We start from the raw sequence: 47,620 nt of genomic DNA, 5'->3' as shown, positions 1-47,620 counted from the left end.
GACACACCATATCTCCGCGCCGCATCGGCTTTGGAAAGACGGCCTTCAATAATCGACAGCGCCATCTCCTCTCGACGCAGCGGCGTCAGACGGGCATTCTTGTGGATGTTCATTCGGACCCTCCGATGTGTACTGAAGCCTGGTAACTCCAGTCTCCTCGGTTCGGTCCGAATGGACAACCTCCCGAAAGCTCACAGCTAGGGAACACGAACTCGACCGGCGAGCCCTTCTTCTTGGCGTTCATCGCCATGAAATCGACGAGGATGCCATAGGGCTTCTCGCCCGAAGCCACCGACTTCAGCACCGCGCCATTGCCGCGCACGCTGACGGTATTGTTGGTCTTCAGCTTCTGGAAGAAATCCCAGCCATAGTTGGTATCGCCGGCGAAGCCCGAAAGCAGGTAGGCGGCCGCACCCGAATAGAGCGGGCTTGGCATGACCAGGCCATCGGCATAGGCCGGCTTGGCGAGATCGGCCCAATGCTGCGGCTTTTCGGCGGCGGCGGTGTTGTAGACGATGCCGGTGGTGATCAGCTTGCTGCCGAAATAGGTCTTGTTGGCATCATAGGCATCCGCGTCGACCCCGTCGAGCTTGGCCTCGGGATAGGCCATCAGCCTGTCGTCCTTCTTCAGCAGTTCCATCGAGACCGCGTCGGCGATGAGCAGCACATCGGGCTGCGGGCTGCCTGCGGCGAACTCGGCCGCCATCTTGGTCAGGATGTCGCTGGTTCCGGAGCGATAGATGGTGACGTCGATGCCGGGCTGCGCCTTCTTGAAGGCATCCACGGTCTTGGCCGCATCCGCTTCCGGCTGGGATGTGTAGAGCGTCAGTGTTTCGGCATTTGCCACGCCGGCGAACAAAGTTGCCGCGAGCGCCAGCTGGCTGGCCAACAGCGTGATGAATAGCGTCTTCATGAGACCTCCTGTCCTGTCTGTGCATGACCGGTCTGGCCCCTGACCAGCACCCCGTCTCTTCCTCCCTGCACGGCGCATATGACTGGTGGATGACACAGCGCATCCAGGCTTGGATCAAGATGAGATCAGGGCCGCCTTCTCGCGCGAGAGGCGCGTCGACGCCCAACAGGCTTTGTGTAAGGCTCCGCCGGGGTGAATCTGGGCGGGAGGTCATCCGATAAAGCCGGAGATCAGTGCTAGACCAGCATGCCCATCGGGTTTTCGATCAGCTTCTTGAAGGCGACCAGCAGTTCGGCCCCCAGGGCTCCGTCGACGGCGCGATGGTCGATCGACAGCGTCACCGACATCACCGTGGCTATTTTGATCTCGCCGTTCTTGACCACCGCCCGCTGCTCGCCGGCGCCGACCGCCAGGATCGTCGCATGCGGCGGGTTGATCACCGCGGCGAAATCCTTGATGCCGAACATGCCGAGATTGGAGACCGCCGTCGTACCACCCTGATACTCCTCGGGCTTCAGCTTGCGGCTGCGGGCGCGGCTGGCCAGATCCTTCATCTCGTTGGAGATGACGGACAGCGTCTTTTCGTCCGCATGCCGGATGATCGGCGTGATCAGGCCACCGGGGATCGACACGGCAACGCCGACATCGGCATGCTTGTGCTTGACCATGGCGGTCTCGGTCCACGAGGCATTGGCATCCGGCACCGCCTTCAGCGCCATGGCCATCGCCTTGATCACCATGTCGTTGACCGACAGCTTGTAGGCAGGCGCCTCACCCTTGTCGGTCTTCTTCACCGGCGCGGCGGCATTGAGTTGCGTGCGCAGGGCAAGCAGCGCATCGAGTTCGCAATCGAGCGTCAGATAGAAATGCGGGATGGTGGTTTTGGCTTCGACCAGGCGCCGCGCGATGGTCTTGCGCATGTTGTCATGCGGAATGAGTTCGTAGGAGCCTTCCTCGAACAGTTTCAGCACCTGGTCGTCCGACATTGGCTTCACCGCCGGCGCGGCGGCTGGTGCGCCAGCCGGAGCCTTGGCGGCGGCCGCTGCCTTGGCACCACCGCCGGCGATCGCGGCATCCACGTCTGCTTTCACCACCCGGCCATGCGGGCCGGTGCCGGATATGGCTGAAAGGGTGAGGCCCGCCTCGCGCGCCAGACGGCGAGCCAGCGGTGTCGCGCGTCCGCCCGACGGCGACTGGCCAATCTCCCCGCCTGCGGGGGAGATGCCCGGCAGGGCAGAGGGGGGCGTGACGGAATGAGGCGTTGGCGGGACAGCGCCCCCTTCTGTCGGCTCCGCCGACATCTCCCCCACGAGGGGGAAGATTGGCGCCTTGTCCCCATACGTCTCATTCTCCGCATAGATCCACGCAACCGGCGCGCCGACCGGAATGTCGACACCTTCCTTGCCCGTCACGTCGCGCAACACGCCACTGGCCGGTGCATCGATTTCCATCGCCGCCTTGTCGGTCTCGATCTCGAACAGCACGTCGCCCTTCTTGACGTGCGCGCCTTCCTCGGCGAACCAGCGCGAGATCTGTCCGGTTGCCATGTCCATGTCGACCTTGGGAAGAATGACTTCGGTCGGCATGTCTCAGCGAACCCCTTTCACGAGGTCGCGCGCGGCGGTGATGATGTCGGGAACCTGCGGCACCGTGGCCTTTTCCAGCTCGGGATTATAGGGGATCGGCGTTTCCGCGCCACCCAGCCGCACGATCGGTGCGTCGAGGTAGTCGAACGCCTCGCTCTCGGCGATCATGGCGCTGACCTCGGCGCCGACGCCCAGCGTTTTGACTGCTTCATAGACGCACATCAGCCGCGACGTCTTCTTGACGCTATCGATGACCGTCTGCTTGTCCATCGGCCGGATGGTCCGGAGATCGACGACTTCGACGTCGATGCCTTCGGCCTCCAGCGTGGCGGCGGCGTCGAGCGCCTTCTGCACCATGATCGAGGTGGCGACGATCGTGAGGTCGCGGCCCTCGCGGCGGATGTCGGCCCTGCCGATCGGCACGGTGTAGTAGCCTTCCGGCACCGGCCCCTTCATCTTGTAGAGCAGCTTGTGCTCGAAGATCATCACCGGATCGGGATCGGCGACGGCAGCCAGAAGCATGCCCTTGGCATCATAGGGTGTCGCCGGCTGGATGACCTTCAGCCCCGGCACATGGCCGAGCCAGGCTTCCAGGCTCTGGCTGTGCTGCGCCGCCGCACCGGTGCCGGAGCCGGCGGGGAAACGCATCACCACGGGCACCGAAACCTCGCCGCCCAGCATGAAGCGCATCTTGGCGGCCTGGTTGACGATCTGCTCCATGGCGAGCGTGGCGAAGTCGGAAAACTGGAATTCGAATATCGGCCGCATGCCGGTTAGCGCGGCGCCGACAGCGACGCCCGCGCCGCCCAGTTCAGAGATCGGTGTGTCCAGCACCCGCTCAGCGCCATAGCGCTCGACCAGATCGCCGGTCACCTGGAAGGCGCCGCCATAGACGCCGATATCCTCGCCCATCAGGAAGACGCGTTCGTCCATGTCCATGGCGATCGCCATGGCCTCCTGGATCGCCTGGGCGTAGCTCAGTTCACGCACCATCGCGTCCATCACGCCTGCTCCGTATACACGTAATCTCCGGTCTCGCTGACGTCGGGCGAAGGGCTCGCCTTGGCGAACTCGATGCCGTCGGCGATCTCCCGCACCACCGCCTCGCGGATGGCCGCGATGCCCTTGTCGTCGATGAAACCGAATTCCCGCAGTTCGTTCTCGAAGAGCGTGATCGGATCGCGGTTGGACATCCAGTCCTCGATCTCTTCCTTGGTCCGGTAGCGATTGCGGTCGCTCTTGGAATGGCCGCGATGGCGATAGGTCTTGGATTCGATCAGCGTCGGCCCCTCGCCCGCACGTGCCCGCTCGACCGCCTTGTACGAAGCCTCGGCAACCTCGGAGAAGATGTTGCCGTTGACGATGACGCCCGGCATCGAATACGCGGCGGCGCGATCGGCGATGTTCTTGACCGCGGTGGAGCGGGCCGTCGACGTCGACATGCCATAGCCATTGTTCTCGCAGACGAAAATCACCGGCACCTTCCAGACCGCGGCCATGTTGAGCGCCTCGTGGAAGGCGCCTTCATTGTTGGCGCCGTCGCCGAAGAAGGAGACCACGACCTTGCCGGTCTTCATCATCTTGGAGGACAGTGCCGCACCGACGGCGATCGGGATGCCGCCGCCGACAATGCCGTTGGCGCCGAGATTGCCCTTGGCGACATCGGCGATGTGCATCGAACCGCCACGGCCCTTGCAGTAGCCGGTGGTCTTGCCAAAGAACTCGGCGAACATCCGCTTGACCTCGGCGCCCTTGGCGATGCAATGGCCGTGGCCGCGATGGGTCGAGGTGATCTGGTCATCCTCGCCAAGCGGCATGCATATGCCCATGGCGCTGGCCTCCTGGCCGATCGACAGATGCATGGTGCCGTGAATGAGGCCCCGCGTGTAGCTTTCCTCCGCGCCCTCTTCGAAGCGGCGGATGAGGTACATCTTGTAGAGCACCTGCTTCAGTTGCTCGGCGCTGTATTGGCGATAGACGAAGGGTAGGTTGGCGCGGCTGTCCGCGACGGCTTTGCTGGCTCCGGCCATGATCAGGCCTCCACGGTTCCGTAGACGAGCTTGTCCTGGCGGGCGCGCAGTTCGGCGATCTTGGAGCCCGCTGCCGGGGCGGCATTGGCGTAGGTGATGAGTTCGCCCTTCTTGATCGGCGCCGTCACCGAACCGCCCTGCAGCAGGCCGCAGGGAATGGCCCTGACGGCATGCGCTTCCGGCGCCGTCATGATCCAGGCGCGATAGCAATATTCGCCGATCGCATCGAGCTTTTCGCCCGGCTGCATGTCTTTCTTGGCCACCGCGCAGACTTCGGCCACCGGCTTTGCCAGCGGCACCATGTCGGCCTTGCCGTAGAGCACGACGCGGGCGCAGGTCAGCGGCACTTCGAGCGACGTCAGGTGATAGGGGCGGTGGAAGGTGAAGTACGGCCCCTTGCCCATTTTCAAATCTTCCATGCGTTCCGAGATGCGCGGATGCGACATGTCGGCGACAACGAAGACGCCGGGCGCGACACCCTTGCCGATCGAATAGTCGACGACGCCGACCCTCGACAGCACGCCGCCGTCCTTCTGCGGCACCAGCACCTTGTTCAATTCGCCGAGCGTCGCGGCCGGGCCATGCATGCCGGCCTTGTCGGGCACCAGGCCGGTGGCGTTGGCGATCGCCGCCATCTCGACCATGGTCTTGGAGCCGTCGACGAACTCGACCAGCATGCGCACATTCATGTGCCGGCGCCTGGCCTCTTCCTCATAGGCGGGCGGCGTGGCGTCGATGTTGAGCGGGTTGTTCTTGCCCTTGCCGGCGGCGACGATTGGATGGCCCATCGCCGAAACAAATTCGATCAGTTCCATGCAGGAGGACGGCTCGTCGCCGGCGCCCAGCGAATAGGTGACGCCGAGCCTGTCGGCCTCGCTCTTGAGATAAGCGCCGATGGTGACGTCGGCCTCGACATTCATCATCACCAGATGCTTGCCATGCTCCATGGCGCGCAAACCGATCTCTGCGCCGACGGCGGGAACACCGGTCGCATCGATGACGACGTCGATAAGATCATTGTTGATGACCAGGCTGGCGTCGTTGGTCACCGCCACCTTGCCGGCCTCCATGGCAGCCGTCATCGCCGAAGCATTCGAAACCTCGCGCGCATGGCCGGTTTCCTGGAAGGCGATGTCCACCGCCTTGCTGGCGGCGGGCAGGTTCAGTTCGGAGATGGCACCGATCTCGATACCCGACATATGGGCGACGCGGGTGACGATGTCGGTTCCCATCTCGCCCGACCCGATCAGACCGATGCGGATCGGCTTGCCCGATTTGCCGCGTTCCTCGAGGTCGCGGGCAAGGCCCGTCAACGAAACATTGGAAGCCATACCGCTCATTCCTCCCATAATGCAGGCCTGTTCAATTGTCTGACGGGTATTGAACATCTGTATTTCTGTCAAGACTAATGTCCAAATCCGTGTGCTTTTGCAGCACTTTCCCGACGTCCACCGCAGGGTGGAAAAGAGGTCGGGAAAGCCGGCAAATCGCGGAATTCATCGGCCCACGCGGGCTCACGAGCGGTCGGCGTCCTGATCCTGTTGGCGGCGTTATCCGGCGACAGGAAAATCGTGGAAATGGACGATCACTCCATCGGCATCGATGAAGATGACGGCATAGGCGGGTGGCTCGTGGCCCAGTTGCCAGCTGTCCGAAAAATCGAGGGCGCTCTGATGGTTGGTGCTGCGCAGCGTGCTGACCGGTATACCGCGCCAGCTGCCGGCGATCAGCCTGTGGACGTGGCCGGCGAAGATGTGGCCGACATTGCCGTGGCGCAGGAGAACGTCATGGAAGGTATCGGCGTCGGCGAGCTTGACCTCGTCAAGCACCGGCATGTGGATCCGGAACGGCGGATGGTGCATGAAGAGGAAGACCAGCCGGTCGTGGGCTTCCTGCAACTTCTCGTCCAGCCAGCCCAACCGTGCCGGGCACAGCCTGCCCTCGACATGTCCGCTGTCCAGCGTATCGAGCAGGATCAGGCGGCCATCGCTGCCATCGAAAACGCTCTGGACGAACCCGCGCTCGGCTGGCGTTTGCGGGAACATCTCGACAAAAAGCGCACGGTCGTCGTGGTTGCCGAGCATCAGCCGGCAAGGCGGCACGAACCCCGACAGCGCCTCCCTCAATGCCGCATAGGCGGCGCGCTCGCCATCATTGGTCAGGTCGCCTGATATCACCACCAGATCGGCATCGGCATGGTTCCTGCCGATATCCGCCAGGCAGGCCTCCAGCCGGTCGAGCGGATCGGAGCCGTGGAGACGACCACCCGGCGCCATCAGATGCGGATCGGAGAGCTGGATGATTTTCATGGGCCGCGCACTGCTTCCTGCCGGCGCCCCTGGCGCCGGCCTGAAGGCGTTATCTCTCGACCAGCTCTACTGTGCCGTCCAGCCGCCGTCCATCGGCAAGGTCGTGCCGGTGATCTGCTTGGCCGCATCCGAGCACAGGAACAGCGTCAGCGCCGCAAGCTCTTCCACGGTGACGAATTCCTTGGTCGGCTGCGCGGCCAAGAGCACGTCGTGCTTGACCTGTTCCTCGGTCATGCCACGCGCTTTCATCGTGTCGGGAATTTGCTTCTCGACCAGCGGCGTCCAGACATAGCCGGGCGCGATCGCGTTGACGGTGATGCCGTCCTGCGCGACTTCCAGCGCCACCGTCTTGGTCAGGCCCGATATGCCATGCTTGGCCGAGACATAGGCCGACTTGAACGGCGAGGCGACCAGCGCATGCGCCGAGGCCGTGTTGATGATGCGGCCCCATTTGCGGCTTTTCATGCCTGGCACCACCGCCTTGATGGCGTAGAAGGCGGCCAAAAGGTTGATGCGGATGATGGCTTCCCACTTGTCGTCGGGAAACGCCTCGATCGGCGCCACATGCTGGATGCCGGCATTGTTGACCAGGATGTCGAGGCTGCCGAATGCCTCTTCGGCGTCATGGACCATGGCGGTGACGGCGACGCCATCCATCATATTGGCATCGGAGTAGCGGCACTTGACACCGAAATCCTTCTCGATGCCGGCGCGCTCCTGCTCGATGGCAGCGGCGTCGCCCAGGCCATTGATGGTGACGTTGGCGCCCTCGGCGGCAAAGGCGCGGGCGATTGCCAAGCCGATGCCGCTGGTCGAGCCGGTGACAAGCGCATTCTTCGAAGACAGGGAAACCATGGGAGATCTCGCAAGAGGTGGGAGGAACTGATGAGAATAGTTTGTGCGGCGCAACACGACAATGCCACGGCCATATGTCGGCTCGATTACAGCTCCGCGACGGCCTTTGCCAGCTCCGTGAGAACGCGTCTTCGAGGTGACACGGCATTGTCATGGTGCCGTGCAACATATTTGCCAGCGCATTCGCGCGGTCATTTTCGAACCGTTGGGGGCACCTGGATGGAAATCGCCGATGTCGTGAAGCGCGCCTATGCGATGCCGCTCACCAATCCCTCCTTCCCGCCGGGTCCTTATCGTTTCTTCGACCGCGAATACATCATCATCACCTACCGCACGACACGCGAGGCGCTCGAAGCCGTCGTGCCGGCGCCGTTGGAGATCGACGAGCCGCTGGTCAAGTACGAGTTCATCCGCATGCCGGATTCGATCGGCTTCGGCGACTACACCGAGACTGGCCAGGTCATCCCGGTACGCTGCAAGGGCCAACATGGCGGCTATGTCCATTCGATGTATCTCGACGACGACGCGCCGATCGCCGGCGGGCGTGAACTGTGGGGTTTCCCGAAAAAGCTTGCCAATCCCAAGATCGTTCATGAAGGCGAGGTGATCGTCGGCACGCTGCACTATGGCAGCGTGCTCTGCGCTACCGGCACGATGGGTTACAAGCACCGTGAGGCTGATCATGACCAGGTGCTCGCTTCGCTCGCCGCCCCCAATTTCCTGATCAAGATCATCCCGCATGTCGACGGCACGCCGCGCATCTGCGAGCTGGTCCGCTACTACCTCACCGATATCACGCTGAAGGAAGCCTGGACGGCGCCGGCCGCGCTCGATCTGCGGCCTCACGTCATGGCCGACGTGGCGAAGCTGCCTGTGCTCGACATCGTGTCGGCGGTTCACTTCAAGGCCGATCTGACGCTCGGCCTGGGCGAAGTCGTGTATGATTACCTCGCTGACCACAGCCGATCCGCTGCCAGCGCAACCGAGCTGGAGAAAGTCAGTGCTTGAGCGTAACCGCAACAAGGCAGCCGCCGCCACCATCGAGGAAATCACGGCGCAGTATGACCGTATTGCGCTGGTCTTTCAGGGCGGCGGCGCGCTCGGCGCCTATCAGGCAGGGGTCTACCAGGCGCTGGCCGACGCCGGCTGCGAGCCGAGCTGGCTATCAGGCGTCTCGATCGGCGCCGTCAACGCCGCGATCATCGCCGGCAATGAACCGAGCCGTCGGCTGCAACGGCTGGAACAGTTCTGGCAGACGATTTCCGGCCGCAAGATCTGGTCCTACACGCCCGAAGGTGACATCTACCGCGATATCCGCAACCAGACCTCGTCGTTGATGACGATGACGATGGGCCAGCCCGGCTTCTTCAAGCCGCGCAATCCCAATCCCTGGTTCCAGCTGTCGGGAGCGGAAGGCGCCACCAGCTTCTACGACACCGCCGAGTTGAAGGACACGCTGGAGAGCCTGATCGATTTCGACGTGCTGAACGACGGCAAGAAGCGGCTGAGCGTCGGCGCGGTCAATGTCAGGACCGGTAACTTCGTCTATTTCGACACCGAGAACGTGCGTATCGAGCCGGAGCACATCATGGCCAGCGGCGCGCTGCCGCCGGCATTCCCCTCGATCCGCATCGAGGGCGAGTACTATTGGGATGGTGGCATCGTCTCCAACACGCCGCTGCAATATCTGCTCGACCAGGAAGAGGACCGTTCCTCGCTGGTCTTCCAGGTCGATCTGTTCAGTGCTCGCGGCGTGTTGCCACGCGGCATGGCCGACGTGCTGTCGCGCCACAAGGACATCATGTATTCGAGCCGCACGCGGCAGAACACCGACAATTTCGAGCGCATCCATGCGCTGAAGATGAAGCTGCTCGATGCGTTGACGCGCGTGCCGCCGGAGCAGCTCAAGGATGGCGAGCCAGAGCTGATCGCCGATTATTCCAACGCCGGCGTCGTCAACATCGTCCACCTGATCTACCAGCACAAAGGCTACGAGGGCCACGCCAAGGATTACGAGTTTTCGGGCACCTCGATGCGCGAGCATTGGGAGATGGGCCTCGAGGACACCGAGCGCACGCTGCGTCACAAGAAGTGGCTGATGCTGCCGACCAATGCCGACGGCGTCACCATCCACGACCTGCATCGCGAAGATCCAACCTGAGTTTCAGGCGGGACGCCTGGCTCGGAATACTGAGCCGGGCTCAGAACCGGAGATTGGCGCCGGCTCTCAGCAAGAGCCAGTAGAACAGGCCGGTCGCCCCCGCCGCGATCAACAGCGCCAGCTCGAAGCCGCCCGGCGTTTGCGTGAGCGGCAGGCCGGCAGTGTTCATGCCGAACATGCCGACGATCAGCGAGCCCGGCAAAAGCAGCGCGCTCATCACCGCCAGCGCCTTCAGGCTGCGGTTGGATTCGTCCGCGAGCTCGGCGGCGACTTCCTCCTGCAACAGCCGCGCCCGGTCGTTGACCATGACGACCTCCCGGTCGAGCCGTTCAAGACGAGTGGTGAGCCGGCGCAACGTCTCGTGTGCGCCTTCCGACAGTTTCCAGTCCGAGCGGTCCTCGTCCTGGAAAAGTGCCGCCAGCGCCGAGATCGGGCGGTGCAGGGAGACCGCGAGACGGCGCACATCCTTCAGCCGCTGCCTTTCGTCGGCAAGCCGCTCGGTCACCAGATGATCCTCCACCTCATCGAGCCGCTTGGTGGCGGCCGCGAGCCGCTGGCTGGTGCTGCCGCAGAAGGCCAGCACGATCGCCTCGAAAAGTTCGAAGGCGGTGGCGGGCCGCAGCCCCGCGGCCAGCGCCTCGTGCACCTCCTCGACCGCTGCCAGCGAATGGCGGCGGCCGGTTACCAGCAGCCGCTCCGAAACCGCGAAGCGCAACCTGCCGATAGTGGTGGACTGACGCGCGATTTCGCTGTGCAGGTCGGCGGAAATGCCGTGGACGACACCATCCTCATGCGCCAGCGCGGGGCTGTCCTCATGGCCTTCGAGGATCGCATGCGCCGAGGCCGGCAAGGCGCAGGCGTGGCTGACCCAGGAATGGGCGCGCTGGTCGACGAGATCGACATGCAGCCAGACCCAGCCTTCCGGCATCGCCAGTGCGGCATTGATATCGCGCGGAGCAAGTGCCACCGCGGGTTTGCCTGGCAAGCCGCGATAGGCCCAGACCAGCCCGGGCGCCGGATGCTGGTCGTCGACGGCAAGCAAGGCCAGATGCGATGCGTCGTTCATAACTGCCGTCCGAGATTGTAGCGACCTATCACCGGAAAACGAGACGGCGCCAATTTGGCGCCGTCGGTACTGTCGTCGCTTACGTCGCCGGCTCAGAACACCTGGCGGAAGACGATGAACAGCACAAAGGCGAGCGTGATCGAGCAAGGCAAGGTCAGCACCCAGGCGAGCAGCAGATTGCGCACCGTCGACCATTGCAGGTCCGAACCGTTCGCCGCCATCGTGCCGGCGACGCCGGATGACAGCACATGGGTCGTCGACACCGGCAGACCCAGACGGTCGGCCATGCCGATAGTGACCATGGCGACGAGTTCGGCGGCAGCACCCTGGCCATAGGTCAGGTGGCTCTTGCCGATCTTCTCGCCGACCGTGACGACGATGCGTTTCCAGCCGACCATGGTGCCGAGGCCAAGCGCCAGTGCCACCGCGACCTTCACCCAGATCGGGATGAACTTCGTCGCGTTGTCGACGGCCTTGTGATAGTCGGTGACCGCCTTGAGATCGGCGGCCTCCATCGGCAGCAACTTCTTCTTGTCGATCAGTTTCAGCGCCTCGCCAATCAGATAGATGTCGTTGCGGGCGTTGCTGACCAGATCGGTCGGCACGGTGTCGACGGAAGCATAGGGCTGCAGCTCGGCCGTCGTGTTGTGGATGTAGCTCTGCAGCGCGACGGTCGTCTTGTCGCTCCAGCTCCGGGTGCGCACGGCATCCTGCACGGTTGCCTTGGCATCCTTCGCATCGGCGACGGTGACACCAGACTTCACATATTTGCCCAGCGCGGTCTCCACGCTGACCGAAGCCGATTTGTAGGCTTCGAGATAGTTGATGTCAGGCGTGCGGTTCAGCGCATAAGCCGTCGGCACCACGCCGATCAGGATCAGCATGATCAGGCCCATGCCCTTTTGTCCGTCATTGGAGCCATGCGCGAAGCTGACGCCGGTGCAGGTGAAGATCAGCAGCGCGCGGATCCACCAGGGTGGCGGGGCATTGCCTTTCGGCGCCTCGTAGAGCGCCGGATTGCGGACGAGAAGCTTCATCGCGTAGAGCAGGATGGCGGCGGCGAAGAAGCCGACGATCGGCGACACCAGCAACGTCACGCCGACATTGGTGGCCTGCGACCAGTCGACGCCGCTGGTGGCGCTGCCGGCAGGTGCCATGAACTGGTTGGCAAGGCCGACGCCGATGATCGAGCCGACCATGGTGTGCGAGCTCGACGCCGGCAGGCCGAGGAACCAGGTGCCGAGGTTCCACAGGATCGCGGCCACCAGCAGTGCGAACACCATGGCAAAGCCGGAGGAGGAGCCGACCTGCAGGATCAGCTCGACCGGCAGCAGAGACAGGATGCCGAAGGCGACCGCGCCGCTGGAGGTGAGAACGCCGAGGAAATTGAAGGCGCCCGACCACATGACGGCGAATTCCGCCGGCAGCGAGCGCGTGTAGATGACGGTCGCCACCGCATTGGCGGTGTCATGGAAACCGTTGACGAATTCGAAGCCGAGCGCGATCAGCAAGGCGATGCCGAGCAGGATCCACGGCACCGTCCTGGCCACCGCCAGATCCTGGCTCAACGCGTAGCCGACATAGACCACGCCAACCAGCACCAGCACACCGAAGACCGGCAGGAACCACTTCGTGCCGCCTGAACTATCCAGCGGATGATCCGGCCTCGGAATGCCCGCCTCACTGGAAACTATGTCCACCATGTCCCACTCCTTTTGCATTGCGGCAAAGAACTGGAAAAGACGCTATGTCCGGACGATGAACCCTGTGTGACGCCGGGAGAGGCTCTGCCTCGACGCACGGTCTCCTTCAAGCGGGACCGGAGCGTGTCTTCAGGATCGCCGAGAACAGCGGATCGAAGGCACGGCTGATCGGCGCGGCGGCCGCGCCAAGCGCGATCGACCAGGGATCGGTGGTGCCGAGTTGCAGGCGCGGCAAGGTTCGGCCTGACCTGTCGGCGATCGACGGCAGCAGCGGATGCATCGCCTCGACGAGCCGGCGCGCCAGCGCTTCCGGCGCGCCGCTGGTCAGGATCACTGTGTGCGGATCGAAGATGGTTTCGATCAGATGCACGCTCCAGCGCAGGTCATGGGCCGCCCCGTCGATCCAGGCCATGATCTTCACGTCACCCGCCGCGGCCAGCGCGCCGATCTTTTCGTAGAGGTCCTCGTCGGCTGGATCGAGAGCAAGATGCTGGTAAAGCGAGGCCAGTGACGCGCGATGTTCGAGCGGTGTCGAGCCGGGACCCGCCGGCGACAGCAAGGCCATGCCGATTTCGCCTGCATTGCCATGACCGCCGCTGTACAGCTCGCCGTTCAGGATCAGTCCGGCGCCGATGCCATAGCCGACATAGAGACACACCGCGTGATCGACGCCATGCGCGGCACCCACGATGCGCTCGGCCGTCGCGCAGGCCGCGGCATCGTTCTGCAGGCCGACATTCAGTCCAGTGCCTTTGGCCAGCGTGTCCAGCAGCGGAAACTTCTGCCAGGCCGGCATCATCCATTTGTCGTCCGAATTCTTCAGGCCGAACGGGCCGGGCATGGCGACGCCAAGACCGACGAGGCGTTTTTCCGACTGCGAGGAGATGCCGGACAGCTCGCGCCGGACGCCATCGATCAGGTCCAGGATCACCTCCACGCCCCTTGACGGCTCATCGAAAGGCAGGTTCGCCTCGGCGCGCGTCAGCACGCTGCCCATCAGGTCGACCGCGACCGCCCGCGTCAGGTGACGGTCGATCTGCAGGCCGATGGCGAAAGCGCCTTCGGGAACCAGCCTGTAGGGGGTCGACGGCTGGCCCCGGCCCTTGCGCACCGCCTTGAGCGCGACGACCAGACCATCGCTTTCCAGGTCCTCGATGATGTTGGAGACCGCCTGCTTGGTGAGCTGCGTCGCTCGCGCGAGGTCGGCCCGCGACAGCGCGCCATTGAGACGCAGCGCCTCGATCATGACGCGGCGATTGTGCGCGCTTGTGCCCTCCTGGTTGGTGCCGCTCTTGGCGCGGATCTGGCTGACGTCGTCCATCGGCGTTTCCCCTCTTGACTCCATTAGGATATTGATCAACTAATTAAGTCAAGCGAATTGACTTAATGCGAACCGAGCGCCCAAAAACAAGATGGCCAAGGCCTTTGCCTGTCGCCACTGGTCAGCCGGGTAACCATCAGGTCACGCGACACGGATCCGGGAAGACGATGCCAATTGCCTGGCAGCGCCGGCCCGTCAACGCTGCAATGGGAGAAGAAAATGCTTAGGACGATCACCAAGACACTGGTCGGCGCGGTTTTTGCCGGAGGACTGCTCGTCCCCCACGCCTTCGCCGAGACGACGCTCAACGCGCTCTTCATGGCGCAGGCCGCCTACAGCGAGGCCGACGTGCGCGCCATGACGGATGCCTTCACCAAGGCCAATCCCGACGTCAAGATCAATCTCGAATTCGTTCCCTATGAGGGCCTGCACGACAAGACCGTGCTCGCTCAAGGGTCGGGCGGCGGCTACGATGTCGTCCTATTCGATGTCATCTGGCCGGCCGAATACGCCACCAACAAGGTGTTGGTCGATGTGTCTTCGAAGATCACCGACGACATGAAGAAGGGCGTGCTGCCCGGCGCCTGGACCACCGTCCAGTATGACGGCAAATATTACGGCATGCCATGGATCCTCGACACCAAATACCTGTTCTACAACAAGGACATCCTGGAAAAGGCCGGCATCAAGACCCCGCCGAAGACCTGGGAAGAGCTCGGCGCACAGGCCAAGATCATCCAGGACAAGGGCTTGCTGAAGACCCCGATCGCCTGGAGCTGGTCGCAGGCCGAAGCCGCGATCTGCGATTACACCACACTGGTCAGCGCCTATGGCGGCGACTTCCTCAAGGACGGCAAGCCGGACTTCCAGAATGGCGGCGGCCTGCTGGCGCTGAAGTACATGGTCGACAGCTACAAGTCGGGCCTCACCAATCCCAATTCCAAGGAATTCCTGGAAGAGGACGTTCGCAAGATCTTCGAAAATGGCGATGCCGCCTTCGCGCTGAACTGGACCTACATGTACAATATGGCCAACGACCCGAAGGACTCGAAGGTAGCCGGCAAGGTCGGCGTCGTGCCGGCGCCGGGCGTTGCCGGCACCAGCGAAGTGTCGGCCGTCAACGGCTCGATGGGTCTCGGCGTCACCGCGGTCTCCAAGCATCCGGACGAGGCCTGGAAGTACATCACCTTCATGACCTCGCAGGCAACGCAGAACCAGTACGCCAAACTCTCGCTGCCGATTTGGGCCTCGTCCTATGACGACCCGGCCGTCACCAAGGGCCAGGAGGAACTGATCGCCGCCGCCAAGCTTGGCCTGGCTGCCATGTATCCGCGCCCGACCACGCCGAAGTACCAGGAGTTGTCGACCGCCCTGCAGCAGGCAATCCAGGAATCGCTGCTCGGCACGGCCTCGCCGGAAGATGCCCTGAAGACCGCCGCGCAGAACAGCGGCCTCTGATTTCCACCCATTACGGGCGGCCTTGTGCCGCCCGTACTATTTCTGAAATCGTGTTGAATTGAGAGAGGCTGCTCCGATGTCGAGCACCTGGATGATAACTCGCGCCTGGCTGCTGATGCTGCCGCTGCTCGTGGTCATGGTCGCCGTCATCGGCTGGCCGCTGGTCGATACGGTCGGGCTCTCCTTTACCGATGCCAAGCTGGTCGGCACGGCCGGCAATTTCGTCGGCCTCGACAATTACACCAACATGCTGTCGAGCTCGAATTTCTCGCGTACGCTGATCACCACGACATTGTTCGCGGTCATTTCGGTCGCCGCCGAAATGCTGATCGGCGTCCTGGCCGCCCTTCTGCTCAACCAGGAATTTCGCGGCCGCGCCATCCTGCGCGCCCTCATGATCCTGCCGTGGGCGCTGCCGACCGTGGTCAACGCCACGCTGTGGCGGCTGATCTACAATCCCGAATATGGCGCGCTCAACGCCGCGCTGACGCAACTGCATCTCATCGACGCCTATCGGTCCTGGCTCGGCGAGCCGGGCACGGCGCTGGCTGCCCTCATCGTCGCCGATTGCTGGAAGAACTTTCCGCTGGTGGCGCTGATCGCGCTCGCCGCCCTGCAGGCGGTACCACGCGACATCACCGCGGCCTCGCTCGTCGACGGCGCGGGACCGTTCAATCGCTTCCGTTTCGTCATCCTGCCCTATCTCGCAGGCCCGCTGATGGTGGCGCTGGTGCTGCGCACCATCGAGGCTTTCAAGGTCTTCGACATCATCTGGGTGATGACCCGCGGCGGGCCGGCAAACACCACGCGAACACTCTCGATCCTCGTCTACCAGGAAGCGTTCTCCTTCCAGCGTGCCGGCTCGGGCGCGTCGCTGGCGCTGATCGTCACCTTGCTCGTCACGCTGCTCGCCGTCGCCTATGCGGCCCTGGTGAGGAAGACCGCAGGGAGTGCCGCCTGATGGAACGCAAGAGCCCCGCTTTCACCATCTTCATCTATGCCTGCGCGCTGCTGCTCGCCGCGATCATCCTTGCGCCCATCGCCTGGCTGTTCATCATGAGCATTTCGCCGGCCGCCGATCTTGCCGCCAAGCCGCTGCGCTGGTGGCCGCAGGCAGCCGATTTCTCCCGCTACCAGCTATTGCTGTCGACGGCTGAAAACAGCGCCGGCGCCGCCTTCACCTCTTCGCTGCGCAACAGTCTCGAGATCGCCGGCATGGCGACGCTGGCGGCACTCGCCTTGGCCGTTCCCGCTGGCTGGGCGGTGTCGCGCACGCCCGCGATCGGCTGGTCGCTGTCGATGGTCATCGCCACCTACATGCTGCCGCCGGTGGCGCTGGCCGTGCCGCTCTATATGGGCCTGTCGCATTTCGGCCTGCTCAACAATGTCTTCGGCCTGGCTTTGGTATATCTCACCATCCTGGCGCCCTTCACCACCTGGCTGATGAAATCCGGTTTCGATTCCATCCCGCGTGAGATCGAGGCGGCGGCGATGATCGACGGCGCCGGCCTGTTCCAGACACTGCGCATCATCACATTGCCGCTGGCGGCACCGGTGATGGCGACATCGGCGCTGTTCGCCGTGCTGCTGGCCTGGGACGAATTTTTCTATGCGCTGCTGTTCACCTCAGACCAGCGCGCCAAGACCTTGACCGTCGCCATCGCCGATTTGGCCGGCGGCCGTGTTTCCGACTACGGATTGATCGCCACGGCCGGGGTGCTGGCCGCGCTACCGCCGGTGCTGATCGGCCTTGTCATGCAGCGGGCGCTGATCTCGGGCCTGACCAGCGGCGGTGTGAAAGGATGACCATGACTGCAACAGGAATTCGGCCGGCCGGACTGGTCGCCATCGATCGCGAAATGCAGCGCCAGCATGCGGATGCGCGCGCTTCATTCGAACAAAACACCGCCATGGCGCAAAAGGTCGCCGCCTCGATCAGGAAGACCGGACGCCTGCTCCTGCTTGGCATGGGCGGCTCGCATGCGGTGGGCCGTGCCGTCGAGCCGCTCTATCGCACGCTGGGCATCGATGCGCTGGCGCTGCCGCTGTCCGAACAGCTCGGCCAGCCGCTGCCGCTCGCAGATCGCACCGTGTTCGTGACCTCGCAATCCGGCGAGAGCGCCGAGGTCGTCAGATGGCTTTCGCAGGCCGGCGGCAGCTCGGGCATTTTCGGCCTGACGCTCGAAGGCGGTTCATTTCTCGCCCGCACTGCGCCTTGCCTGGTCGGCGCTGGTGGCACTGAGCTGGCTTTCGCCGCGACCCGCAGCCTGACCGTGACCCTGGCCCTGCATCTGGCCATCCTGGCTGCTCTGGGTGAGGATCCGGCCGCCGCGCTTGCTGTGCTCGAGGCTCCGCAGGATTGCGTCATCGCCCCCGCACTTGTCGCGCTTGGCAAGGTGGACACGATCGTCACCTCCGGTCGCCGCCTGCAAGGCGTGGCCGAAGCCCTGGCGCTTGGGCTCACCGAACTGTCGCGGCTCCCCTGCTTTTCGCTGGAAGGCGGCCAGTTGCGGCACGGGCCGATGGAGATGCTCGGCCCCCAGATCGGCGTCGTCCTGTTTCGTGGTGACGACCCAACGTCGGACCTTGTCACCGCCATGGCCCTTTCGGTGGTCGAGGCCGGCGCGCCGCTGGTCATCTTCGACGCGTCCGGGCAACCGCCTGTCGTCGGCGCCGTCACGCTCTCGTTCAGATCAGCATCGGGGATGGCCGCTGTCTTCGCCATGCTGCCGGTGGCGCAGCGCCTGATGATCGCCTTCGCCGACAGCCGCGTCGACAATGCCGGCACGCCCGTGCGCACCACCAAGATCACCAGGAGCGAGTGATGCGTCCGCTGGCGGTAATCGGTAACGTCAATGTCGACCTGATTGTCGGCCCGATCGCGCCATGGCCGAAGGCGGGAACCGAGACCGTCGTCGACCATGACGAATTGCGGGTCGGCGGCCAGGCCGGCAACACCGGGCTTGCCTGGCAAGCGCTGGGCGTCGATTTCGCGATTGCCGCCAATGTCGGTGACGACCAGTTCGGCCGCTGGCTTCGCGAAGCGTTTGGATCTCGCGCCGAGAAATGGGCGGTCCGTCCCGAAGGTACGACCTTGTCGGTCGGCATGACCCATCCCGATGGCGAACGAACTTTCTTGACCACGCGCGGCCACCTGCCCCGCTTCAGCCTCGGCGATGTCTTGTCCGTTCTCGACGGCGGCGCGCTTTCCGGTGGCTATGCATTGCTCTCCGGCTCCTTCCTGACCGAGGACCTCACGCGCGACTATGAAGCTTTCTTCGACTGGACCGACAGCCACGGCATATCAGTGGCGCTCGACACTGGCTGGCCGATCGATGGCTGGACCGAGGCCAATTGCGCCGCGACAAGGGCGTGGCTCTCGCGCTGCGCGCTGGCGTTGTTCAACGAAGTCGAGACGGTGACCCTGGCGGGATTGCCAGGTCCTGAGGAAGCGGCGCGTGAAATCCGATCCAGCATGAGGCAAGGTGCGACCTTTGTGGTCAAGCGCGGGCCGCGTGGCGCCATCGCCATCGGCCCGGACAATACGCTTGTCGAAGCCGTCGCGCCCGATGTCCGTGTCGTCGACACGATCGGGGCCGGCGACGTCTTCAATGCCGCCTTCCTGGCCGCATTGGCACAGGAACAGCCGCTGTCCGCCTGCCTCCGCGCCGCGACGCATGTCGCCTCGCGCGCCATTTCCACCTTGCCCCGCAACTATGGCGGGCCGATGCAGTTCGAGGGTCCCATGCATGAGCGCGCTTGAAATCCGCGGCATCCGCAAGAGCTATGGCAGTGTCGAAACGCTGAAAGGCATCGACATCGCGCTGCAGAGCGGTGAATTCCTGGTGCTGCTCGGCTCGTCCGGCTGCGGAAAATCGACGCTTCTCAACATCATCGCGGGACTGGCCGAAGCCACGAGCGGCGACGTGCTGATCGGCGGTCGCTCGATACTCGGCGTACACCCCAAGAACCGCGATATAGCCATGGTTTTCCAGTCCTATGCGCTCTATCCGAACCTGACTGTGCGCCGCAACATCGGCTTCGGACTGGAGATGCGCGGCGTCGCGGCCGACGAGCGTGACAGGGCGGTGAACGAAGCGGCAAGGCTGCTGCAGATCGAAGCTCTGCTCGACCGCAAGCCGAGCCAGCTGTCCGGCGGCCAACGCCAGCGCGTCGCCATCGGCCGGGCGCTGGTACGCAAGCCGCAGGTCTTCCTCTTCGACGAGCCGTTGTCCAACCTCGACGCCAAGCTGCGCCTGGAAATGCGCACCGAGTTGAAGCGCCTGCACCAGATGCTGCAGACCACCGTCGTCTATGTCACCCACGACCAGATCGAGGCGATGACGCTGGCCAGCCGCATCGCTGTCATGCGCGACGGCAGAATCGAGCAGCTCGGCACCCCGGAAGAAATCTACAACGACCCGGCAACACTCTATGTCGCCGGCTTCGTCGGCGCGCCGTCGATGAATACGCTTCAGGCCACCATTGCCGGCGGCAGGCTGGCCATTGCCGGGTCCGATGTACGGGTCCCTTTGCCCGCGCGCTATGCGAATGCGGCTCGTGAGGGCGCACAAATGGTCGTCGGCATCAGGCCGGAAGCGCTTCGTGTGGCGACCGGAGCCGCCACGGACTTGTCACTGCCGGTGGAGATCGAGGTGGTCGAACTGACTGGCCCTGAACTGGTCACCACGGCCCGGATCGGCGCGCAGCGGCTGACGGCTTGCTTGCCGCCGCGAGCCCAGCTCGCCAAGGGCGAAAAGCGCAACCTCACCTTCGACGAGGCCGCGCTTCGCTTGTTCGACCCCTCGACAGGCACGGCCTTGCCGGCGATTTGAAATCACAGCGTCGTCCTGCACCCGCGCAGGCAGGCCTATTTGGCGATCTCGAGAAGTGACGATACCAAGAGTTGGCGCTCGTCCTTCGACAGCACGTCGGAATCGAACAGGTTCATGCTGCGCAGTCCTTCGATGGCGAGATAGCAGACCAGCAGCGATTTGAGGTCCGGCGCCTCGCCCTTCAGGCGCTCGAAAAGCTGCCGCTTGAATGTCTTTATCGGCGTCATGAAATCGGGATCCTCGGCGATCGCCGAAAAAATCCAGGATGCCGACGGCTGCTTTTCCTCGCAATCCTCGGCTGACAGTCTGATATAAACGGCGAGGGGATTTTTGCCGTTGTCATTGCTGTTCGCGGTTTCCAGCGCTTGCTCGAAATCGCGCAGATAGTCTTCGACGAGGCCCTGCATCAATTTGGCCTTGGTCGGGAAATTGTAGAGCAGCCCACCCTTCGACACGCCGGCGCGGCTGGCGACGGCATCGAGCGACAGGCTACCGGGCCCGGATTCCCGGGCAACATCAGCCGCTGCGGCGAGAATCTTCTCGCGCGAGTTCGGTCTTTGGGCTCTCATGGCGCCTCCCATCGCAAGCTTAGGCCCAATTGACAAGACCGTCCAGACGGTACAGTAAGACCGCCACCATTTGAAATCGGGACCCACAGTCGGTATGTGTCCCGATGTCCGTGCTTCGCGCCGGATTTTCGACTGAGGGGACTTCCTTGTTCAAGCGCATACTCCGTGTCTTTATCATTATTGTGGTTCTTGCCGTGCTCGTCATTGTGGTCGGCGGCATCGTCGGCTTCAACTTCCTGCGCGACAACGGCATCAAGCAATATTTCGCCACCATGAAGCCGCCGGCGGCGACCGTGTCGACGACCATCGTCAAGCCGTCGAGCTGGACGCCGGGCGTCGAGGCGATCGGTACGGTGCGGGCCGTGCGCGGTGTCGACCTGACGGTCGAGACCGCCGGCATCGTCAAGCAAATCCCTTTCCATGCCAACCAGAAGGTGGCGGCCAATGCGGTGCTGCTGCAACTCGACGACGCCGTCGAGCGCGCCGATCTTGATGCGCAGAAGGCGCAGGCGGCGCTCGATCAGACCACGCTGACCCGCGCCATCGAACTGACAAAGCGTGGTGTCGGCTCCGACTCGACGCTGGACACCGCGCGTGCGGCGGCGTCCGCTTCGGCATCCCAGGTCACCAGGCTGCAGGCCGTGCTCGACCAGAAGCAGCTTACCGCGCCTTTCAACGGCACCGTCGGCATCCCGAAGATCGATCTCGGCCAGTACCTGTCACCTGGCACCTCGGTGGTGACGCTCCAGGATCTCGACACGATGCGGGTCGACTTTTCAGTGCCCGAACAGCAACTCCCGCTGCTCAAGATCGGCCAGACCGTTCGGCTCGGCCTTGGTGGCGACGACAAGCCATTTGCCGGCGCCATTCGGGGCATCGACCCCAAGATCGACCCCTCCAGCCGGCTGGTGAACATCCGGGCGGAAGTCGCCAATCCCGAAGGGAAGTTGACCCCAGGCCAGTTCGTGCAGGTGCGCGTCGAACTGCCCGCGGAGCAGAACGTGCTCTCCCTGCCGCAGACGGCGCTGACCACCAGCCTCTATGGCGACTACATATTCGTGGTGCAACCGGCGAAACCCGCCGGGGCGCCCCCGGCGCAGCCAGCCAAGCCGGGCGAAAAGCCAGCCGCTGCGGCCACCGCCAAGCAGGCGGCCACCAAGCCTGCGGACGCACTGAAGCCGGCGGCCGCTGCCACCAAGCCGGCGGACGCCAAGCCAGCGGACAAGGCCGCTTCCGATGCCGCCAAGCCAGCAGCGGCCGATCCGGCCAAGCCGGCGGCCGAAGGTGAGAACCCCACGCTGGTGCTGTCGCAGGTCTTCGTCAAGCCCGGCCGCCGCAATCAAGGCATGGTCGAGATCGTCGAAGGGCTCAAGGCCGGCGACGAGGTCGTCACCGCGGGTCAGAACCGCCTCTTCAACGGCATGACCGTCAACGTCGACAACACCATCGACCCGACCAAATCGGCAAACAAGCAGGCCGACCAGCAATGAGCTTTTCCGATCTCTTCATCCGCCGGCCGGTCCTTTCGACCGTCCTTGCCTGCATGATCCTGCTGCTCGGTTTCCAGGGCATCTTCAACCTGTCTATCCGGCAGTATCCGAAGGTCGACGAAACCGCGATCACCATCACGACGGCCTATCCGGGCGCCAGCGCCGACCTGATCCAGGGCTTCATTTCAGCCCCGATCGCGCGCGCCGTCGCCTCGACCGAGAACATCGACTACGTCACCTCGTCCAGCCGGCCGTCCTCCAGCACCGTGACGGTGCAGATGAAGCTCGGTTCCAATCCCGACGTGGCGCTGACCGAAGTGCTGTCCAAGGTCCAGGGCGTGCGCGGCACCTTGCCGGACGCCTCCAAGGACCCGGTCATCGTCAAGGGTACGGGTCAGCAGTTCGCGATGATGTACATCTCGATGCAGAATCCGAACATGACCAAGGAGCAGCTGACGGAGTATATCGAGCGCGTCATCAGGCCCCGCATGTCGACGGTCGAAGGCGTCGCCGACGTGCAGATCTTCGGCGCCCAGGAATATTCGATGCGCGTCTGGATCGACCCGGTCAGGCTTGCAGCGCGCGGCGTGACGGCGGCCGAAGTGCTGACGGCGATCAACAATTCCAACTTCCTGTCGGCGCCCGGCAACACCCAGAACGAATATGTCGTCTCGTCGATCACCGTGCGCTCGACGCTGCAGACACCGCAGGCCTTCGCCGAGTTGCCATTGCGCTCGACCGACGGCAATGTCGTGCGCCTGCGCGACGTGGCCCGTGTCGAACTCGGCGCCGAGAACACCGACACCAGGGTCTCCTTCAACGGCAAGCCCGGGACCTTCCTCGCCATCTTCCCGACCCCGGCAGCCAATCCGCTGACCACCGCGGCAGCGCTCACCAAGCTCGTCCCGCAAATCCAGGAGACGCTGCCCAAAGGCATGACGATCGAGGTCGTCTACGACGCGACCGGACAGATCAGCGCCTCGATCGAAGAAGTGTTCAAGACCATCGGCGAGGCGGTCGCCATCGTCGTCGTCGTCATCCTCCTGTTCCTCGGTTCGTTCCGCTCGGTGATGATGCCGATCATCACCATTCCGCTGTCGCTGATCGGCGTCTGCTTCCTTTTGTTCGCGGTGGGCTATTCGATCAACCTTCTGTCGCTGCTGGCCATGGTGCTGGCGATCGGCCTTGTCGTCGACGACGCCATCGTGGTGGTGGAAAACATCCATCGCCACATGGAAGAGGACCACATGCCGCCCATGCAGGCGGCCTTCAGCGGCATGCGTGAGATCGCGTCGGCCATCGTCGCCATGACGATGACGCTGGCCGCCGTGTTCGCGCCGCTGGCCTTCACCGGCGGCCTGACCGGCGCCCTGTTCCGCGAATTCGCGGTGACGCTCGCCGGATCGGTGGTGCTGTCTGGCGTCATTGCCATCACCATCACGCCGATGATGTCGGCGCGTCTCCTGAAGCCCGGCAATGCCGGCCGTTTCCAGCGTATCGTCGACGGCATCTTCTCGCGCGTCGAGCACGTCTATGAGCGCGCCGTCACCGGCTCTTTGAACTATCGCCCGCTGACGCTGCTCATCGTGCTGGCGCTTGTCGGCGTGACCGGCTTCATGTTCACCAAGACCTCGACGGAACTGGCGCCGGAAGAAGACCAGGGCTTCCTGCTCTCGCTGGTGACGGGGCCGCGCTATGCGACCTCCGATTACACCGAGACCTACGTCAACCAGATCCTGGGCCTGGTCAAGGATATTCCCGAAACCCGGGCGCAGTTCTCGGCCGTCGCGTTCGGCGGCACGACCAACAGCGCCTTCGTCGGTTTTGCCTTCAAGGATTGGGCGGAGCGGAAGCGCAATTCGAAGGAGCTGCAGGCCGACATCACGGCTCGTATCGCCAAGGTGGCGGGTGTCCAGGCGTTTGTCTTCGCACCGCCGACGCTGCCGGGCTCCGGCGGCGGCTTGCCGATATCCATGGTGGTGCGCTCGACCGGGGATTCCGCTCAGGTCTTCGAGGAAGCCGAGAAGATCAAGAACAAGGCGCAGGCGTCGGGCCGCTTCATCGTCGTGCAGAATTCGATGGCCTATGACGCACCGCAGGTGACGGTGACCATCGACCGCGACCGCGCGGCCGCGCTCAACCTGCCGATCGCCGATATCGGCCGGACGCTGACGCTGCTGGTCGGCGGCGCGGAAGTGGCGCAGTTCGACCGCGACTCCAACAGCTATGACATCATCCCGCAGGTGCCGCAGGAATTCCGCGACAACCCCGAAAAGCTCGGCGAGTACTTCGTGCGCAGTGTGACGGGCGAGATGGTGCCGCTATCAGCCGTGGTGAAGATTTCGAACAATGCGTCGCCAGCGGCAATCGAGCAGTTCAACCAGCTGAATTCATCGACGATCTCGGCGCTGCCGCTGCCCGGCGTCACCACCGGCGACGGTTTGAAAGTCCTCGAGGACATTGCCAGGGAGAGCCTGCCCGACACCTTCTTCATCGACTATTCCGGCCAATCCCGGCAGGAGAAGGAACAGGGCAACACGATCCTGATCGCTTTCGGCGCGGCCGTCATCGTCATCTACCTGGTGCTGGCGGCGCAGTTTGAAAGCTTCCGCGATCCGCTGATCATCATGATGGCGGTGCCACTGTCGATCTTCGGCGCGATCGTGCCGCTCAATCTGGGCCTCGGCACGCTCAACATCTATACGCAGGTCGGCCTGATCACGCTGATCGGCCTGATCACCAAGCACGGCATCCTGCTGGTCGAATTCGCCAACCAGCAGCGCGAACTGCATGGCATGAGGCGGCGTGACGCCATCATCGCCTCGGCCAAGGTGCGCCTGCGGCCGATCCTGATGACGACGGCCGCGATGGCGCTGGGCGTGGTGCCGCTGATCGTTTCCAGCGGTGCCGGCGCCGCGGCCCGCTATTCGATGGGCCTGGTCATCTTCACCGGCATCCTGGTCGGCACCATGTTCACGCTGTTCGTCGTGCCTATGTTCTACACCTTCATCGCCAGCAAGGACCTGCCGCATCTGGCGGAAAAGCCGGATCCAAAGCTGATGCCGGCGCTGCCGAGCTGAGGCACAAGGCGCAAGAAACAAAAAGAGGCCGGGATTTCTCCGGCCTCTTTTTTTGGCGGTCGCTCCAGCAACTCCGGCACATGGCCGAATGCGGCAACCTGCCTGCTACTTGACGATGACGATGCTGGTGTTGGCCGGGCCGAAGGTCTCGACGAGCTGGTAGAAATCGGCGGCATTGTCCGGGTGCAGCCGCACGCAGCCATGCGAGGCCGGCCGGCCGAGGCGCTTGATGGCATAGGTGGCGTGAACCGCATAGCCGCCGCTGAAAAAGACCGAATGCGGCATCGGCGCGTTGTCGTACTTTTTCGAATACCACATCTCATGCATGCGCGTCGGCTTGAACGAGCCGGTCGGCGTGACATGCGCCCTGTCGCCGGTGGAAACCTTCCAGGCGAAAGTCGGCCGGCCATCGACCGAGACTTCCATGACCTGCTGCGACAGCGAAACGCGCGCCACGATGCTGTTGGCGGCGTGGGCGGCGTGGGCGCCGAATAGAAGCGCGCTGCCCACGAGCGCCGCGACGGTGATGTTGATGAGCTTTGCGGAAATGGTGGTGTGCATGATGTCCCCTCTCTCTGCCGGCCCGGCCGGCTCCAATTCGATGAGCGGCTTATCCTCGCGGCGTGTTTCGGACAGATTTCGCGAAATGCTCGTTTGTGTTTCGAAACTGTTTCCTCTGGTTAACAGGCCAACCCCGCATTCTCGGCACCGCCTGCCCCCAAACGCGGGATCAAGAATGAAGTACCTAGGTACTCACCCCGAAACGAAAGTTCGAACCGTTCATATGAAAGAGCTCAGGTCGATTTCGAAACCAAACTGCAACAAAGCGCGGATTTTGGCGGCATGATGCGGATACGGACCGGAGGCAAAAGTTGACGCAACGAAAGCAGACGGCAACGACCATGGGAACGAAAACGAACACGCGGTCCTGGCTCTTCAGGATCAGCATCGCGGCGGCGGCCATCGGCGGCATCGGCACCATTGCCGGCCACCCCATGGCGAAGCTGGCGGCGATGAGTTCGAGTGAGATTTCGACCCTGCACGTCGCCCTGTTTTGCGCCACGGTCTGGATCGTTTCCAGCCTGCGCATCGCCCGGTTGAAGGCCCTCTGGCGGGTTGGCCTTCGGCTGCTGGCATTGCGCGGCCCCTCCGGCAACTTGCTGCCGAGAGGACCGAAGGCCCGCGCCGCGACGGGGGGCTCCGTGGGCGGCGCGGGCACTTCGGGAGTTTCCTGACGCGACCCGCGATACAGTCATCTTTTTGGGGAATTCCGATCATGAGAACTAAGTTCGCAGCTTCCGTGCTTTCCGCACTGCTCTATGCGCAGGGCCTGCTCGGTTTTGCCGCACTCGCCAGCGTGCTCCTCAAGGAGCGCGCTCATGCAAGCGAGTTCGCCGCCGGCGGCGACATGGCCTCGGGCCCGTCATTGCTGGTGGTGCGCTGAACCTCGCGGGCATCGGCGCGGAAATGGAAAGTCCGATGCTCATCCGGGGACCCAGCTGGAAAAGACAGCCGTCAGTCGGCGAATTGCCGTGGCGGATCGAACCTGTAGCCGGCGCCGCGTATGGTGGTGATGGTCTCGGTGTCGAGCTTGCGGCGCAGCCGCACGATACGCGAGTCGATCGAGCGATCGAACGCGTCGGCATTCTCGGCCGGTGCGGCGGCGATAATGTCGTCACGCGTCAGCACCTTGCGCGGGCTCGCCAGGAACAGCCTGAGCAGCGCCACCTGGCCGGGCGAGAGCTGCTCCTGCGTACCGGAGCGATGCATGACGATCGCCGATCTCAGATCGACGGTCGCGTTCTCCAGCACGATCAATTCCTGGGTGCCCCTGCCGCGCCGCGAAAGCAGGCCGCCGACACGCGCGGCGAGTTCCCTGACATTGAGCGGACTTTCGACGACGTCGGCGGCGCCAAGCTCGAGCGCCAGCACCTTGTCGAGGAGATCGGCCGGCCGGCATATCAGGATGAAATCCGGTCCATGCTCGCCGCCCCCACCTTGGCCGCCATAGCGCCTGAGCAGATCTCGCCCTTCCGCCTGGCTAACGCTGTCCCCGACGACGACGACATCGATGCCTCTGCCAGCCAGCAGCGATTCCGCCTCCCAGGGCTGCCGCGCCTGGCGCACGTCATGGCCGCGCCGTTCAAGATGGTCGGCAAGCTCGGTCGCCACGACGTCGGCGACGGAAACAAGCGCGATGACGGCTCGTGCGGCCATGTTTTCCAACCGTTCCCTGGCAACCGTATATGAGTGCTGGACATCATGTTTATACCCAATCTACTTTCCACTGAAAGTGGGAGCGAGAGCATCGTGCGGGCAAGAATTGTCATCGTCGAGGACGAGCCCGACCTGAGGGACGCGGTCGCCGAATATCTCGGCGCCGCCGGCTATGATGTGGCGACCGCGGAAACCGCCGCCGCCGCGCGCAGCCTGGTCGAGACGCAGCCCTTCCATCTGGCTATCCTCGACATCGCCATGCCGGGCGAGGATGGCCTGTCGCTCGGCCGCTGGCTGCGCTCGAAAATGCCCATCGGCATCATCTATGCGACCGCCGCCGGCACCGCGCTCGACCGCATCGTGGGGCTGGAACTCGGCGCCGACGACTATATCGTCAAGCCGTATGAACTGCGCGAAGTGCTGGCCAGGGTGCGCAGCGTGCTGCGCCGTGTCCCGCAACCGACGGAGCCGCAGGACAGGAAAGCCAGGACCGACCGCCGTTCCGTCGCTTTCGGCCCCTTCCAGGCCGATCTCGACGGCAGGCTGGTCACCGGTGCCAACGGCACGGTGATCGACATGGCCAAGAGCGAGTTCGACGTGCTGGAGGTTTTCCTGACCCGCGCCAACCGGCTGCTGACCAGGGCCGCGATCTCCGAGGCGATCGGCTTCACCGAGGATCCGGAATCATCGCGCGCCGTCGACATCCGCATCATGCGGCTGCGCAAGAAGATCGAGACTGATCCGGCCAACCCGAAATTCCTGCGCACGGTGCGCGGCGAAGGCTATATCTTCTCGCTGCCGACCGGCGACGGCAACTGAGCGTCAGACCCACAGGGTTTCCGCTCCGCAGCCGTTGCCAGCCGATCGAAGTGACGTGACTCTGGAATGGCGGCTGACAATGACGGGCGAGACGGCAAGCACGGATATGCAGGGTTTCAGGCAAGGCGCGGCGATGGCGGCCGTGCGTGTCGTGCGCCGGCTGCGCGAGGCCGGCGACTGGCAGCGCGAAATGGACGGCATACTGGAAACGCTGTGCCACGCCATGGAGTGCCAGCGCGGTATCCTGTTCCGCCTGCGCGAATTGCCCGGCCAAGGTTTCGCCCAGTCGGTCGCCGCCTACTGGATCGACCCCGATTTCGGCGGCGAACTGGCCTCACCGACCGTCATCATGCAGTCGATCGTCAATTCGGATCCGCTGCTGGAGCGGCTGGCCGAGGATGAGCGGCAGGGCAAGGTCTTCGCCGGGCACACCCGCGATCTCGAAGGGTTCCTCAGGGCCGATTTCGAAAAGCAGGACATCAAGTCGTTCCTGTCGGTATCCGTCTTCGCGCACGGCCATCTGTGGGGCACGCTCGCCGTCAATGATTGCGTCGAGGAGCGTGAATGGACCGACGAGGAAGAGGCGACGCTGCACATCATCGCGCTCGCCATCGGCGACGCCATAGAACACTCCCCCTCCGACGCCCATGCCAGCGAGGTGATCCGCCGCACCATGCTGCAGGCCTCGCTCGATGCCATCATCGTCATCGACGAGGCTGGATCGATCATCGAATTCAATCCGGCCGCGGAAAAGATGTTCGGCTTCCAGCGCAGCGATATCCTCGGCAAGGACCTGCTCGATACCGTCGTTCCGGAATACTACCGCAAGGGTTATGCCTCGGGCGCCGACTACATGTCCGGCCGCGGCGCGCCGATGGTCGGCCAGCGGCTCGAGACGGTGACGCAGAATGCCGCCGGCGAGGTCTTCCCGATCGAGCTGACGGCGACCGAGATGCGGGTCGCCGACCGCCGGCTTATCTTCGGCTCCATCCGCGACCTGCGCGAGAGGCTGCGCGCCGAGGAGGAGATCAACCGGCAGCGCGAGAAGCTGCACCAGAACGAGAAGATGGCGGCGATGGGCTCGCTGCTCGCGGGCGTTTCGCACGAGCTCAACAACCCGCTGGCGGTGGTGGTCGCGCAATCGACGCTGCTGCATGAATTCGCCTCGGACCCGCAGACCAAGGTCCGTGCCGAAAAAGTGCGCGCCGCCGCCGAGCGCTGCGGGCGCATCGTCAAGAGCTTCCTGTCGATGGTCCGCCTCCATCCGGCGGCGCAGACCGAGACCGATCTCAACCAGGTGATCCGCGCCGCTCTCGAGGTGACTGCCTACGGGGCGCGCTCGAGCGGCATCATCATCGATACCGATTTCGCGCCGGGTCCCCTGCTGGCCATGGCCGACGCCGACCATGTGACGCAGGTGGCGGCCAATTTCCTCATCAACAGCCAGCATGCCCTGGCCGGCATTGCCGGCGACCGGCTGATCAAGGTGCGGAGCTTCCGCAGCGACCGGGGCAATCCGGGCTTCTCGGTCGAGGACAACGGACCCGGCATTCCCGAGGCCATCCGTTCGCGTATTTTCGAATCCTATTTCACCACCAAGCCGGTCGGCGTCGGCACCGGTATCGGCCTGTCGATTTCGAAATCCATCATCGAGCGGCACAATGGCAATGTCTGGTTCGAGGAAGTGCAGCCGAGAGGCGCGCGTTTCGTCGTCCAGTTGCCGGCTATCTCGGCGGGCATCGCCGCCGCTGGCGAAAGCCAGCCACGATCGAGCGGCCTGCGCCATGCCCTGATCATCGATGACGAACCCGATGTCGCCGGTTCCTTGTCCGACATTCTCGAATTGATGGGCATCAAATCGCGGATCGCGCCGGTCTGGGAATCGGGCGCCGCCACCTTGAGCGGCCACATGCCGCCGGACATCGTCTTTTCGGATCTGCGCATGCCCGGCACATCAGGCATTTCGATCTACCGCGAACTGCTCGCCGAGCGGCCCGACCTGGCGCGGCGCTTCGTGCTGGTCACCGGCGACCTCATAGGCGCAAAGGCGGAAATCGAAGCCTTGCCGGCGCAGCAGCGGCCACAGATCCTCGAAAAACCGTTCAGCACGCTGGATGTGCGCAGCGTGCTTTCGACCATCGCCGAGCAGGTCGTGTCGAAAGCATAAAAAAGAGGCCCCCGGCCGACATCGCGGCGGGAGCCGAAGGGAGCGCTGGAGGACGCTCGGGAAGATCAGGGCATGATCCCCAAACGGGAACCGGTTTTCGGGATCATGCCCGGCCAATCCAGAGACAGAAATCAGAAGATGTTGGGCGTGCTGGTCAGCGGCGCGGCGTTGGCGATCATGCGGATCGCGCGGGCCTTGTGCGTTCCGGACTGCTCGGCAATGGCGCGCAGGCAATCCACGCTCTCGGCGCCCCAAGCCTGTCCCTTGCAGGCGAAATCGATCGCGGGCATCGGCAGGCGGGCGGTCGTGGTCGTGGTCGGCGCACCTTCGACGATGTTGGCGGGCGGATTCAACGAAGCGAAGGCTGGGCCGACCGTCGGCGTGAACGCCATGCCGGCGAAGGCGCAAGCAGCCAGCGCCATGAACATTGCCATGGGGTGGTCGCTGGCACGCTGGCGAAGCGCCAGCTTCGGGCGGCGGTCAGCGCGCTCTGGAGCCTGAAAGCGGTTGCTGCTGGTGATCTGGACTTTCGCATGCATCATCATCCCCTTCGTTGATTTTCCTTTTGCGATAAAGCGAATTTAATCGCGCCTTGTAACGACGGAAAGGTGACGAGAGCCAGGCAATGTAACCGGATTGAAACATTAATGCGGGCAGAAACGGTCAAAATCGGTCATCGACTATTTTGATCCGATAGCGGATTGCTCAGCGTGCCCCGCTGGTGGCCGACGCGAACGGCAGGGCTTTTTCTTGCCCCGGGGGAATACCTTGTCGGAGGGCGCGATTGCAGCGTGACCGGCAACGGGTGGAGATTATGGAACTCTGGCTAACACCCGGATTTTCCGGGGTTTTCAGAGATCGCGGTGGAGCAGGATTCCGCTGGAACCGGGGCTGACATTTTCGCCCTGAAACCTGCGCATTTCCACAAATCATTGCATTTCAACGCAAAATATGATTATATTGAATGCATATTCAATAAAAAGAAGAGACGTTTCATGAACCCGCACCTCCGTGACGTGGCAATCCCGAACGATTGGGACCGGCGGGGATTGCCGGGCTGGAGTTACCATTCCACCGCCCTTCTCGAACTGGAAAAGGAGCATGTCTTCCGCAATCATTGGCAGATCGCCGGGCATGTCTGCGACATACCCAATGCCGGCGACTACCTCACCATGGATGTCATCGGCGAGCGCGCTCTGATCGTACGCGGCAAGGACGGCGTCGTGCGCGGCTTCAACAACATGTGCCGCCACCGCGGCAGCCGCGTCGTGGCCGACAGCCAGGGCAATTGCAAGAACGCGCTGGTCTGCCCGTTCCATGGCTGGGTCTACAATCTTGACGGCACGCTGCGCGGCGCCGCCCGCCCGCGCTCCTTCCCCGACCTCGACAAGACCGAGTTCGGCTTGATGCCGCTCGATCTCGAAATCTGGATGGGCTTCATCTTCATCCGCTTCCGCAATGGCGGGCCACAGGCTTCCGTCGCCGAGTTGTTGAAGCCGATCGAACCCGAATTCGCGCATTACAATGCCGCCGACATGGTGCCCTCCTGGGGCATCTGGACCCAGAAAACACCGGTCAACTGGAAGTCGGTGCGCGACGTCGATAATGAAGGCTATCACGTCGCCATGGCGCATCCGGCCCTGCAGGATCTCTACGGCGCCACCTATTTCGACGAACCTTTCGTCAACGGCGTCTCGCGCTCCTTCGCCACCTATAACCCGCATGCCGGGCGTCGCTGGAGCGTCAGGAACTACGTCAAGATCGCGCCGGAGCCGACTCATCTGCCGGACCATCTCAGGAAGGCCTGGGTCTATTACGGCATCTTCCCGAACGCCGTTCTGTCGGTGATGCCGGAATCGGTGCAATTCTATCAGGAGTTCCCGCTGTCGACGGGTGAGACGCTGCTGCGTGGCGCCATCTATCGCTACCGCGACGAAAGTCGCGAGCAGGCCGCTGCCCGCTATCTCTCCTTCCGCATTGATCGCGACACCATGTCGGAAGACGTGCAGCTCTCGGTCTGGTCGAACGAATCTATGCTGTCCGAGTCCTTCGAGGGTTTTTACTTCTCCGACCTCGAATATGGGGTGCGCACCCACCACGACCATCTGCGCAAGCAGCTTCCGGTGCTCGGCCTGGAAACAGCGCCGGAAGAAAAGGACATGTGGAACCTAAACGATGCGCTGAGATCGCGAGGGTAAGAACGCTGGTAATTGACGAAGCCGCCGACGACAGCGCCCTTCTCCCCGTGAAGCGGGGAGAAGGAAGAAACTCACCCCCGCCAGACACCCTCTTTCCTGAGATCATCCATGGTGCGCGAAATGCCTTCGCGCAGGATGCCGACCATGTCGTCGATCTGCTCGCGCGTGATGATGAGCGGCGGCGACATCACGCACATGTTGATCAGTGGCCGCACCAGCAGGCCAAGCTCATGGCAGTGGGCGTCGATGCGTTTTCCGACATTCTTGTCGAGTTGCAGCGGATCCTTGCTTTCGCGGTCGGCGACGCATTCGACACAACCCATCAGCCCCACGCCGCGCACTTCGCCGACCAGCGGCAGCTCTTCCAGCGTCTTCAGCTGCGCCTGGAAATAGGGGGCGACCGTCTGCGCGTGGGCAAGCACGCTTTCCTCCAACAGGTCGAGGTTCTTCAAGGCCACCGCGCAGCCGACGGGATGGCTGGTGTAGGTCAGCCCGTGGCCGAACATCGCGTCGGGATGATTCGAGCGGCGCAGCTCCTCCAGCAGCCGTTCCGAGATGATGACGCCGCCGAGCGGGAAATAGCCTGAGGTGAGGCCTTTGGCAAAGGTGATCATGTCGGGGTCGATGCCGAAGACGTCGCCGGAGGCAAAGACATGGCCAAGCCGGCCAAAGCCCGTCACCACCTCGTCGGAAACATAGAGAATGTCGTTGTCACGGCAGATCTCGCGGATGCGCTTGAGATAGCCGTCGGGCGGCACGACGACGCCGCCGGACGCCTGCACCGGTTCGCCGACGAAAGCGCCTATTCTGTCGGCTCCGACGCGCGCGACCGTGTCGCGGAACTGGTTGACGAGGAAATCGGTGAAGGCAGCGATGCTCATGCCTTGCGGACGCCGGAACGGGTCGGGCGAGGAGAGCTTGACCACCATGTCGTCGGCGCCGTCCATCCAGTCGCGATCGCGCGGGCGGCCATTGAGCGAGGCCGAAAGATAGGTCGAGCCATGGTAGGCGCCGCTACGGCTCAGGATCAGCTTCTTTTCCGGCCGGCCACGTACATTGTTGTAGAACTGCATGAAGCGCAACGCGGTCTCGACCGCGGATGAGCCGCCCGTGGTGTAGAAGACATGGCTGAGGTCGCCTGGGGCATGGCCGGCGATACGTTTGGCAAGCTCCGCCGATGGCGCGTTCATCGTGTACCAGGGCGTGTTGTAGGACAGCGCCATCGCCTGGTCGTACATCACCCTGGCGAGTTCCTCGCGACGATGGCCGACATTGACGCACCACATGCCGGCCGGGCCGTCGATGAGCCGCTTGCCGGCGTTGTCGGTGATGTAGATGCCATCGCCCTTGCCGATCAGCGCACGCGCCTCCGAACCGACGGAACCGGCATAAGGCCAGGGCTGGATGAGATGACGCTTCGCCAGCTCGACCGCATCGTCGTCGCCAGGGCCAGCCGTTTCGCCTGCCTTCAGATCTCTCACCGCCGCCATCATCGCCTCCACATCACCGAATTTTCCCGGGCATCAATCCGGTTCGCTATGGCCGAAATCATCGCCCCGCTCACTCGATTTTGAATGTCCGTTCAATCAACATTGCAGAAATGGCGCTTGATTTCAATCCGCGGATGCGCGCATGATGAAAGAAAGCCGGCAAGGGGAACAATAGCCGGCGCCAACTGAATGGGATGCCGTATGGCGGGACAGGCCGGGCCAGCAACCGAGATCACACCCGGAGCGCTCCAATGACGGTGGCTGCGGAGGGGTCGCCCCCGTTGTCCATGACGCGGGCCAGACGAAATGCCCTTCTGCAATCCGAGCCCGTACAGGGCTTTGCCCTGATCAGCCCGACCTTGCTCTACGCGCTCATCCTGCTGGTCCTGCCGATACTTGTGGTCATCGCCCACTCCTTCTGGACGCAGCACTACCTGACCATCGACCGCACCTTCACGCTGGAAAATTACCGCGTCGCGCTGACCGAGCCGATTTACCGCGATCTGTTATGGCGCTCGCTCTACATCTCGCTGACGGTCAGCCTGTTCACCGTCGTCCTCGCCTACCCGATCGCCTATTTCATTTCCTTCCGCTGCGGCCGTCACAAGAGCCTGTGGCTGTTCCTCATCACCATCCCGTTCTGGACCAGCTATCTCCTGCGCGTGATGTCGTGGAAGGTCATCCTGGGCTATAACGGCGTCTTGAATTCCGGCCTGATGGGTCTGGGCATCATCGACGAACCCTCGACAGCCCTGCTCTACAATTCGAGCGCCGTCATCATCACCCTTACCCATGCCTGGGCGGCCTTCGCCATTCTGCCGATCTTCGTGTCCCTGGAGAAGGTCGACCGCACGCTGGTCGAAGCGGCCACCGATCTTGGCGATGGCCCTTTGCGCTCGTTCCTGCGCGTGACCTTGCCGCTGTCGGCGCCAGGCATCATTTCCGCGGCGCTGATCGTCATGATCCCGACGGTCGGCGACTACGTCACGCCAAAGCTCGTCGGCGGCAAGGATGGCGTCATGATCGCCAATGCCATCCAGGCACAGTTCGGCAAGGCGGCCAACTGGCCGCTCGGTGCCGCACTTTCCGTCACCACCATGCTGATCGTCTCCCTGATGGCTGGCGCCACGGTGCTGATCATCCGCACTTTGCAAAGGATGGCGCGATGAGGGCGCGGCGCTTCCTGCCGGGCGGCTGGCTGCCCGCCTACGCGTTCCTCTATATCGTCTTTCTCTATCTGCCCGTCATCTTCCTGCCGATCTTCTCGATCAACACGGCCGCGACGCCGAAATTCCCGCTGACCGGTTTCACTCTGCAATGGTACGAGGACCTGCCGCGCACGCCGGCGCTGCTCGACGCCGCCTGGAACAGCCTGATCGTCGGCGTCTCGGCGGCCATCCTCTCCACCGTACTCGGCATCCTCGCCGCCCGCTCGATCACCCGCTACCGCTATCCCGGCCGCCGCGCCATCAATGGCCTGATCATGGCGCCGCTTGTGCTGCCTGAAGTGATCGTTGCCATCTCCATGCTGCTGGTGATGCTGCAGCTTGGCTTGAGCCTGTCGCTGTTCACCGTCGTGCTCGGCCACGTGCTGATCTGCATTCCCTATTCAATGACAGTGCTGACCTCCGGCTTCGAAGGTTTCGACCGCAGCCTCGAGGAAGCCTCCGCCGATCTCGGCGAGAGCGCCTTCGGCACTTTCCGGCGCGTGACGTTGCCGATGGTGGCGCCGGCGATCATTTCCAGCCTGCTGGTCTGCTTCACCATCTCTCTGGATGAATTCATCATCGCCTTCTTCCTCACCGGCACCGAGGCGACGCTGCCGATCTACATCTGGGGCCAGTTGCGTTTCGCATCGAAACTGCCCGGCGTGCTGGCGCTGGGCACGCTGCTCTTGGTCGCCTCCTTCCTGCTGATGACGATCGCCGAAATGCTGCGTCGCCGCGCGGCCAGACGCACCCAGAACGAGGGAGGCCTCTATGCCTGAGCAGCCGCGGATCGAGCGCATTCACGCGGACAGGATCCAATCCGAAAGACCGATGATTGAGATCCGCAACGTCACCCGCAGCTACGGAGCCTTCAGGGCGCTGGACGACGCCTCCTTGACCATCAGGGAAGGCGAGTTCTTCTCGCTGCTTGGTCCGTCCGGCTGCGGCAAGACCACGCTTTTGCGCATGATCGCCGGGTTCGACAATCCGACCAGCGGTTCGATCGCGGTTGGCGGCCAGCCGATGGAAGGTATCCCGGCCAACCGCCGGCCGACCAACATGGTGTTCCAGAGCTACGCCATCTTCCCGCACCTCAATGTCGAGCAGAACGTCGCCTACGGACTGAAGCGGCTGAAGCTGCGGGCCGGCGAGGAGGAGCGCCGCGTCGAGGAAGCGTTGGCGCAGGTCTCGCTCACCGGCCTCGGCAAACGGCTTGCCACGGAGCTTTCCGGCGGCCAACGCCAGCGCGTCGCGCTTGCTCGCGCCCTGGTGATGCGGCCCAAGGTGCTTTTACTCGACGAGCCGCTCTCGGCGCTCGACAAGAAGCTGCGCGAGCAGATGCAGGTCGAACTGCGCCGCCTGCAGCAGGCCGTCGGCATCACCTTCGTATTGGTCACCCACGACCAGTATGAGGCGCTCGCCATGTCCGACCGCATCGCCGTGATGTTCGGCGGCAGGATCGCGCAGGTCGCCTCGCCGAAGGAAATCTACCAGCGCCCGGTCAACCGCCAGGTCGCCGACTTCCTTGGCGGCATGAACTTCGTCAAGGCCGAGATCGTCGAGGAGAACGGCGCCTCGCTGATCGTCGATACGCTGGGTTTCGGCCGCATCAAGACCGATAAGCCCAAGGCTTTCGTGCGCAACGGCGGCGGCGCCACGCTCGGCATCAGGCCGGAGCGCCTGCGCGTGCTATGGGACAATGCGACAGCCAAGTTCGAGGTCGCCGGCAAGGTGGTCGAGCGCCATTATTTCGGCGAGATCACCCATCTGATCGTCGAGATCCCCGGGCTGGAAAAGCCGCTGTCGGTGACCGAGACCAACGATTTCGGTGCCGATGATATCCCGGTCGGCACCTCCATCCGCCTCGCCTACGATCCCGAAGCCCTGGTCGCGATGGCCGACTGAACATCGGCGATGATCCTGCGCGCCGCGATGCGCCCGGCCACGATCGCGCCTTCGACATAGCCCGGGAATGACGGCGACAGTTCCGACGAAGCGAAATGCACCGGCGGCGCACCGGCAAGAATGGTGCGCTCGGCATCCCTCGCCGTCACATCGACGATCAGGTCGCTATAGGCACCGCCGCTCCAGCCATCATGCGTCCAGTCGCGGCGGTTGAAATCGAGACTATCGGCGGCATCGGAACCGAGAGCCTCCACAAGCTTCGTCGTCACCTGCGCCCGCAGGTCCGCCTCGCCGAGTTCGTGCCAGCGCAGCGCCAGCGGCCCGCCAATGAAGACGACTAGCGCCGCATGCTCGGAATCCCTGCTGGCGTCGCAGGCAAACAGCCCCGGCAGATCCCGCCACATCACCATTCCGCTCAAATTCCGTTCGCGCCAGAATGGCTTGGGATAGCGCACCAGGATCTTGATGACCGCGCCGCTTTCCCAGGCGCCGAGCGCCGTTTCCAGGGCTGCTGGCAAGGCTGGCGTAAAATCGAGCCTCGCGGCTGTCGCCGGCGGCACGGCGACCAGAACTTCGCGCGCTTCGACCACGCCATTGATCGAGACAACCCGAACCCCTGGCGGACCGTATTCGATGCGGGTCACCGGTTCACCGAGCCTCACACGGCCGCCGAGGTCCTCGGCCAGATCATCGGCCATCGACTGCATGGTCTCGCGCAGGGAATATTGCAGCTCCGGCACCTCGTTGATGATGCGCCGGTCATTGTCGATGAGATACCACAGTGGCACCTTCTCCAATGCCAGGCACCACAGGCCTTCGATCATCGACCGGAAGGCCGCCTTGGCCTCGCCCGCGTCATCCTGCGTCTCCAGCCACCCGGCAACGGTCAATCCCGCAATGGCAGGATCGTTGGGCTCGATCCTGTTCATGCGTTCGCGGATTGCCATAGCGGCGTGATAGGTCCGCTCGGCTTTGCCGACCGACATTGACGGGTGGGTGATGAAATCACCCTCGACGTAAGTCTCGACGAATGTCTTGCCGCGAGCCCGGGCCAGTTCCATCAGCTGCGGCATGTCCTCGCACAGGAATTGGCCGCCGCTGTCGATGCGCTCGCCAAGTCCGTTTCGCACGGTCTCGACGCGGCCGCCGACACGATCGCGGGCCTCCACAAGCACGAAATCGACGCCGGCGCGCTTCAATTCAATCGCGGCCGATAGGCCGGTGAAGCCTGCGCCGACGATAACGACGTCGGTTCTTTCGATCTTGTCGTTCAATAGCCAGCCTTGATCTTCTCGAACTCGTCGATCATGCGCTTCTTCAGCTCCGGCGGTACCGGCTGCTGGAACAGGGTCTTGTCGAGGAACCTGTCGAGATTGTCGAAGCCGCGGTCGGCCAGCACCTTGTGGTCGATTTCAGCCATCCCGGCGCCATTGCCGTGGCCGTAGCCGAAGGTCTTGACCAAATAGTCCGATACGCCGGGCGCGTTGACGGCGCTGAGGAAATCATACGCCTCGTCGAGCTTGCCTGGCGCATCCTTCATCAGCACATAGCCGCATACCCAGGTCGAAATCCCTTCCTTGGTCTCTCGGTTCATGGCGATCGGCAGGCCCTGTCCCTTCAGCGTCACGAAGGTCTCGTTCCAGCCCCAGACGAGATCGACCTCGTTGCCGATAAAGGCCTGGTTGAGGTCGGTGTCGTCGGTCCAGTAGAAGCGGATGTTCTTGTGCACGTCGCGTAGGAAAGCGGACGCCTGCTTGAACTGGTCGTCGGTCATCTTGGTCCAGTCCTTGAGACCGATGACCAAACTCGCCAAGGCATAGGCGTCATCGACGTTGTCGCCGATGGTGACGCGGCCCTTGAACCGCGGATCGGCGAAAATCTTGAGCGACTGTGCCTGTTCGGCCGTCACCTTGTCGGTGCGGTAGAGCAGCGAGGTGTTGCCCCAGTCGAATGGCATGAACCAGGCCTTGCCGTCGGCGGTGACGGCGAGATCCTTCATCGCCATGATACCGGGATTGAGGTCCTTCCAGCCTTCTATCCTGGACGTGTCGAGCGGCTGCAGCATGCCGGCTTCGCGCCACTTCACCACGCTTTGCGAGCAGGGATGCGCGATATCGGCCTTGAAACCCGCCCGCATCTTCTCGAACGCCTCGTCCTCGTCGCCGAAGAAGGCAAAGGTCGGCTCGGCGCCGTATTTGGTGGTGTACGCCGGGTGCAGCAGCGGGTCCTCATAGCCCGACCAGTCGAACACGACGAGGTCGCCGCCGCCCTCGGCGAGCGCGTAAACCGCACCGGCACCGAACGTGCAGGCAGCGGCGATGACAAGGCGGCGAAGCACGGAATTCATGGTGCGAAAAACTCCCCCATCGCGAAAGATGCCGAGAGCGAGGTTAGGCAAATTCAAGCGCTTTGGCGAGCCCATCCGCCGCTCCTGCCGGCGCACGGACGGGTCCGCCAGGCAAAGGCTTAATAGCCCGCTTTGATCTTCTCGAACTCGGCGAGCTTGAGATCGGACGGCAGCGGCTGCTGGAACAGCGTCTTGTCGACGAATTTCTGCACGTCGTCATAGCCCTTTTCCTTCAGGACAGCCTGATCGACGCCGGCCATGCCCTTGGCATTGGCCTGGCCGTAGCCCCAATCCTTGACCAGCACCTTGGCGATCTCCGGATCGTTGACTGCGTTGAGATAATCATAGGCCTTGTCGGTATTGCCGGGTGAGTCCTTGAACAGCACATAGCCGCAGACCCAGGTCGAGATGCCTTCCGCCGTGTCCTTCTTCGACTTGATCGGCACGCCGGCGGCGGCCGACTGCACGGTCGCATCGTTCCAGGCCCAGGCGAGATCGACCTCGCCGCCGCTCAGAAGCTGGACGACGTCGGTGGTGTCGGTCCAGTAGGAGCGCACGTTCTTGTGTACCTGGCGCAGGAAGTCGGAGGCCTGCTTGAACTGGTCGTCGGTCATCTTGGTCCAGTCCCTCAGGCCGATGGCGAGGCTCGCCAGCGCATAGGCATCGTCGACATTGTCGCCGATCGAGACCCGGCCCTTGAACTTCGGATCGGCAAACGCCTTCAGCGACTGCACGTCCTTCTCGTCGATCTTGGAGGAATTGTAGGTAAGCTGCGTATTGCCCCAGTCCCAGGGCATGAACCAGGCTTTTCCGTCATCGGTCGTGGCGAGATTCTTCATCGCCATGATGCCGGGATTGAGGTCCTTCCAGCCCGTGATCCTAGAGGTGTCGAGCGGCTGCAGCAGGCCAGCCTCGCGCCACTTCACCACGCTCTGCGAGCAGGGATGGCCAAGGTCGGCCTTGAAGCCGGAACGGACCTTCTCGAACGCCTCGTCCTCATCGCCGAAGAAGGCGAAGGTCGGCGAATCGCCGCTCTTGTCGACGTATTTCGGGTGGAAGCCCGGGGCCTCGTAGCCGGACCAATCAAACACGATAAGATCCTTGTCGGCGGCGATCGCCAGGGCGGCGGCGGAAGCCGCCAGTGCACCGGCCAGTGCAAGCGTCAGTGTCAGGCGTCTTGTCAGTGTCTTCATTGCTGCTCCATCCTCTGTGGTTTTCTTATGATTTCGTTGGGCCGGCCGCCTTCCGCGGGTAATGTTTCGGGAAAGCCGCCGACAGGAATTCATTGGCCGCCTGCAAGGCCGTCTCGCGGGTCGTGTCCTCGGTGCCCATCATCAACCGCAGCCACAAGCCTTCCAGCATGGCGCTTAGAGCCAGCGCCATGACCTGCGGCTCGTAGGCATAGCCGCCGTTTTGCTTGAGCGCCGTGCAGAGGTCGATGAAAATATTCTGGTAAACGGCATCCCGCGCACTGCTCAGCGCCTGGTAGGTCGGCCGCGATTTGGCCTCGCCCCAGAAGGCGCACCAGGCGGCAAGCTTGCGCTTGTTGCAGATCGAGCGGTCGAAATCGGCCGCGACCAGCGCCTGGAGCTGGTCGGCAGGATCGTCACCTGCCTTGTGCAGCGCATTGCGCCAATGCGCCGAGTATTCGTCATACATGTGCTGCAAGGTCGCGATGAGCAGCTTTTCCTTGCTCTCGAAATGGAAATTGACGATGCCGCGCGACAGACCGGCGCCATCGGCGACATCGGCCATCGTCGTTTCCGAATAGCCGCGCTTGGCCAGCGAATCGATCGTCGCCTCGATAAGCTGAAGCTGCCTGACCTCCTTCGCGGCCTTGCGCCCGCGCTTTTCGGATTCAGCCTTCCGTACGGGTTCAAGGAGCGCGTCCCTGGCGTCTGCCGTCTTCATGCGTATGATGGTCTCCAGCATCGCCGGCTATCCCTTTGCGTCCGGCTTCCACCCGCGAAGATGAGTGGGACGGTGCTCGCCACTGTCAAGCACCTTCTGCATGGCTTCCCAGGTTCGAATGTTGTCGACACAGGCCGACCGACCACGGCAGCAACGGCCGAATAGCGATCCCTTCAACCCCATAGCGCTAGGAGCGGATGGCGGTGTAGTCATGTTCCGGCTCGGCCTCCGCCGTTTCGATCATCAGCCCTCGGTCCCCAATGGACGAACGCCTGTTTCGAACGCCGGCAAAGCGTAATCCATGTCTGGAAAAACGCAACATCATTTGTTGAACATTCATTCAGAATGGCTGGACAGAATGGCTGACACCATGCCAAATTCCACGTATTCGGGAACAGATCACGCGAAAATGAAGAGCGGGTCGCAGATGAGAACTGGGCCAAAATGAAAGCTTGGGACGCGATCATCATCGGCGGCGGACACAACGGTCTGGTCAACGCCTGTTACCTGCAGCGCGCCGGTCTTGACGTGCTGGTGGTGGAGAAGAACGACTGGGTCGGCGGTGCCGCCACCAGCCGCGAGCTGACGCCGGGCTTCCTCTATTCCAACTGCTCTTATGTCTGCTCGCTGTTCAGGCCCGAGATCATGCGTGATCTCGAGCTGCCGCGCTTCGGCCTGCAGGTGATTTCCTATGAAGGCGGCGCGGTCTTCACCCGGGATGGCGACTATCTCGCCAACTGCCGCGACCACGACGCGCACCGGCGCGAATTCGCCCGCTTCTCCAAAAGGGATGCCGAGGCCTACGACCGCTACTCCCGCGACGTGACGCGACAGTGCCGCTTCATCCAGCCGCTGCTGATGCGCACGGCGCCGGATCCGACCAGCCTGCGTCCGCGCGATCTCGGCGAACTGCTCTATCTCGGCAAGAAATTCGCCGGTCTCTCCGCCGAGGAAATGGCGCTGACCCTGCGCTTCTGGACCATGTCCATCTCGGACTTCCTCGACGAATATTTCGAGACCGATGTCATCAAGGCGAACTTCGCGCTGTCCGGCATCATTGGCACGGCACTCGGGCCGATGTCGCCCGGCACGGCTTACGTCCTGCTGCACCACTATATGGGCGAGGTCGACGGTTCGGTCGGTGCCTGGGGCTATGCGCGCGGCGGCATGGGCGCGGTCACCAAGGCACTGGCCGCTTCCTTCAAGGCCGCGGGTGGAACCATCCGCACCGGCGCCGAGGTCGACCACGTGCTGGTAAGCAGAGGCAAGGCGAAAGGCGTCGTTCTGGCCGGCGGCGAGGAGATCTACGGCAAGCTGGTCGTCTCCAATGCCGACGTGAAGCGCACCTTCCTGAGGCTGGTCGAGGAAAAGGAACTGCCCGACATCTTCCTGCGCCGGGTCAAGAATTTCAAGATCCGGGGCTCCTCAGGCAAGGTCAACATCGCACTCGATTCGCTGCCGGAATTTCCCGCGCTGCCGAAGGACTCGCCGGTCTACCGCGGCGACATGCATTTCACCGATTCGATCGAGCGCATGGAGCGCGCCTATGACGACTGGAAGGCCGGCCGCTGGTCCGCCGATCCCTTCCTCGACATGGTCATCCCGACGACGCTCGACCCGACCATGGCGCCGCCTGGCAAGCATTTCATGAGCTGCTTCGTGCAGTACGCGCCGCCCAAGATCGCTGGTCGCGAGTGGACGGACGCCGATCGCGACGGTTTTGCCGAAAGCGTGGTCGCGCAGATCGCTGAGTATTCGCCGGGTTTTCGCGACCACATCGTCCATATGGAGGTGCGCACGCCGCGCGAGATCGAAGCCGAGGTCGGCCTCACCGAAGGCAACATCTTTCAGGGCGAACTCACCTTCGACCAGCTGCTGTTCAACCGCCCGGTGCCGGGCTACGCGCAGTATCGTTCACCGCTCAGTGGGCTCTATATGTGCGGTTCCTCGACCCATCCCGGCGGCGGCGTCATGGGTGCGCCCGGACGCAACGCCGCGGCCGAGATCCTGCGCGATCTCGCAAAATCCACCTCGCATATGAGCCCGGCCCATGACGTCATCTGATGCACCAAAATGGGATGTGCTTGTCATTGGCGGCGGCCACAACGGGCTTGTCGCCGCCGCCACGCTGGCGAAGGCAGGTCGCAAGGCGCTGGTACTGGAAGCCGGAGCCGAACTCGGCGGCGCCGCGCGCACCGAGGAATTCGCGCCCGGCTTTCGCATCTCGTCGGTCGCGCATGTGCTGAACCGGCTGCATCCCGATGTGGTGAAGACGCTGGGGCTGGAAAAACACGGGCTGCAAATCGCTCGCGCCGACTTCGCCCCGTCGGTCGCTTTGTCGAAAGATGGACCGCCGCTTGTCCTGCATGGCGCCTATGGCGAGGTGCTGACCGGCGCCAGTTCGTCGGAACAGTCCGCCTGGAAGGATTTGCGCGCGCAACTGCTGCGCTACGCAGGCATCCTGAAGCCCTTCCTCTCTCGACGCCCGCCCGATCTCGGCGGCATGTCGCTGTTCGAAGGCGCGGCACTTGGCCAGACCGCGGTGGCGCTGAAGAAGCTCGGCAAGGAAGACATGCGCGACTTCCTGCGCGTGCTTTTGATGAACGTTGCCGACCTGCTTGACGAGCAGCTCGCCGACGACAGGCTGAAAGGCCTGCTCGCCTTCGATGCCACGCTCGGCAGCCATCTTGGCCCGCGCTCGCCGACCTCGCTGCTCGGCCTCTATTATCGTCTGGCCGGAGAGATCGGCGGTGCGGCCGGAGCGCAGATACTGCCACAGGGCGGCATGGGCGCGGTGGTCGCCATCCTCCGCGCCGCTGCCGAAAAGGCTGGCGTCACGATCCGCACGTCGGTGCCCGTCGCAAGGATCATTGCCGAGAAAGGCCGCGCCGTCGGCGTCGTCCTCGACAATAGCGAGGAGCTTCGCGCCAGGACGATCGTCTCCGCCATCAATCCGGCGACCACCTTCCTCGATCTTGTCGGGCCGCGCGGGATCGACACCGGCTTCATGCGCAAGGTCAGAAATATCCGCATGAAGGGCGATGCCGCCAAGCTCCATTTGGCGCTCGACCGGCCGCCGCAATTTTCCGGGGTCGATGCTGCCGGCAGCAAGGGGCGGCTGGTCATTGCGCCCTCCCCAGACCATGTCGAGCGTGCCTTCAATCCATCCAAATATGGCGAGTTCTCGCCCGAGCCGGTGATGGAAATCACCTTGCCCAGCCTTGCGGACCCATCGCTGGCGCCAGGCGGTGCCTGCGTCTTGTCGGCCGTGGTGCAATATGCGCCTTATGCACCGAAGGTAAGCTGGGATGCCGGCAAGCCGAAATTCCTCGAGGCTATCATGGCTCAGTTGGAAGCCTACGCGCCTGGCATAGGCAAGACGGTGGTTCAAGCCGAACTGCTCACCCCTGCCGACATCGAGAAGCGCTTCCGCATGCCAGGCGGCCACTGGCACCATGGTGAACTGCAGGCCGATCAAATGCTGATCTCGCACCCCGTCTCCGGCTGGTCGGGCTACGACACGCCGCTCGACGGGCTGTTCCTGGCCGGTGCGGGTTCGCATCCCGGTGGTGGTGTTTCGGGTGCGCCCGGCTTGAACGCGGCACGGCACATCATCGCGATGAAAGGGTGATTTGATGCTTCAGCCAATCAACGCCGCCTTTCGCTGCGAAGGAACGCTGCCATGACCAGTCAGCTCGACAACGCGGCCCGCACCCTGGCGCAATCCCACTTCCGCACGCCGCGCATTGGCACGCCGTTCCAACCGCGTATCGACGCCCTAGCCAAGACCCAGGACTGGTACAATTGGGCCGGCTACCGCGCGCCGCATTCGCTTTGGGACGAGGAGCTCGAATACTTCGCCATCCGCAGCCAGGCAGCACTGTTCGACATCTCGCCGATGACCAAATATCGGATCGAGGGACCGGATGCCGAAGCCTTCCTCGACCGCGTCACCTTGCGCGATGTCACCAGGCTCAGGCCCGGCCGCGTTCATTACACCGCGTGGTGTGACGACGAAGGTTTTGTCCTGGACGATGGTACGCTTTTTCGCTTGTCGCCGACACGCTTCCGGCTGTGTTCGCAGGAGCGGCATCTGCCGTGGCTGCTGGACAGTGCCCTTGGCTCGACGTCATTGTCGAGGAAGAAACCGAGGCCGTCGCCGGGCTCGCCTTGCAGGGCCCAACCGCCTTCGCCGTGCTGCGCGATGCCGGTTTCGCCGGTGTCGAGAAGCTGAAAATATTCGACCTTGCCGAATTCCCGCATGACGGCGACACGGCCACCATCTCGCGCACCGGCTTTACCGGCGATCTCGGCTACGAGCTGTTCGTGCCGGTCGACAAGGCGCTCAGCCTGTGGGACCGGTTGATGGCCGCGGGCGAACTTCGCGGCATCCGCGCCATCGGCTACACCGCGCTCAATCGGGCTAGGCTCGAAGCCGGGCTGATCGTCGCCAATGCCGATTTCACCACCGCCGAACACGCCATTCGCGCCGACCGCCGGCGCATGCCCGATGAGATCGGGCTCGGCTTCATGATCGATCTGGAAAAAGGCCATTTCAACGGCCGTCGTGCCATCCTCGAAGCGAGGGCGAAACGCAAGCTGCGCCATGTCCTGGTTGGGCTGGAGATCGAGGGCAACATCCCGGCCGAACACGCGATCGTCTACCACAAGAAGTCAAAGGACGTCGGCCTGGTCAGCGCCGCCATGTGGTCGCCGATGGCCAAGCGCAACATCGCCATCGCCTCGCTGACGCTGCCCTATGGTGATACTGTCGTGGAGGACCTCTGGGTCGAGATCTACGCCATGCGCGAGCTGCAGTACCAGAAGCTGATGAAACGGGCCAAGGTCGTGGCGCGGCCCTTCATAAAGCTCGACCGCCGCACCGCCAACCCGCCGGCGGATTTCTGACCATGACCGAGGAAGCGGGCAAGCACCATGAAGAAGGCGAAGCCGCCGAGCAGTGGGAGCTGGTCAACACGCCGCTCGGCGAGAAATGGTCCGGCCGCACGCGCTATGCCGCCGCCATGTTCTTCTACAAGCAGGGCGAGATGAGCGCCGAGACGCTCGAAGTCTATCGCATCTGCGCGCGGCTCGATGCGGAAAACCCCTTGCCGATCATTCGCGATCGTGGCGTCGGCAAGGACTGGCTGAAGCGCATGGGCTTCGAATAAGCCACTCTAACCTATCGTTCTTTCCAGCATGCTCAGCCAGTTGCGGTAGGCGATCTTTTCGATCAGCGCGCGGCCGAAACCGCGTGCCGCCAGCGCATCGATGAGTTTCGGCAGGCCAGCGACGTCGCCGATGACGGCCGGGATCATGGCACCGTCGAAATCCGAGCCGAGACCGACGCCGTCCTCGCCCAAAGCCTGCAGCAGGGAATCGATATGGCGCACCATGATGTCGAGGCTGGTGTCGGCATTCATGCGGCCGTCCTCGCGCAGGAAGCCGGTGGCGAAGTTGAGGCCGACCATGCCGCCGGACTCGCGGATCGCTCCGAGCTGCCAGTCCGTCAGATTGCGCGAATGGCCGCAGATCGCGTGCACGTTGGAGTGGGTGGCGACCAGCGGCGCATCGCTAAGTGCTGCAACATCGCGGAAGCCCTTCTCGTTGAGATGCGAGAGGTCGACCATGATCTTCAGTTCATTGCAGGCCTTGACCAGCGCCTTGCCGGCATCGGTCAGGCCAGGTCCGGTGTCGGGCGAGGACGGAAAGCGGAACGGCACGCCATTACCGAACGCATTCGGCCGGCTCCAGACGATGCCGAGCGAACGCAGGCCCGCGGCATGCAGAACGTCGAGCATGGTGAGTTCGGGATCGATCGCCTCGACGCCCTCGATGTGGAACACCGCGGCAACCGTGCCTTGTGCCATGGCGTTGCGCACGTCGCCGGCACTGCGGCAGATCGCCAATGCGCCGGCGCGCTCAAGCCGGAACAGGATGGACGCCATGGCGATCGTCGAGTTGAGCGCATCGGCGCGCGGA

At 63.5% G+C, this 47,620-nt stretch carries 40 protein-coding genes and 3 pseudogenes; 22 read left to right on the top strand and 21 right to left on the bottom strand.

All coding sequences use genetic code 11. The features are described from left to right. From O7A61_RS11605 to O7A61_RS11570, 8 genes and pseudogenes are all read right to left on the bottom strand, one after another. Positions 1–113, bottom strand: a pseudogene (locus O7A61_RS11605) (IS481 family transposase); the annotation flags it as partial. Positions 114–196: 83 nt separating this feature from the next. Continuing rightward, positions 197–913, bottom strand: a pseudogene (locus tag O7A61_RS11600) (ABC transporter substrate-binding protein); the annotation flags it as partial. A 236-nt stretch (positions 914–1,149) separates the two neighbouring features. Next, on the bottom strand, positions 1,150–2,499 hold the full coding sequence (locus O7A61_RS11595; protein ID WP_337129899.1) for a pyruvate dehydrogenase complex dihydrolipoamide acetyltransferase: 1,350 nt from the start codon (positions 2,497–2,499) through the stop codon (positions 1,150–1,152). Positions 2,500–2,502: 3 nt separating this feature from the next. Further along, entirely contained in the window at positions 2,503–3,501 is a 999-nt protein-coding gene (locus O7A61_RS11590; RefSeq protein ID WP_337129898.1) for an alpha-ketoacid dehydrogenase subunit beta, read from the bottom strand. Further along, a complete protein-coding gene (locus O7A61_RS11585; RefSeq protein ID WP_337129897.1) occupies positions 3,501–4,529 on the bottom strand; it encodes a thiamine pyrophosphate-dependent dehydrogenase E1 component subunit alpha in 1,029 nt (342 codons plus the stop codon). Before O7A61_RS11585 ends, O7A61_RS11590 begins: the two co-directional genes overlap by 1 nt. Before the next feature lie 2 nt (positions 4,530–4,531). Then, a complete protein-coding gene (locus O7A61_RS11580; protein WP_337129896.1) occupies positions 4,532–5,860 on the bottom strand; it encodes an NAD(P)H-dependent oxidoreductase in 1,329 nt (442 codons plus the stop codon). Positions 5,861–6,079: 219 nt separating this feature from the next. After that, the gene (locus tag O7A61_RS11575) at positions 6,080–6,838 is read right to left on the bottom strand and encodes a phosphodiesterase (protein ID WP_337129895.1); all 759 of its coding nucleotides are present in this window, start codon (positions 6,836–6,838) and stop codon (positions 6,080–6,082) included. A 66-nt stretch (positions 6,839–6,904) separates the two neighbouring features. After that, a complete protein-coding gene (locus tag O7A61_RS11570; RefSeq protein WP_337129894.1) occupies positions 6,905–7,693 on the bottom strand; it encodes a 3-hydroxybutyrate dehydrogenase in 789 nt (262 codons plus the stop codon). 219 nt (positions 7,694–7,912) lie between these two features. Here O7A61_RS11570 and O7A61_RS11565 point away from each other — a divergent pair, with 219 nt between their 5' ends. Together O7A61_RS11565 and O7A61_RS11560 are read left to right on the top strand one after the other, a co-directional pair. Next, the gene (locus O7A61_RS11565) at positions 7,913–8,701 is read left to right on the top strand and encodes an acetoacetate decarboxylase (protein WP_337129893.1); all 789 of its coding nucleotides are present in this window, start codon (positions 7,913–7,915) and stop codon (positions 8,699–8,701) included. Beyond that, complete coding sequence (locus tag O7A61_RS11560) at positions 8,694–9,854, top strand: patatin-like phospholipase family protein (protein ID WP_337129892.1); 1,161 nt, start codon at positions 8,694–8,696, stop codon at positions 9,852–9,854. Before O7A61_RS11565 ends, O7A61_RS11560 begins: the two co-directional genes overlap by 8 nt. Positions 9,855–9,894: 40 nt before the next feature. On the opposite strand, the gene O7A61_RS11555 is transcribed toward O7A61_RS11560, so the two are convergent. The 3 genes from O7A61_RS11555 to O7A61_RS11545 form a co-directional block, all read right to left on the bottom strand. Then, positions 9,895–10,920, bottom strand: a complete 1,026-nt coding sequence (locus O7A61_RS11555) for a transporter (protein WP_337129891.1) — start codon at positions 10,918–10,920, stop codon at positions 9,895–9,897. A gap of 92 nt (positions 10,921–11,012) precedes the next feature. Beyond that, positions 11,013–12,623 carry an inorganic phosphate transporter gene (locus O7A61_RS11550; protein WP_337129889.1) on the bottom strand — a complete coding sequence of 537 codons (1,611 nt, stop codon included), beginning with the start codon at positions 12,621–12,623 and terminating at the stop codon, positions 11,013–11,015. Positions 12,624–12,729: 106 nt separating this feature from the next. Beyond that, entirely contained in the window at positions 12,730–13,944 is a 1,215-nt protein-coding gene (locus tag O7A61_RS11545) for an ROK family transcriptional regulator (RefSeq protein WP_337129888.1), read from the bottom strand. Between the two features lie 219 nt (positions 13,945–14,163). Between O7A61_RS11545 and O7A61_RS11540 the strand changes: the two genes are divergently transcribed. The 6 genes from O7A61_RS11540 to O7A61_RS11515 all read left to right on the top strand — a co-directional run bounded on the left by O7A61_RS11540 (position 14,164) and on the right by O7A61_RS11515 (position 20,237). Then, a complete protein-coding gene (locus O7A61_RS11540) occupies positions 14,164–15,402 on the top strand; it encodes an extracellular solute-binding protein (RefSeq protein ID WP_337129887.1) in 1,239 nt (412 codons plus the stop codon). Between the two features lie 76 nt (positions 15,403–15,478). Next, positions 15,479–16,363: a carbohydrate ABC transporter permease gene (locus tag O7A61_RS11535; RefSeq protein ID WP_337129886.1), complete on the top strand. Its 885-nt coding sequence runs from the start codon at positions 15,479–15,481 to the stop codon at positions 16,361–16,363. Further along, positions 16,363–17,208, top strand: coding sequence for a carbohydrate ABC transporter permease (locus O7A61_RS11530; RefSeq protein WP_337129885.1), 846 nt, complete (start codon positions 16,363–16,365; stop codon positions 17,206–17,208). Before O7A61_RS11535 ends, O7A61_RS11530 begins: the two co-directional genes overlap by 1 nt. Further along, positions 17,205–18,227, top strand: a complete 1,023-nt coding sequence (locus tag O7A61_RS11525; RefSeq protein WP_337129884.1) for an SIS domain-containing protein — start codon at positions 17,205–17,207, stop codon at positions 18,225–18,227. Before O7A61_RS11530 ends, O7A61_RS11525 begins: the two co-directional genes overlap by 4 nt. Then, on the top strand, positions 18,227–19,165 hold the full coding sequence (locus O7A61_RS11520) for a PfkB family carbohydrate kinase (protein ID WP_337129883.1): 939 nt from the start codon (positions 18,227–18,229) through the stop codon (positions 19,163–19,165). Before O7A61_RS11525 ends, O7A61_RS11520 begins: the two co-directional genes overlap by 1 nt. Beyond that, on the top strand, positions 19,152–20,237 hold the full coding sequence (locus O7A61_RS11515) for an ABC transporter ATP-binding protein (protein ID WP_337129882.1): 1,086 nt from the start codon (positions 19,152–19,154) through the stop codon (positions 20,235–20,237). The genes O7A61_RS11520 and O7A61_RS11515 overlap by 14 nt, the downstream gene beginning before the upstream one ends. Positions 20,238–20,272: 35 nt before the next feature. Here O7A61_RS11515 and O7A61_RS11510 read toward each other — a convergent pair whose 3' ends face one another. Continuing rightward, the gene (locus tag O7A61_RS11510) at positions 20,273–20,806 is read right to left on the bottom strand and encodes a TetR/AcrR family transcriptional regulator (RefSeq protein WP_337129881.1); all 534 of its coding nucleotides are present in this window, start codon (positions 20,804–20,806) and stop codon (positions 20,273–20,275) included. A gap of 146 nt (positions 20,807–20,952) precedes the next feature. Between O7A61_RS11510 and O7A61_RS11505 the strand changes: the two genes are divergently transcribed. Then, positions 20,953–22,296, top strand: a complete 1,344-nt coding sequence (locus O7A61_RS11505) for an efflux RND transporter periplasmic adaptor subunit (RefSeq protein ID WP_337129880.1) — start codon at positions 20,953–20,955, stop codon at positions 22,294–22,296. Then, complete coding sequence (locus tag O7A61_RS11500) at positions 22,293–25,376, top strand: efflux RND transporter permease subunit (RefSeq protein ID WP_337129879.1); 3,084 nt, start codon at positions 22,293–22,295, stop codon at positions 25,374–25,376. The genes O7A61_RS11505 and O7A61_RS11500 overlap by 4 nt, the downstream gene beginning before the upstream one ends. Before the next feature lie 105 nt (positions 25,377–25,481). Here the strand turns inward: O7A61_RS11500 and O7A61_RS11495 are convergent, their stop codons facing one another. Next, positions 25,482–25,937, bottom strand: a complete 456-nt coding sequence (locus O7A61_RS11495; protein ID WP_027141941.1) for a L,D-transpeptidase — start codon at positions 25,935–25,937, stop codon at positions 25,482–25,484. Between the two features lie 341 nt (positions 25,938–26,278). Between O7A61_RS11495 and O7A61_RS11490 the strand changes: the two genes are divergently transcribed. Further along, on the top strand, positions 26,279–26,611 hold the full coding sequence (locus tag O7A61_RS11490) for a hypothetical protein (protein WP_337129878.1): 333 nt from the start codon (positions 26,279–26,281) through the stop codon (positions 26,609–26,611). Between the two features lie 41 nt (positions 26,612–26,652). Then, entirely contained in the window at positions 26,653–26,820 is a 168-nt protein-coding gene (locus O7A61_RS11485; RefSeq protein WP_337105792.1) for a hypothetical protein, read from the top strand. 71 nt (positions 26,821–26,891) lie between these two features. Here O7A61_RS11485 and O7A61_RS11480 read toward each other — a convergent pair whose 3' ends face one another. Next, a complete protein-coding gene (locus O7A61_RS11480) occupies positions 26,892–27,593 on the bottom strand; it encodes a response regulator transcription factor (RefSeq protein ID WP_027141939.1) in 702 nt (233 codons plus the stop codon). A gap of 45 nt (positions 27,594–27,638) precedes the next feature. On the opposite strand from O7A61_RS11480, the gene O7A61_RS11475 reads away from it, so the two are divergent. Both O7A61_RS11475 and O7A61_RS11470 read left to right on the top strand, forming a co-directional pair. Beyond that, a complete protein-coding gene (locus O7A61_RS11475) occupies positions 27,639–28,412 on the top strand; it encodes a response regulator transcription factor (protein WP_337105791.1) in 774 nt (257 codons plus the stop codon). Between the two features lie 79 nt (positions 28,413–28,491). Beyond that, positions 28,492–30,579 carry a PAS domain S-box protein gene (locus tag O7A61_RS11470; protein ID WP_337129877.1) on the top strand — a complete coding sequence of 696 codons (2,088 nt, stop codon included), beginning with the start codon at positions 28,492–28,494 and terminating at the stop codon, positions 30,577–30,579. A gap of 131 nt (positions 30,580–30,710) precedes the next feature. Here the strand turns inward: O7A61_RS11470 and O7A61_RS11465 are convergent, their stop codons facing one another. Next, positions 30,711–31,118 (bottom strand): hypothetical protein, encoded by a 408-nt coding sequence (locus O7A61_RS11465; RefSeq protein WP_140712893.1) that lies wholly within the window; start codon positions 31,116–31,118, stop codon positions 30,711–30,713. 456 nt (positions 31,119–31,574) lie between these two features. Here O7A61_RS11465 and O7A61_RS11460 point away from each other — a divergent pair, with 456 nt between their 5' ends. After that, entirely contained in the window at positions 31,575–32,777 is a 1,203-nt protein-coding gene (locus O7A61_RS11460) for an aromatic ring-hydroxylating oxygenase subunit alpha (RefSeq protein ID WP_337129876.1), read from the top strand. A gap of 71 nt (positions 32,778–32,848) precedes the next feature. Here the strand turns inward: O7A61_RS11460 and O7A61_RS11455 are convergent, their stop codons facing one another. Continuing rightward, complete coding sequence (locus tag O7A61_RS11455) at positions 32,849–34,267, bottom strand: aminotransferase (protein ID WP_337129875.1); 1,419 nt, start codon at positions 34,265–34,267, stop codon at positions 32,849–32,851. A gap of 251 nt (positions 34,268–34,518) precedes the next feature. Between O7A61_RS11455 and O7A61_RS11450 the strand changes: the two genes are divergently transcribed. From O7A61_RS11450 to O7A61_RS11440, 3 genes are read left to right on the top strand one after another with little or no spacing between them, the layout of a single operon-like run. Then, the gene (locus O7A61_RS11450; protein ID WP_337129874.1) at positions 34,519–35,436 is read left to right on the top strand and encodes an ABC transporter permease; all 918 of its coding nucleotides are present in this window, start codon (positions 34,519–34,521) and stop codon (positions 35,434–35,436) included. Beyond that, positions 35,433–36,254, top strand: coding sequence for an ABC transporter permease (locus O7A61_RS11445; RefSeq protein WP_337129873.1), 822 nt, complete (start codon positions 35,433–35,435; stop codon positions 36,252–36,254). Before O7A61_RS11450 ends, O7A61_RS11445 begins: the two co-directional genes overlap by 4 nt. Positions 36,255–36,306: 52 nt before the next feature. Further along, on the top strand, positions 36,307–37,380 hold the full coding sequence (locus O7A61_RS11440; RefSeq protein ID WP_337129872.1) for an ABC transporter ATP-binding protein: 1,074 nt from the start codon (positions 36,307–36,309) through the stop codon (positions 37,378–37,380). Here O7A61_RS11440 and O7A61_RS11435 read toward each other — a convergent pair. The 4 genes from O7A61_RS11435 to betI all read right to left on the bottom strand — a co-directional run bounded on the left by O7A61_RS11435 (position 37,344) and on the right by betI (position 41,659). Continuing rightward, complete coding sequence (locus tag O7A61_RS11435) at positions 37,344–38,654, bottom strand: flavin monoamine oxidase family protein (protein WP_337129871.1); 1,311 nt, start codon at positions 38,652–38,654, stop codon at positions 37,344–37,346. The two genes, O7A61_RS11440 and O7A61_RS11435, sit on opposite strands and share 37 nt — an antisense overlap. Next, on the bottom strand, positions 38,651–39,727 hold the full coding sequence (locus O7A61_RS11430; RefSeq protein WP_337129870.1) for an extracellular solute-binding protein: 1,077 nt from the start codon (positions 39,725–39,727) through the stop codon (positions 38,651–38,653). Before O7A61_RS11430 ends, O7A61_RS11435 begins: the two co-directional genes overlap by 4 nt. Before the next feature lie 119 nt (positions 39,728–39,846). Beyond that, entirely contained in the window at positions 39,847–40,920 is a 1,074-nt protein-coding gene (locus O7A61_RS11425) for an ABC transporter substrate-binding protein (RefSeq protein ID WP_337129869.1), read from the bottom strand. Positions 40,921–40,945: 25 nt separating this feature from the next. Further along, on the bottom strand, positions 40,946–41,659 hold the full coding sequence (gene betI / locus O7A61_RS11420) for a transcriptional regulator BetI (protein WP_337129868.1): 714 nt from the start codon (positions 41,657–41,659) through the stop codon (positions 40,946–40,948). A gap of 423 nt (positions 41,660–42,082) precedes the next feature. On the opposite strand from betI, the gene O7A61_RS11415 reads away from it, so the two are divergent. The 4 genes and pseudogenes from O7A61_RS11415 to O7A61_RS11400 all read left to right on the top strand — a co-directional run bounded on the left by O7A61_RS11415 (position 42,083) and on the right by O7A61_RS11400 (position 46,809). Continuing rightward, positions 42,083–43,702 (top strand): phytoene desaturase family protein, encoded by a 1,620-nt coding sequence (locus tag O7A61_RS11415; protein ID WP_337129866.1) that lies wholly within the window; start codon positions 42,083–42,085, stop codon positions 43,700–43,702. Further along, on the top strand, positions 43,689–45,269 hold the full coding sequence (locus tag O7A61_RS11410; RefSeq protein ID WP_337129865.1) for a phytoene desaturase family protein: 1,581 nt from the start codon (positions 43,689–43,691) through the stop codon (positions 45,267–45,269). The genes O7A61_RS11415 and O7A61_RS11410 overlap by 14 nt, the downstream gene beginning before the upstream one ends. 51 nt (positions 45,270–45,320) lie before the next feature. Next, a pseudogene (locus O7A61_RS11405) lies at positions 45,321–46,546 on the top strand (aminomethyltransferase family protein). A gap of 2 nt (positions 46,547–46,548) precedes the next feature. Beyond that, complete coding sequence (locus O7A61_RS11400; RefSeq protein ID WP_337129864.1) at positions 46,549–46,809, top strand: hypothetical protein; 261 nt, start codon at positions 46,549–46,551, stop codon at positions 46,807–46,809. A gap of 6 nt (positions 46,810–46,815) precedes the next feature. On the opposite strand, the gene O7A61_RS11395 is transcribed toward O7A61_RS11400, so the two are convergent. Then, a partial coding sequence (locus tag O7A61_RS11395) for a dipeptidase (protein ID WP_337129863.1) occupies positions 46,816–47,620 on the bottom strand: 805 nt, incomplete at its 5' end.

Origin of the sequence: Mesorhizobium sp. Cs1321R2N1, from assembly GCF_037179725.1 — a bacterium.
Taxonomy (GTDB): Bacteria; Pseudomonadota; Alphaproteobacteria; order Rhizobiales; family Rhizobiaceae; genus Mesorhizobium; species Mesorhizobium salmacidum.
The sequence above is the reverse complement of the archived record's forward strand: the minus strand, read 5'-3'. Positions and strand labels throughout refer to the sequence as shown.

Coding starts and splice junctions, on each gene's coding strand:
- O7A61_RS11485 (WP_337105792.1), top strand. CDS start 26,653: ATGAGAACTAAGTTCGCAGCTTCCGTGCTTTCCGCACTGCTCTATGCG.
- O7A61_RS11500 (WP_337129879.1), top strand. CDS start 22,293: ATGAGCTTTTCCGATCTCTTCATCCGCCGGCCGGTCCTTTCGACCGTC.
- O7A61_RS11580 (WP_337129896.1), bottom strand. CDS start 5,860: ATGGCTTCCAATGTTTCGTTGACGGGCCTTGCCCGCGACCTCGAGGAA.
- O7A61_RS11545 (WP_337129888.1), bottom strand. CDS start 13,944: ATGGACGACGTCAGCCAGATCCGCGCCAAGAGCGGCACCAACCAGGAG.
- O7A61_RS11515 (WP_337129882.1), top strand. CDS start 19,152: ATGAGCGCGCTTGAAATCCGCGGCATCCGCAAGAGCTATGGCAGTGTC.
- O7A61_RS11565 (WP_337129893.1), top strand. CDS start 7,913: ATGGAAATCGCCGATGTCGTGAAGCGCGCCTATGCGATGCCGCTCACC.
- O7A61_RS11555 (WP_337129891.1), bottom strand. CDS start 10,920: ATGAACGACGCATCGCATCTGGCCTTGCTTGCCGTCGACGACCAGCAT.
- O7A61_RS11415 (WP_337129866.1), top strand. CDS start 42,083: ATGAAAGCTTGGGACGCGATCATCATCGGCGGCGGACACAACGGTCTG.
- O7A61_RS11530 (WP_337129885.1), top strand. CDS start 16,363: ATGGAACGCAAGAGCCCCGCTTTCACCATCTTCATCTATGCCTGCGCG.
- O7A61_RS11480 (WP_027141939.1), bottom strand. CDS start 27,593: ATGGCCGCACGAGCCGTCATCGCGCTTGTTTCCGTCGCCGACGTCGTG.
- O7A61_RS11520 (WP_337129883.1), top strand. CDS start 18,227: ATGCGTCCGCTGGCGGTAATCGGTAACGTCAATGTCGACCTGATTGTC.
- O7A61_RS11445 (WP_337129873.1), top strand. CDS start 35,433: ATGAGGGCGCGGCGCTTCCTGCCGGGCGGCTGGCTGCCCGCCTACGCG.
- O7A61_RS11490 (WP_337129878.1), top strand. CDS start 26,279: ATGGGAACGAAAACGAACACGCGGTCCTGGCTCTTCAGGATCAGCATC.
- O7A61_RS11595 (WP_337129899.1), bottom strand. CDS start 2,499: ATGCCGACCGAAGTCATTCTTCCCAAGGTCGACATGGACATGGCAACC.
- O7A61_RS11540 (WP_337129887.1), top strand. CDS start 14,164: ATGCTTAGGACGATCACCAAGACACTGGTCGGCGCGGTTTTTGCCGGA.
- O7A61_RS11450 (WP_337129874.1), top strand. CDS start 34,519: ATGACGGTGGCTGCGGAGGGGTCGCCCCCGTTGTCCATGACGCGGGCC.
- O7A61_RS11575 (WP_337129895.1), bottom strand. CDS start 6,838: ATGAAAATCATCCAGCTCTCCGATCCGCATCTGATGGCGCCGGGTGGT.
- O7A61_RS11400 (WP_337129864.1), top strand. CDS start 46,549: ATGACCGAGGAAGCGGGCAAGCACCATGAAGAAGGCGAAGCCGCCGAG.
- O7A61_RS11510 (WP_337129881.1), bottom strand. CDS start 20,806: ATGAGAGCCCAAAGACCGAACTCGCGCGAGAAGATTCTCGCCGCAGCG.
- O7A61_RS11475 (WP_337105791.1), top strand. CDS start 27,639: ATGTTTATACCCAATCTACTTTCCACTGAAAGTGGGAGCGAGAGCATC.
- O7A61_RS11455 (WP_337129875.1), bottom strand. CDS start 34,267: ATGGCGGCGGTGAGAGATCTGAAGGCAGGCGAAACGGCTGGCCCTGGC.
- O7A61_RS11585 (WP_337129897.1), bottom strand. CDS start 4,529: ATGGCCGGAGCCAGCAAAGCCGTCGCGGACAGCCGCGCCAACCTACCC.
- O7A61_RS11465 (WP_140712893.1), bottom strand. CDS start 31,118: ATGCATGCGAAAGTCCAGATCACCAGCAGCAACCGCTTTCAGGCTCCA.
- O7A61_RS11440 (WP_337129872.1), top strand. CDS start 36,307: ATGATTGAGATCCGCAACGTCACCCGCAGCTACGGAGCCTTCAGGGCG.
- O7A61_RS11410 (WP_337129865.1), top strand. CDS start 43,689: ATGACGTCATCTGATGCACCAAAATGGGATGTGCTTGTCATTGGCGGC.
- O7A61_RS11425 (WP_337129869.1), bottom strand. CDS start 40,920: ATGAAGACACTGACAAGACGCCTGACACTGACGCTTGCACTGGCCGGT.
- O7A61_RS11535 (WP_337129886.1), top strand. CDS start 15,479: ATGTCGAGCACCTGGATGATAACTCGCGCCTGGCTGCTGATGCTGCCG.
- betI (WP_337129868.1), bottom strand. CDS start 41,659: ATGCTGGAGACCATCATACGCATGAAGACGGCAGACGCCAGGGACGCG.
- O7A61_RS11460 (WP_337129876.1), top strand. CDS start 31,575: ATGAACCCGCACCTCCGTGACGTGGCAATCCCGAACGATTGGGACCGG.
- O7A61_RS11525 (WP_337129884.1), top strand. CDS start 17,205: ATGACCATGACTGCAACAGGAATTCGGCCGGCCGGACTGGTCGCCATC.
- O7A61_RS11570 (WP_337129894.1), bottom strand. CDS start 7,693: ATGGTTTCCCTGTCTTCGAAGAATGCGCTTGTCACCGGCTCGACCAGC.
- O7A61_RS11470 (WP_337129877.1), top strand. CDS start 28,492: ATGACGGGCGAGACGGCAAGCACGGATATGCAGGGTTTCAGGCAAGGC.
- O7A61_RS11550 (WP_337129889.1), bottom strand. CDS start 12,623: ATGGTGGACATAGTTTCCAGTGAGGCGGGCATTCCGAGGCCGGATCAT.
- O7A61_RS11430 (WP_337129870.1), bottom strand. CDS start 39,727: ATGAATTCCGTGCTTCGCCGCCTTGTCATCGCCGCTGCCTGCACGTTC.
- O7A61_RS11495 (WP_027141941.1), bottom strand. CDS start 25,937: ATGCACACCACCATTTCCGCAAAGCTCATCAACATCACCGTCGCGGCG.
- O7A61_RS11590 (WP_337129898.1), bottom strand. CDS start 3,501: ATGGACGCGATGGTGCGTGAACTGAGCTACGCCCAGGCGATCCAGGAG.